48 protein-coding genes and 2 pseudogenes (1 of these 50 running past the window's edge) are annotated in these 57,671 nt (G+C 62.3%); 28 read left to right on the forward strand and 22 right to left on the reverse strand.

Translation table 11 applies throughout. The features are described from left to right. Window positions 1–1,417 precede the first annotated feature (1,417 nt). Window positions 1,418–2,257 (forward strand): carboxypeptidase-like regulatory domain-containing protein, encoded by an 840-nt coding sequence (locus E7T06_RS04870; protein WP_136364711.1) that lies wholly within the window; start codon window positions 1,418–1,420, stop codon window positions 2,255–2,257. Window positions 2,258–2,715: 458 nt separating this feature from the next. On the opposite strand, the gene E7T06_RS04875 is transcribed toward E7T06_RS04870, so the two are convergent. The 4 genes from E7T06_RS04875 to E7T06_RS04890 form a co-directional block, all read right to left on the reverse strand. Further along, entirely contained in the window at window positions 2,716–4,827 is a 2,112-nt protein-coding gene (locus E7T06_RS04875) for a BTAD domain-containing putative transcriptional regulator (RefSeq protein WP_136364712.1), read from the reverse strand. A gap of 722 nt (window positions 4,828–5,549) precedes the next feature. Continuing rightward, window positions 5,550–5,894, reverse strand: a complete 345-nt coding sequence (locus E7T06_RS04880) for a transposase (RefSeq protein ID WP_346763186.1) — start codon at window positions 5,892–5,894, stop codon at window positions 5,550–5,552. Beyond that, window positions 5,891–6,295, reverse strand: coding sequence for a transposase (locus tag E7T06_RS04885; RefSeq protein WP_136364714.1), 405 nt, complete (start codon window positions 6,293–6,295; stop codon window positions 5,891–5,893). Before E7T06_RS04885 ends, E7T06_RS04880 begins: the two co-directional genes overlap by 4 nt. Window positions 6,296–6,573: 278 nt before the next feature. Beyond that, entirely contained in the window at window positions 6,574–7,299 is a 726-nt protein-coding gene (locus tag E7T06_RS04890; protein ID WP_136364715.1) for a carboxypeptidase-like regulatory domain-containing protein, read from the reverse strand. A 317-nt stretch (window positions 7,300–7,616) separates the two neighbouring features. On the opposite strand from E7T06_RS04890, the gene E7T06_RS04895 reads away from it, so the two are divergent. Both E7T06_RS04895 and E7T06_RS04900 read left to right on the forward strand, forming a co-directional pair. After that, a complete protein-coding gene (locus E7T06_RS04895) occupies window positions 7,617–8,381 on the forward strand; it encodes a M90 family metallopeptidase (protein WP_136364716.1) in 765 nt (254 codons plus the stop codon). 999 nt (window positions 8,382–9,380) lie between these two features. Beyond that, complete coding sequence (locus tag E7T06_RS04900) at window positions 9,381–10,256, forward strand: SDR family NAD(P)-dependent oxidoreductase (RefSeq protein WP_136364717.1); 876 nt, start codon at window positions 9,381–9,383, stop codon at window positions 10,254–10,256. A 90-nt stretch (window positions 10,257–10,346) separates the two neighbouring features. Here E7T06_RS04900 and E7T06_RS04905 read toward each other — a convergent pair whose 3' ends face one another. Further along, window positions 10,347–11,072, reverse strand: coding sequence for an IS6 family transposase (locus E7T06_RS04905; protein ID WP_136364718.1), 726 nt, complete (start codon window positions 11,070–11,072; stop codon window positions 10,347–10,349). Window positions 11,073–11,226: 154 nt separating this feature from the next. On the opposite strand from E7T06_RS04905, the gene E7T06_RS04910 reads away from it, so the two are divergent. The 5 genes from E7T06_RS04910 to E7T06_RS04930 all read left to right on the forward strand — a co-directional run bounded on the left by E7T06_RS04910 (window position 11,227) and on the right by E7T06_RS04930 (window position 14,262). Beyond that, window positions 11,227–11,445 (forward strand): hypothetical protein, encoded by a 219-nt coding sequence (locus tag E7T06_RS04910; protein ID WP_136364719.1) that lies wholly within the window; start codon window positions 11,227–11,229, stop codon window positions 11,443–11,445. Between the two features lie 212 nt (window positions 11,446–11,657). Beyond that, window positions 11,658–12,461: a GNAT family N-acetyltransferase gene (locus E7T06_RS04915; RefSeq protein WP_136364720.1), complete on the forward strand. Its 804-nt coding sequence runs from the start codon at window positions 11,658–11,660 to the stop codon at window positions 12,459–12,461. A 110-nt stretch (window positions 12,462–12,571) separates the two neighbouring features. Beyond that, entirely contained in the window at window positions 12,572–13,045 is a 474-nt protein-coding gene (locus E7T06_RS04920; RefSeq protein WP_136364721.1) for a YbjN domain-containing protein, read from the forward strand. A 186-nt stretch (window positions 13,046–13,231) separates the two neighbouring features. After that, window positions 13,232–13,924 (forward strand): carboxypeptidase-like regulatory domain-containing protein, encoded by a 693-nt coding sequence (locus tag E7T06_RS04925; protein WP_136364722.1) that lies wholly within the window; start codon window positions 13,232–13,234, stop codon window positions 13,922–13,924. A 107-nt stretch (window positions 13,925–14,031) separates the two neighbouring features. Next, complete coding sequence (locus E7T06_RS04930) at window positions 14,032–14,262, forward strand: hypothetical protein (protein WP_136364723.1); 231 nt, start codon at window positions 14,032–14,034, stop codon at window positions 14,260–14,262. Window positions 14,263–14,317: 55 nt separating this feature from the next. On the opposite strand, the gene E7T06_RS04935 is transcribed toward E7T06_RS04930, so the two are convergent. The 3 genes from E7T06_RS04935 to E7T06_RS04945 all read right to left on the reverse strand — a co-directional run bounded on the left by E7T06_RS04935 (window position 14,318) and on the right by E7T06_RS04945 (window position 18,454). Continuing rightward, window positions 14,318–15,313: a hypothetical protein gene (locus E7T06_RS04935; protein WP_136364724.1), complete on the reverse strand. Its 996-nt coding sequence runs from the start codon at window positions 15,311–15,313 to the stop codon at window positions 14,318–14,320. Window positions 15,314–15,450: 137 nt separating this feature from the next. After that, entirely contained in the window at window positions 15,451–17,559 is a 2,109-nt protein-coding gene (locus E7T06_RS04940; protein WP_136364725.1) for a tetratricopeptide repeat protein, read from the reverse strand. A 112-nt stretch (window positions 17,560–17,671) separates the two neighbouring features. Then, window positions 17,672–18,454, reverse strand: a complete 783-nt coding sequence (locus tag E7T06_RS04945) for a carboxypeptidase regulatory-like domain-containing protein (RefSeq protein WP_136364726.1) — start codon at window positions 18,452–18,454, stop codon at window positions 17,672–17,674. A 438-nt stretch (window positions 18,455–18,892) separates the two neighbouring features. Here E7T06_RS04945 and E7T06_RS04950 point away from each other — a divergent pair, with 438 nt between their 5' ends. The 9 genes and pseudogenes from E7T06_RS04950 to E7T06_RS04985 all read left to right on the forward strand — a co-directional run bounded on the left by E7T06_RS04950 (window position 18,893) and on the right by E7T06_RS04985 (window position 30,287). Further along, entirely contained in the window at window positions 18,893–19,897 is a 1,005-nt protein-coding gene (locus tag E7T06_RS04950; protein ID WP_136364727.1) for a hypothetical protein, read from the forward strand. Between the two features lie 107 nt (window positions 19,898–20,004). Further along, the gene (locus tag E7T06_RS04955) at window positions 20,005–20,766 is read left to right on the forward strand and encodes a carboxypeptidase-like regulatory domain-containing protein (RefSeq protein WP_136364728.1); all 762 of its coding nucleotides are present in this window, start codon (window positions 20,005–20,007) and stop codon (window positions 20,764–20,766) included. 70 nt (window positions 20,767–20,836) lie between these two features. Continuing rightward, window positions 20,837–21,025 carry a hypothetical protein gene (locus E7T06_RS04960; RefSeq protein WP_136364729.1) on the forward strand — a complete coding sequence of 63 codons (189 nt, stop codon included), beginning with the start codon at window positions 20,837–20,839 and terminating at the stop codon, window positions 21,023–21,025. A 10-nt stretch (window positions 21,026–21,035) separates the two neighbouring features. Next, entirely contained in the window at window positions 21,036–21,290 is a 255-nt protein-coding gene (locus tag E7T06_RS04965; RefSeq protein ID WP_136364730.1) for a hypothetical protein, read from the forward strand. A gap of 162 nt (window positions 21,291–21,452) precedes the next feature. Next, window positions 21,453–24,521, forward strand: a complete 3,069-nt coding sequence (locus E7T06_RS04970) for a BTAD domain-containing putative transcriptional regulator (protein ID WP_136364731.1) — start codon at window positions 21,453–21,455, stop codon at window positions 24,519–24,521. A 585-nt stretch (window positions 24,522–25,106) separates the two neighbouring features. Next, window positions 25,107–25,244 (forward strand): annotated as a pseudogene (locus tag E7T06_RS21640) (IS6 family transposase); the annotation flags it as partial. Between the two features lie 214 nt (window positions 25,245–25,458). Further along, window positions 25,459–27,504, forward strand: coding sequence for a tetratricopeptide repeat protein (locus tag E7T06_RS04975; protein ID WP_136364732.1), 2,046 nt, complete (start codon window positions 25,459–25,461; stop codon window positions 27,502–27,504). Window positions 27,505–28,556: 1,052 nt separating this feature from the next. Then, on the forward strand, window positions 28,557–29,123 hold the full coding sequence (locus E7T06_RS04980; RefSeq protein ID WP_136364733.1) for a hypothetical protein: 567 nt from the start codon (window positions 28,557–28,559) through the stop codon (window positions 29,121–29,123). 597 nt (window positions 29,124–29,720) lie between these two features. Beyond that, complete coding sequence (locus E7T06_RS04985; RefSeq protein ID WP_136364734.1) at window positions 29,721–30,287, forward strand: hypothetical protein; 567 nt, start codon at window positions 29,721–29,723, stop codon at window positions 30,285–30,287. Window positions 30,288–30,625: 338 nt separating this feature from the next. On the opposite strand, the gene E7T06_RS04990 is transcribed toward E7T06_RS04985, so the two are convergent. Next, window positions 30,626–34,741, reverse strand: a complete 4,116-nt coding sequence (locus E7T06_RS04990) for a BTAD domain-containing putative transcriptional regulator (RefSeq protein WP_136364735.1) — start codon at window positions 34,739–34,741, stop codon at window positions 30,626–30,628. 123 nt (window positions 34,742–34,864) lie between these two features. On the opposite strand from E7T06_RS04990, the gene E7T06_RS04995 reads away from it, so the two are divergent. Beyond that, window positions 34,865–35,074: a hypothetical protein gene (locus tag E7T06_RS04995; protein ID WP_136364736.1), complete on the forward strand. Its 210-nt coding sequence runs from the start codon at window positions 34,865–34,867 to the stop codon at window positions 35,072–35,074. A gap of 1,065 nt (window positions 35,075–36,139) precedes the next feature. Here the strand turns inward: E7T06_RS04995 and E7T06_RS05000 are convergent. The 4 genes from E7T06_RS05000 to E7T06_RS05015 form a co-directional block, all read right to left on the reverse strand. Continuing rightward, window positions 36,140–36,922 (reverse strand): carboxypeptidase-like regulatory domain-containing protein, encoded by a 783-nt coding sequence (locus E7T06_RS05000; protein WP_136364737.1) that lies wholly within the window; start codon window positions 36,920–36,922, stop codon window positions 36,140–36,142. 334 nt (window positions 36,923–37,256) lie between these two features. After that, the gene (locus tag E7T06_RS05005; protein WP_136364738.1) at window positions 37,257–38,087 is read right to left on the reverse strand and encodes a carboxypeptidase-like regulatory domain-containing protein; all 831 of its coding nucleotides are present in this window, start codon (window positions 38,085–38,087) and stop codon (window positions 37,257–37,259) included. Window positions 38,088–38,177: 90 nt separating this feature from the next. Beyond that, window positions 38,178–39,971 carry a hypothetical protein gene (locus tag E7T06_RS05010; protein ID WP_136364739.1) on the reverse strand — a complete coding sequence of 598 codons (1,794 nt, stop codon included), beginning with the start codon at window positions 39,969–39,971 and terminating at the stop codon, window positions 38,178–38,180. A gap of 190 nt (window positions 39,972–40,161) precedes the next feature. Then, window positions 40,162–40,449 (reverse strand): hypothetical protein, encoded by a 288-nt coding sequence (locus E7T06_RS05015; RefSeq protein WP_136364740.1) that lies wholly within the window; start codon window positions 40,447–40,449, stop codon window positions 40,162–40,164. A 301-nt stretch (window positions 40,450–40,750) separates the two neighbouring features. On the opposite strand from E7T06_RS05015, the gene E7T06_RS05020 reads away from it, so the two are divergent. The 7 genes and pseudogenes from E7T06_RS05020 to E7T06_RS05050 all read left to right on the forward strand — a co-directional run bounded on the left by E7T06_RS05020 (window position 40,751) and on the right by E7T06_RS05050 (window position 46,878). Then, on the forward strand, window positions 40,751–41,260 hold the full coding sequence (locus tag E7T06_RS05020; RefSeq protein ID WP_136364741.1) for a hypothetical protein: 510 nt from the start codon (window positions 40,751–40,753) through the stop codon (window positions 41,258–41,260). A gap of 34 nt (window positions 41,261–41,294) precedes the next feature. Continuing rightward, the gene (locus E7T06_RS21645) at window positions 41,295–41,717 is read left to right on the forward strand and encodes a hypothetical protein (RefSeq protein ID WP_240740858.1); all 423 of its coding nucleotides are present in this window, start codon (window positions 41,295–41,297) and stop codon (window positions 41,715–41,717) included. Between the two features lie 136 nt (window positions 41,718–41,853). Next, entirely contained in the window at window positions 41,854–42,024 is a 171-nt protein-coding gene (locus E7T06_RS21125; protein WP_168733372.1) for a hypothetical protein, read from the forward strand. A gap of 194 nt (window positions 42,025–42,218) precedes the next feature. Beyond that, window positions 42,219–42,446, forward strand: a pseudogene (locus E7T06_RS05030) (integrase core domain-containing protein); the annotation flags it as partial. 673 nt (window positions 42,447–43,119) lie between these two features. Beyond that, window positions 43,120–44,022 carry a PhzF family phenazine biosynthesis protein gene (locus tag E7T06_RS05040; RefSeq protein WP_136364744.1) on the forward strand — a complete coding sequence of 301 codons (903 nt, stop codon included), beginning with the start codon at window positions 43,120–43,122 and terminating at the stop codon, window positions 44,020–44,022. A gap of 1,015 nt (window positions 44,023–45,037) precedes the next feature. After that, window positions 45,038–45,952, forward strand: coding sequence for an AraC family transcriptional regulator (locus tag E7T06_RS05045; protein ID WP_136364745.1), 915 nt, complete (start codon window positions 45,038–45,040; stop codon window positions 45,950–45,952). Window positions 45,953–45,966: 14 nt separating this feature from the next. Beyond that, on the forward strand, window positions 45,967–46,878 hold the full coding sequence (locus tag E7T06_RS05050; RefSeq protein ID WP_136364746.1) for an NAD(P)-dependent oxidoreductase: 912 nt from the start codon (window positions 45,967–45,969) through the stop codon (window positions 46,876–46,878). Window positions 46,879–47,304: 426 nt separating this feature from the next. Here E7T06_RS05050 and E7T06_RS21130 read toward each other — a convergent pair whose 3' ends face one another. Then, window positions 47,305–47,442, reverse strand: coding sequence for a hypothetical protein (locus E7T06_RS21130; protein WP_168733373.1), 138 nt, complete (start codon window positions 47,440–47,442; stop codon window positions 47,305–47,307). A 451-nt stretch (window positions 47,443–47,893) separates the two neighbouring features. On the opposite strand from E7T06_RS21130, the gene E7T06_RS05055 reads away from it, so the two are divergent. Both E7T06_RS05055 and E7T06_RS05060 read left to right on the forward strand, forming a co-directional pair. Further along, window positions 47,894–48,946: a hypothetical protein gene (locus tag E7T06_RS05055; protein WP_136364747.1), complete on the forward strand. Its 1,053-nt coding sequence runs from the start codon at window positions 47,894–47,896 to the stop codon at window positions 48,944–48,946. A gap of 279 nt (window positions 48,947–49,225) precedes the next feature. Beyond that, window positions 49,226–49,798 (forward strand): cysteine hydrolase family protein, encoded by a 573-nt coding sequence (locus E7T06_RS05060; protein WP_136364748.1) that lies wholly within the window; start codon window positions 49,226–49,228, stop codon window positions 49,796–49,798. Between the two features lie 98 nt (window positions 49,799–49,896). Here E7T06_RS05060 and E7T06_RS05065 read toward each other — a convergent pair whose 3' ends face one another. Then, window positions 49,897–50,370 carry a helix-turn-helix domain-containing protein gene (locus tag E7T06_RS05065; RefSeq protein WP_168733374.1) on the reverse strand — a complete coding sequence of 158 codons (474 nt, stop codon included), beginning with the start codon at window positions 50,368–50,370 and terminating at the stop codon, window positions 49,897–49,899. A gap of 48 nt (window positions 50,371–50,418) precedes the next feature. Here E7T06_RS05065 and E7T06_RS05070 point away from each other — a divergent pair, with 48 nt between their 5' ends. Further along, window positions 50,419–51,300, forward strand: a complete 882-nt coding sequence (locus E7T06_RS05070) for a dienelactone hydrolase family protein (protein ID WP_205750811.1) — start codon at window positions 50,419–50,421, stop codon at window positions 51,298–51,300. Between the two features lie 383 nt (window positions 51,301–51,683). Here the strand turns inward: E7T06_RS05070 and E7T06_RS05075 are convergent, their stop codons facing one another. From E7T06_RS05075 to E7T06_RS05105, 7 genes are all read right to left on the reverse strand, one after another. Further along, a complete protein-coding gene (locus E7T06_RS05075) occupies window positions 51,684–53,147 on the reverse strand; it encodes an alpha/beta fold hydrolase (RefSeq protein WP_136364750.1) in 1,464 nt (487 codons plus the stop codon). A gap of 15 nt (window positions 53,148–53,162) precedes the next feature. Next, entirely contained in the window at window positions 53,163–53,633 is a 471-nt protein-coding gene (locus E7T06_RS05080; RefSeq protein ID WP_136364751.1) for a hypothetical protein, read from the reverse strand. Window positions 53,634–53,663: 30 nt separating this feature from the next. Then, a complete protein-coding gene (locus E7T06_RS21650) occupies window positions 53,664–53,984 on the reverse strand; it encodes a helix-turn-helix transcriptional regulator (RefSeq protein WP_346763187.1) in 321 nt (106 codons plus the stop codon). An 82-nt stretch (window positions 53,985–54,066) separates the two neighbouring features. After that, window positions 54,067–54,369: an AzlD domain-containing protein gene (locus E7T06_RS05090; RefSeq protein WP_136364752.1), complete on the reverse strand. Its 303-nt coding sequence runs from the start codon at window positions 54,367–54,369 to the stop codon at window positions 54,067–54,069. Continuing rightward, the gene (locus E7T06_RS05095; protein WP_136364753.1) at window positions 54,366–55,082 is read right to left on the reverse strand and encodes an AzlC family ABC transporter permease; all 717 of its coding nucleotides are present in this window, start codon (window positions 55,080–55,082) and stop codon (window positions 54,366–54,368) included. The genes E7T06_RS05090 and E7T06_RS05095 overlap by 4 nt, the downstream gene beginning before the upstream one ends. Window positions 55,083–55,663: 581 nt before the next feature. Next, on the reverse strand, window positions 55,664–56,635 hold the full coding sequence (locus tag E7T06_RS05100) for a LysR family transcriptional regulator (protein ID WP_136364754.1): 972 nt from the start codon (window positions 56,633–56,635) through the stop codon (window positions 55,664–55,666). Between the two features lie 607 nt (window positions 56,636–57,242). Continuing rightward, a protein-coding gene (locus tag E7T06_RS05105; RefSeq protein WP_136364755.1) for a pyruvate carboxyltransferase crosses the window boundary here: on the reverse strand, window positions 57,243–57,671 show its final stretch. 876 nt of this gene lie beyond the right edge of the window; only the last 429 of its 1,305 coding nucleotides appear in the window; its start codon lies beyond the right edge, outside the window — the gene reads right to left on this strand; its stop codon occupies window positions 57,243–57,245.

Genomic DNA, 57,671 nt, shown 5'->3' on the forward strand with positions numbered 1-57,671 from the left:
CCACCACTGGTTCAAGCACACCCACCCTCAGCTTCTATTCTGACAAATGCTCTAAGACAACACAACCCGCAAAAGTAGTTTGTGGGCCTCAACAATTTTGAGAGCGTTCAGCACCCGCTCTTTCAGTCGGTGGCGCACCATACCAGAAAGGTGTAGAAGACGAAAATTAGGAAGAAGCGCTGCGCACGCCGATCAGAGACAAAACCTGCCCACCACGGCACCACAGTGACACTGGCGAGTTCCAACCGCCCGTAGCAGCGGAAGGTCACGAGGCAAACTAGGCCAAAAGGCGTCTACGTCGTGATGACGGTGAGAAGAATCAGACCGATGAAGATGTCGGCCCACCGCTCCAGTAGGCCCCTCAGCTGAGTCTGCCGCGCAGCAACATACAGCACTGGTGCGGTTAAATAATCGACTGCAGCGTGGCCCCGCCGCCCCCAGAGTTTCAACAGGACTTACGCTACTGGCTTGCGAGGCCATAGAAGGCTGCCTAAGCGTATGACGCTGTCTCAGAAAAGATCCCCATCCAGAACACCAGCAATAATGGTTTAGAAAGGACGTGCCAGTGCAGCTCCGCTTTCTTCACTCACCAGCATTGAAGTGAAGGCAACATCACCTCGACTTCAATCCGATTGAAGACATGCTTTCCAAAGTCAAGCTGGTTCTTGCCGCTGAGTAGCGCGAAGTATTGGCACTGCTCCCACGGCGAGGGCCAACCGGGTGCGGCACGCGACCATGCCAACCACACGTGCTTGACTGGGGCGCAGACCCAGGGGCGCGCCCGACCTAGCCACGACCCCAAGTTCTTGGACAAGCACGGGCAAGGGTAGGAGTTCCAAGGCGGGCACGGCGTCGAGCGCTGGGCGGTGCTGGGCTCCACACTTGGTCGGCATGGCAGAGCCTGAGCCTAGAAAGTGGGGTCGTCCCCCAGTGCCCGGGCGCGGCGGCACAGCTCTCCATAAAACTCTGTAGCCCCTGCCGCAGGACCGGGTTCAAGCGGCTCCTGATGGTCGTTCTGCAGAAAGTTCTGTGTCTGGCGTTGGGGATGATTACAACATGATGCGGTGTCGTTTGAACGGGTCCGCGCCGACCATTCGCCAATCACGTGCCTGCACCTAACGTGATGGCACTTCGGCCTTCTGGACAGGCGGAGTGGCTGAGGACACGAGGAGGAACAGACGATGCAAGGACAATACGGAACGATGGTGGTGAGGGTCCATCTAAGCACAAGCCTGCTGGTCGGATGCACCCATACCCAAGGCATGGCCACCCGGGCGCGGGTCGTGGCGGGGCCACCTCGTCCAGCGTGACCATCTCAGAAAGACGAACCAGCCAGCACCACGATGACGGTCAGCGTCCACGACTGTGAGGCTGACCGGCACCTCCACCCACTCATATAACACCCAAGGAGCACGCCATGACCAAGCCTGCCAAGCGCAGCTTCAGCATTACCACTCTGCTCGCTCTATCCTTAGTGTCTTGCAGCAATAGCAGTGGCAGTATGACTCCGCCCACCACGCCCCCCGGAGACACGGACGGCACTGGAGGTGGCCCCAGCTCGGCCCCTAACACCGTCAGCGGACAGGTGCTGAATTCGCAGGGCAAACCCATCGCGGGAGCTCTGATCTGGGTGCGGCCTGCGGTGACTACCGGGCTGGTCACCGTTCACACCAACGCCCAGGGCCAGTATCAGTCTCCCACCTTGGTCAACGTGCCCTACCGTACCTACGGCTACGTCCAAACCGAGTATCAAGGGCAGCCCTTTTGCCTACGCTTGGCGGCCAATCAGCTCAACGAGTACGACGCCTTCAGTCCTAATCCGAGCGGTACGGTCGTTCGCAACTTCAAATTGCAACTGAGTGGCAAGATTCCTGACGCTACCATTGCCAACACCTACTTTGGCGCGGAGGTGCGGCTGATGCACCACACGTGGCGCAACGATCAACAGCTGGCGGCCAGCGACTCGGCCGTGGAGGTCACGCTCGTGCCGGATGGGGCCCTGATCGACGGCAGCGTGGGGCAGACGCTGGTGAGGTCAGCCAAGGTCGGGGAGAACTTCCTGTACGACATCCCCATTGGGCATTACAACGTGACGGCGACCGAGGTGCACCGGGACGGGACGCGCACGCCGCTGGTGCTGGGGGAGTACCAGGGGCCGCCGGCCTCACAAACGACACTGGACTTCTCGGCCTCGGGCGGGTGTGGCGGCAGTACCAGCAACGTCAGCCGCGCCTTCCTCTATGTTGCCCGCCCCTGAACCCGTGCGCTTGAGCCCGCCTCAAGGAGAACTACCATCCGAACTTCAGTCAGTTGTGTTGCCTGGACACGTTTGGGCTAGGCAGAGCCGCTACAACCGATCCGAAACTTGAACGATCGGGAGGTGCAGGAGGTACTCCACGTGCGTGGATCGGGGTCAGTCATGACGCGCACCGTGAGTGGTGGATCAACGAAGCAGCAGGCCCGAACCTTGACCTCCACCATCACACCGGAGTATCTCGGCGACCAGAAGAAAGCGTACCAGACGTAATCTAAGGTCGCTACAGGGGTGGCTTGAGGATCAAGCCACCCCTGCTCTCGGTCTGCCAAGACTTTATTCACCCAACACAATCGGTGGTACAGCAGGCCGCCTTAACTTTAAGCACCTCACCACAACTCCTTGTGAATGTGCCACAACCCTCCCTGAACACAGAGGCAGCCGGAATCTGAAACCCAAGACTATGGCTGCGTAGGTTGGATCGCTTCTGCATCTCCCGACAGGGCAAGCATTTCGATGCGGCTCAGGAGCTCGCCCTGCTGCTTCCTTGCATCACGGGCCCGACCGGGCTCCTGAACTTGGTCGAAAGTTTCCGCCGCCTGGCCGTACAACGCCGCGGCTTCAGACAATTGGAAACTGTCCAAGGCTTCTTGAGCGGCACGTAACAGCCAGGCTGCTGCCAGCTCGGGCTTGCCTCCCGCCACCCAGTGATACGCCATACGTGACGCAGGCACACCGAAACGCTCCAGCGTCCGGGCCGCCGAGCGGTGCAGCAACTGCCGCACTGTGGACGGAATGGCGCCTTCGACTGCCTCGTATACGAGGTCGTGGCTGAAACGGGTGCCTTGCATGATCTGTGCGGCTTCCAACTCTTCCCAGGCGGTCACGAGATCCAGCAGAGGTGCGCCCAGCACACCCGCGATCTGCTCAAGATCGAAATCGCTCTGCAGCACTGCGGCAGACCGCGCGGCCTGAAGGGCGGGCGGTGAGAGCCGCTCCAGACGGCGCGTGATCAAGGTTCGGACTTTTTGCGGCGGGGGCAAGCGTTCGGGAAAACCTCCCGTGAGTTGACGCGTTTCGAGCAGGTGCTTGATGGTTTCGAGCAAGAACAGCGGATTGCCTCCCGAGTAGTGCGACGCACCCCGCCGCACGGTCTCACTGATGTCCACGCTCAGAGAGTCAAGCAGCTGCTCGACGTGCCCCGCACCGAGTGGCTCCACCTCAACCAGTACTGCGTGACCGCCCTCGATCATCTCGCGCATCACCGCTTCGCTCTCCGGAGAGAGTTCACCTTCGCGGAAAGTGCAGATGAGGGGGGCGCCTGCGTGAGCCTCTCCCGGGGGGCCCCCACCCGTAAAGATGTAGAGACCATCTTCCAGAGATGGAAGATCGAAATACTGCCAATCGTCAATAATGTGCGTCTCCACAAACCTCGTGGAAAGGCGGTAAAACTCCCGCATGGCCTGCCGGAAGCGCAGCAGATCTGTATCGTTTTGTATGGCGGGCGCTTCAAAGCCCTCCTCGACGAACTCGGGCAGATAGCGCGACATTTCCCTTTTCACCCAGTCAGGAACGTCGGCACTTCTCAACAGCAGAGACTCGTTCTGAAAGGCACGCGCCGAGGAGGACTTGGGTTGCCGGAAGTCTCCGGGGCGGCCCTCATTGAGCAAGAACTCACCCTTGCTTGCCGCAAAGTCGCGTGCTAGGCGCGTCTTGCCCACACCAGGCGCACCCGAGACATACGCCACTTGGCCAGCCTGCCAAGCTGTTTCCAACTGCGCCCATTCCCGCTCGCGCCCAATGAGAACCGGCGGGCACAGCACCGTCAGTGGCAGCGTCGTCGGTGGGTGTGTGGGCCTGGGACTCGGTAAGCGTCCGCCCTCGATCTGGCGCGCGAGCTTCTTCGTCTCAGGCAGCGGCTCCAAGCCGAGCTCATGTCCCAGTATGTCCTGGCACTTCTGGTAAGCCCTCAGGGCGGCTGAGCGGTCCCCACGCAGGTAGTGCAGGCGCATCAGGCGGCAGTAGGCATCCTCGGACAATGGATCAAGATCAAGGAGCGCCAAGGCGAGTGTCAGAGCGAGGTCGTATTCTCCCTGCTCCTCGCAGCGCAGCACTTCCTGGCGCAGTGCCACACCCTGCCACTCACGCCAGCGTTCCCGCTCTGCCTGAACCCAGTCGCTCAGATCTGGTAGGTCGTCGTACAGCAGCCCGCGCAGGAGCTCACCCCCCAGGCGTAAAAACGCTGCGTGCTCACCACGCACGAAGGCGTCCCTAGCTTCAAGGGCATCGACGCCAAGCCCCGCAGCCAGCGAGAGGGTTTCGGCGCCCTGCACGAGTTCGGCCCCGGTAGAGATGCGCAGCTTGCGCAAGAGGTGGACGAGATTATTGCGTGCCGCTGCTTCACGCGTCTCAGGCCAGAGCAGCGCCGTGAGCTGAGCCCGGCGCGTCGGCCCCTCCAGGGCGAGGTAAGCCAGTAGAGAGGCGGCTTTGCGCTCAAGGGGCACGGGCGCCGCCCCCAGCAGTTGCAAGACCGCTTCCCCAAGCATGCGGAAATGCCAGGCGGAAAGCGACATAGGTTGACTGGAAGTGTAACAAATCTCAGAAGTCCAAATTCCGCTACGTTGGACAGTCCCCTCCACAGGACGCGGCCCACCAAATCAAGGAATGCGAGCGACTCGTATGGCAAGCAGAGCAGGCTCAGCAGGCCAACCGCGTTGATGAGATGCGAGGGGTTCTTCGCGTCCCTGACGTGGGCGGCAGGGCGGTTCCTCAAGATACTTACCGCCAGCAGTCTGCGCGACGACCGCAACATTTTGGGCACCGCGGGACAATACTGGGCCGCCCTGCTGAAGTTCCTGCGCTCACCCTGAGGCGGGATTGGGCTCCAGCAGTCTTGGTCATGCCCTCTATGACGCTGAAGCAGTTCTGCACGGGGTTGACGGGCAAGCACTCTACGGGCATACGAGCGGGCAAGTGCCACATCTGGATGCCCTGTTCCGACATGGTTCTCCTGATCTTCAGGAGTGGATCTCCCAAGAACTGGGGACCCCTGAAGAGGAGCTCCGAACCTGGAGTGAGCTCCCGCTGTGGCGATCTTCAGTCCTCACGGAGGTTGTGTTGCCTTTACTGAGTCAGAGCCTGTCTGGAAAGGCGGGGATCAAGGGGAAACTGCGGTTGGCTGGGCAAAAGCAGTAAGTCTGCGAATCATACAGCGAATGAAAGCCAAGAAGATAAAGGCTTCGGTGGTCTGGGGCAGCAGGTCATCTTCACGGTTGAGTCGACGGTCAAAGGACAATCAGGCGAAGCTGCGCTCCACGATCCAGCGCTTCTTGATGACCATAAAGCCCCGGTGACCACGAAAGGTGTTGATCTGCTCCTCCGTCAGTTCTTGTCCCTCTGGGAGCCAATACCCCCGGGTATTGGCATCGGAGCGCTGCACGATCTCCACGGTGTAGCCAAGGGTCGTTTTGACCCAACCCTCCCACTTGCCCTTATATCCACCATCGGCGAAGAGATGGAGCTTCATCTGGGGCTGGTTCTGGCGCAACTCCTTCAGGAGTTGCTGACTCCCCTCCCGATCGGTGATGTTCGCGGGCAAGACCTTGACCCCCAGCAACAAGCCTTGGGTATCGACAATCAGATGATGCTTTCGTCCGTTGACTTTTTTGCCGCCGTCATAGCCTCGAACCCCCCTTTTTGCGAGGTCTTCACGCTCCTCGAATCGACGATCCCCGCTGTTGGAACCGCATTTCGTCCCAATGCTTCCCGCGTCCGGACGCGGAGCGCGTCATTGACGCGCGCCCATAATCCGCTCTTGTTCCATTGTTGGAAATAGTCGTAGACCGTTTTCCAGTGCGGGAAATCAGCAGGCAATATGCGCCAGGACACCCCGCCGCATTTGATGTAAAAGATGGCATCAACGATGTCACGGCGAGCGAGGTGAGCAGGACGCCCGCCAAGTCGGGGGGCAGGGATCAGTGGGCCATTCTTGGCCCACTCTTCATCGCTGGTGTCGCTGGGATAGGTGGGTCGCCGCGTCATTGAAAAAAGAGTATCCTACAGACCATTCCCCAACCAGCACGCTTTCCAGACAGGCTCTCATTCCGTATCGGTTGCAGGGTAGTTTTTACCTTCTGTGCCGAAATGTCTGATCTCACAGCCGCTTGCACTAGATAAAAGTACATGGCTTCAGACCAGCGCGTTGGGAGAGTGAAGGCAAGACAACCCCCGAGTGGGTTCTCATCAGCGTACCTGTGCGTGGCGAAGACGTCGGTCTGTAAGCTGCTGTACCAGTGCAGGCCTCTATCCCGTTTGTGTCGTCATCTGCGCGAGACCTCTACCTCCATCAACTGCGCGGACCCATTCCGGCGGAACCGGGAGGTCACGCTTGGGCCAAATTCCCCCTTATTTCGCAGGCGAATCTTGAGGGGTTGCGGTGCGCCTCCTGCCGGGACGTGGCGAGCCGTCACGGTGTAAATGCCCAGTGGAATGTCTTGCAGCCCTTCCATCCCCTCATGGGTGTTCCGGATCTTTGCTCGGATGGTCTTTCCCTGACTGCCATCAATGAGGGGACCCGCTGGAGTAAGGATCAGTTCGATGTCCGGGACAATATCCAGCATTTGCGGGTCGAAGAAATCGGTGTAGACGGTCACGGTGGCGCCCGCGAACCCGCCACCAGGTTTGGGGCCAGTCAGTTTCCACTGAAAGTTGCGGATGGCTCCGGTGCTCCCAGCGAAAGGGTCGACGGTGTTCGGGATCAAGTCAAAGGTGTAGGTCTCGCCCTGAAAGCTGCGGGTCATCTGCGCGCCGCCGTACCACGAGCCGGGCGGAACTTTGGCACGGTAGCGTCCGTCCTGGCCACTGACAGCAAGAGAATTCGAGTTGAAAAAGAGCGTGCTGCCTGCAAAGACCTGCGCGCCCACCAAGGGTTGCCCGGCGGAATTCAGGACGACGCCACTCATGGTGCGGGGTGTGGGAGCAGCAGCCTGAGCCGCGGGGACGGTCAGCAACGCGGCCAGGGTCAGGACAAGGAATCGTTGGCTCATCTTAAGCTCCTTCTGGCACCTTACCTGGTGCACGGAACGAACCATACAAAAGGCCGCGTGATTCAATCATGGTCAGCCGCACCTCGTCCCCAGCGAGACAGGGTGTGCCGGCAAGTCCATTCTGATCTATGTGAGATCGCTCGTAGCAGCGCTGCCCCACCGCGAACGTGCTTTGGAACGGAGTACTGACAGTCTCTGGTGGACTGCTCGCAGCACATCCCACGGAGTCCACCGGCTTCTGCTCATTACATGCTATGTTTTTTAAAGCAGTTTATAGATTAGGCTAGAGAATACAGAGGCCTGTCTGTGGAGGTCGCATGTTCAACTTTCTCCGTCGTCAGGCTCTTCGCAAGAAGCCCTTCCCGCTGACTTGGCTGGACGTGCTTCAAGGGCAAGTCGCCTGGTATGCCCGCCTCACCCCAGAACTGCAACGCCGCTTGCAGGGCCGGATGCAGATCTTTCTCCGCGAAAAGACCTTCATCGGATGCGGCGGCTTAACAGTCACCGATACCATGCGCGTCATCGTCGCGGCCCAAGCATGCCGTTTGGAACTGCACCACGAGCCCAGCCACTTTCCGCACTGCGAAACAATCTTCCTATATCCGGAGGCATTCGTCTCGACCGTGACGCGGATGCTGCCGGGTGGAGTCATCGAGCAGATGCCGACGGTCCGCATCGGCGAGTCATGGCACCGAGGCAGTGTCGTGCTGGCCTGGAACGCCGTAGAGGCGAGTGCCTGGGCTGAGTGGACTGGGCGGAATGTCGTTCTGCATGAATTTGCTCACCAGCTCGACAGTGGGAGCGGGGCCGTGGACGGTGTACCGGTGCTGCGGAATGCGGCCGCCTATGCCCGGTGGGAAGGGGTCGTGGATCGGTCGTTGACTCGCCTGCGCCTGCATCTGAACCGGGGGGAAGTGCCGATCGATCCCTACGCCGCGCAGAACCCGGCGGAATTTTTTGCGGTGATCACCGAACTGTACTTCGAGGCTCCGCACGTCCTGCGTGCCTTTGACCCGGAGCTGCTCCACCTGTTGGAAGACTATTACGGTGTCTTTCCAGTCCACAGCGCTGAGGCGGCCTGAACAGAGTCTTGCGGCCCTGCTGATGAGACGTGATCCTGTTCGGAACCCTTGTTCCCAGATGAGGGTCAGGATGGGGGGCAGGCGTGCCCAGGCTCAAGACCTGCGGAGCCTCGACTCCTCACTTGATTCACTGCCGCCCCCAGTTCAGGGCGTCACAAGCCATCAAGTGAAGTTCCGCCTCGCTGGAGGCCTCTCCCCTCCCCAGGGGTGGAGTACCCCTGAGCTGTAGCGTCTGGCGCAAGTCAGACGCGCAGACAGCGTTGACCAAGGGATCAAGCACACACAGTGACCTGCCTGAGACGGATCAGCGCTCTCTCTTCACGGAGACAACCTCAACGCCCTGCTGTTGAAGCACCATGGCGGCCCGGAGCAACGCCGCACGAACCACGCCCAGGGGGGACTGCACTCCCTCAGCCCCCTCGGTCAAGATGTGTCCGTGATACCTCACCACGAACATGAGGGGTGGCCTGTCTGAAGCGCTGCAGGGCTGCCCCTGAGCGGGTGCGCCGGACGGTGCAGACTCTTCCCACCCGGCCTCGGCCCCCAGCGCCTGGAGGGTATGCCACAGCTTCAGCTGAGACTGGTTCAGTTGCCTGGGCCACCTCGCATTCCAGTCGTCAAGGTGCGTCACGCCCTAGTGTTGCGGAGGCGCCGTACCAAAACCGTGAGGCTTGTTGCTCCCGTCAGATGCTGGTTCCCCCCCAGTCAGCAGTGCCGCGTTGCAGTGCTCTGCTGGGGTGTGTGGCCTGAACTGGCGTCAGAAGTTGTCTGGCCAGCCCCCTGAATCGTGCGGCTTGGACGGCTATGGGTCAGCAGTCCGCCTGGCCAGGTCAGCACGTTCCACTTCACCCTGCCGGGCCTGACGCAGCACGGTTCCTCCCGGCGTCGACCGCGGCAACGGTTGCCTCCACCGACTGACGTTGTCGAGTGCCCCCCTGAGCCGCGCTAGTGGCAGCGGACTGGAAAAGACCTCTCCTGATCTGCCGACTATCCTGAGGCATGACCCTCCCTCTTCAACACCAGGTGACGCTGGTCACCGGCGCCTCACGGGGAATCGGCCGGGGCGTGGCCCTCGGCCTCGGTGAGGCGGGCGCGACCGTGTACGTGACCGGCCGCACGCTGTCGGGACGCTCGGCGCACCTGCCCTTTCTGGCGGGAAACTTGGAAGACACCGCGCAAGAAGTCACCCGGCTGGGCGGGGTCGGCATCCCGGTGTACTGTGACCACACCGACGATGCCCACACCCAGGCGGTGATCGACCGGATTCAGGCGGAACACGGCCGGCTCGATGTCCTGGTGAACAATGTCTGGGGCGGCTATGAGGGGCTCCACCTGTGGGACGAGCGCGGCGCGGCGTGGAGTGCACCGTTCTGGGCACAACCGACCTCGATTTGGGACGACATGTTTGCGGCGGGGGTGCGCGCTCAGTACGTCACGAGTCAACGGGCCGCGCCGCTCTTGATCAAATCGCGCGGCCTCGTGATCAGCATCTCCTTTTTTGCAGCAACGCGCCACCAGGGCACCGAGAACATCCCGTACTTTCTGGCGAAGGGCGCCACCGACCGGATGGCCCTGGCCCTGGCGAACCACCTGCGCCCGCATGGAGTGACGAGCCTGAGTCTGTATCCAGGCCTCGTGCGAACGGAGGCGGTCTTGCACGCTCCAGCGGGCACCTTCGATTTCTCGAATTCCGAGTCGCCGCAGTTTATTGGCCGTGCAGTGGCGGCGTTGGCGAGCGACCCGGCCGTTTTCGCCCTGACCGGCCAAGTGCTGGTGGCGGCTGAGCTTGGCGAACACTACGGGTTCACGGATGTAGACGGCACTCGTCCCAAGTCGCTCCGGGCGGAGTGGGAGGGGCCGCCTGCCGTGCGATAGGTCAAGGCAACACAGCCCTTCTGACCCTTCAACAGCACGTCATCCGCCCTCAGGACAGTGTCCCACCCCTGTTTTCCCGGTTCTGTCAGGTTAATCCTGCGGGTGGCAGGCGCCCCCTGCGCCGACCTCACGCCACATCTGAACTGCCTGGTGTGGGTGGCTTCTTCTGATCTGGGCGGGAACCGTCGTTCGGGTGTGGCGCTGAAGGGTGGTGACCCGGGCGTGGAGCTTCAGGAATGCCTGGGTTCGCTTGATCTTCCTGAACCCGAGTTGACCACGCTCATGTTGTCGCGTGGGACGGTGGGAGTGCAGGGTCAGGGTGGTGCAGCGGGCCGCCCTGATCACCTGCTGATGGTCGACCGCCTGAAGTGCTGGACGTTCTCGAATGGCCGCCCCGTAGCGGGCCAGCTGGTCCGTACAGATCGTCTCTGGAACGTGGAATTCGCCGAGCAGGCGGATCAGAAACGGTCTCGCAGCTTCAGGATCACGGTGACGTTGTCGCAGGACCTCAAGCACGACCCCGTGCTCGTCCACAGCCCGCCACAACCAGTGGCGGACACCGCCAACGGTCGTACAGACTTCGTCCATGTGCCACCGGGAACAGGGGCGGGGGTCTCGGTGACGAAGATGGTCGGCGAACCAGGGCGAGAATGTGATGTTCCACTCGCGAAGCGTGTCGTGACTGACCTCAACACCACGCTCCTGGAGCAGGTCCTGAACATCCCGGGAGCTCAGTGGACAGTGGTGGGAGAGCCAGACGGCCTGCTGGATGATGCTGATGGGGAATCGGTGGCGGGAAGGCTGGTGGTCAGTCACTGCAGACCACCATACCGATTAACCTGCCAGAACCCTTTTAGCAGTGTTGCAAGACCTTGTACGAACTTAATCCCGCTCACAAGGATCGCAGCACGGGAAGGCGTCATCGGCCCATCATCCCGGGCCGCATACGCTGCCCTGACAAGGAGCCACCATGTCTCAAGAACCCGAATTGCCCCCCATTCCCCATCCACCGTCTCCGGGGCGGGTGTACGTCCTGCGCGTGTGGAATGAGCCCGGCGTCCTGCCAGGCGGCTCGGCCTGGCGAGCGTCCCTGCGTGAGGGAACGTTGGGCGAGCGGCAGTACTTTGCCAGCATTGACGACTGCATTGACCATCTGTACGGCGAATTTACCCGCCGTGATCGCATGTGACCGCCAGATGGGCTCCATCTCAACGGTTCGCCCCTGGGATGACGGATGGAGGGTTGACCGCCCATATTGCACCAGAGCGGCAAGAATTTTCCCGTCCCAGTCCAGCAGTGTGACGGAGCACAGGCCAGCCAGGTTCATCAGGATGATGAACCCCGATGTTCTCAAATGAGCGGGCAGGCGCGCCGTTTTCTCGTCTGCAAAGGAAGACCCTCATGCACCTGGCCTCTCTCGGTTACCGCACTGACCTGATCTTCGCCCGCTTTCGGGGCCGGGTGACGGACCTCGGTGAAGCTGTCGTGGTCACCAACCCCCACAGTCCAGCCCATTACTTCGGCAACCTGCTGATCTTCCGCGATCCGCCGCAGCCTGGAGACCTGCCCCACTGGGAGGAGCTGTTCGCCCGGTATATCGGCCAGCCGCCCACCACGCCGCACCGCCTGTTCGGCTGGGACGTTCCAGCCAGGGGAAACGCCGACCTGGAGGAATTCCTGAAGGCGGGCTACCACCTGGAAGAGAACGTCGTCATGGCCGCCCCCACCCTGCATGCTCCGCCGCACCTCAACACGCGTGCCGAGTACCGTTCCCTCACAGATACCGACGAGGAATGGGCGCAGGCGCTGGAGAATCAGGTCGCCAGTCGAGAGGAGGGGCACGACGAGCAACGCTACCGCCGCTTCAAGGAGACGCAGTTGCGTGGCCTGCGGGAGATGTGCCGGGCCGGGCTGGGGTTCTGGTACGGAGCTTTTCTGGACGGACGGCTGGTGGCGGACCTGGGGGTGTTCTCGGACGGTGAGGGGCTGCTGCGGTACCAGAGTGTCGGCACAGACCCGGGGTACCGCAGGCAGGGGCTGTGCGGATCCCTGACGTTTTTCGCCGGAGAACACGCTCGCGCGCATTTCGGTGCCGAACAGTTGGTCATCGTGGCGGATGAGCACTACGTCGCCAAGCGCGTCTACGCGTCCGTCGGCTTTGAGGACGCGGAACGCCAGCAGCTTCTGCTCCACACAGGAGGTTGAACCTGCGCCTCTCTCCTCGGTGTGCCGCAGCGTTGTTCGGGTAGTAGAGCAGCCTTCCACTCGCCGGGCGCACCATCCGCCAATCATCTCCCCCCAGGCACACTCCGGGCATGAAACGAAACCCTGTGGCCCTGTCCCTCACCGCCCTCGTCCTCACCGCCTTGCCCTCGGCCCACGCCGCTACGGCGGAGGTTCTTGACGCCAAGCCCGCGTCCCTGGTCAAGGCACTCAACGACGCGGGCTATAAGCCGGAACTCAGACCCGGTGACACCACTACCCCGCCGTCCATCGCCCTCAAGGTGAACGGCGACTCCGTGTACCTTTATTTCAGCGGTTGCAAGGACGGCCTGTGCACCCGCGCGACCGCCAGCAACGGCTTCGAGTTCCCCAAGGATAGGAATGGGCTTGCCAAGGTTCTGGCGGGCTGGAATGCCGAGTGGTACAGCCAGGCCTACGAGGACAAGGACGGGGTGTACCTGGACGCCTTTTACACGCTCACGGGCGGGTACACGAAAGCCAACTTCAAGGTATGGTTTGACGCCTATCTGGACGAACTCGGCGAGTTTGGAGACAAGTTGTACTGAGTGTCAGGGCGGGAGCCTGGCTGGGAGGGGCATCACCCTTCCCAGCCACTCTTCTTGATGAACCGATACGCCGCGTGGAGCAGACCGAACCGAAGGCGTGCCGCACCATCCGCCCATCATCACCTTCCCCCTACGCTCTTCCCAGCAACAGACGACCCGGCAGCGGGCGTTCCTGAGGAGAAAGCTATGAAGAACAAGAAGATGCTGGCCTTGCTTGTCGTTGGCGCAACCGGAAACCTTGCCCTCGGGGCCACGAGCAAACCCACACCCTACGTCATGACTGGGGTGGTGAAGAACGCTCAGGGCCAGCCCGTACCAGGCGTGGAGGTCTATGCCGACAACACGGTGTACTACGACATGAACGTGGTAGCCAAAACCGATGCCAAGGGCCGCTACCGCATCGAACTGCCCCATGACGTCGGCACCTGGCGGCCCGGTGCAACGGTAGAACGCGATTATCACGGCGAGCGTTTCCGCATGACCCTCTACCCGAACGACAGGGCCGCCTTTCAGGGATCGGTGGGCGCGGTGCGCGATTTTATCTGGAAGCTCAGCGGCCCGCACGAGGGCGGCGTGCTGGGGGAGCAAATGAACGTCTTCCACGGCGATGGCATCGCCTACGGGAACCTGATCGTCACCCTGACCCCCGAGGGCCCACTGATCGACGGCAGCAAGGGTAAGGTTCTGGTCATCCGTCCTGAAACGTCGGTGGTGAAGGACGTCCCGCTGGGCCGCTACCGCATGACCGCGAAGTTGAAAGGCGGCCAGTCCGTGCTGGTTCAGGCCCAGGGCAGCGAGGCGTGGGCGACCTCGGCCGTGAACACTTTCAAAGACGGCCTGTACGGGGTTCGGCTCTCGTTCAATACCAGGTTGCCCTGAACCGGCCATCTCTACCGCTTAGCGCAAGCCCAGACCTGCAGGTCTGGGCTTTTTGCATGCCCCCGAGCATCACGCTGCAATCATCCAGCCGCTGCTAGCGTGCCCCCATGGACGCCCTGATTGACCTGACCCTCCGCGCCCTGGGCGCTGTCTTCCTCAACCGCTTCGGCCTGGGCTTCCTGCTCGTGCTGCTGGCGTTGTACGGTGTGGGGAGCGATTGGCCCGGCTGGGGCACGGGGCTGTGTGGGGCGTTGGGCCTGAGCGTCTGGGTGGTGTCTCTCTGGTTCGGCTGGCGAGACAGCCAGCGTCCTTCTGGTCTTCCGGGAAGCGCCAAATGAAAGTGACGGGAGCTGTGGCCCCCGTCTCCTTTCTGTGAATACCGCGTCCCCTGACTCAGCGCACACCGCTTACGTCGTACACGTAGGCGCGGCCTGTCCCGTCGGCCAGCGTCAGGGTCTGACCGTTCACATTCGCGGGAAGGGCGAAGAAGAAGCGCACCCGAACCTCCTCGCCTGCCCCCAGCGTCCCGCCCGCCGTCTCATCCCGGCTGGCCTTGAGCAGCAGGCCGTTGTACTCCACGCGCTCGCCGTCCGCGTCTCTCAACATGGGTTTGAAGTCGGACCAGGCGTAGCGCCCGCCGCCCGGCTCCATGTTGCGGAGCGTGAAAACGGCGCTCAGGTAGCGCTGCCCGGCAGCGGGAGCCTTCCCGTTCAGGGCTTCCCCCGTGAACTTCACGTCGTCAAGCCGCACGTCGAAGCGCTCGAGTGGATTGAAGGTCTTCAGGGCGGCGGGCACCTGCGTCAGCGGAGTCGCGCCGCTGGTATCAGTAGGGTCGGCTACCGCCTTGGGGAGCGGCTGCACCTGGCCGCGCAGGTCGTAGCGCAGCAGGGCCGCCTCGCGCTGTACCAGCAGCTTGGGCACGCCTCCCCCGGCAGGCACTCGGATGACGGTCAGGACGTTGACTTTCTGGGCGGGCTTGAGGTTGATCTCCAGGCGCTCGGTGGTGCCGTCGCGGGCCACCGCCTGGGCATAGGGGTGGTTGCGGTCCTGGGCATCTACCGCCGTGAACTTCAGGTCGGGCCAGTAGTAGCGCACGTCGCGCCTCTGCGGGTTGTGAACCGCGAAGTGCAGGAGCAGCAGTTTCTCGGCAGCCTTGGGGGAATACACCGTGTTGCCGATCACCACGTGGCCCACGCTGTACTCGACCTTCAGCAGCGTGAAGTTTAGCGGGCTCTGCTTGCCCAGAGTGAAGGTCTCGCCGAGCTTGGCGACCTCACCTTCCAGTTCGGTGGTGCCCTGAACCACGCGGCTGGGGGTGGTGGCCTGTGCGGCCTGGGCGAGGGTGAGGGCAGCCAACACGGGCAAGATGAGACGAACGGTCTTCTTCATGGGGTCTCCTGGGTGGCCGCTGGGGCCTGTGAGCTACGCCTACCTTAGGAAGGCGTGGATGATGAGGGCATGGTGGGCTGACAGAGAAAAAGGAGGCCCGAGCGCGTCGGCACCTCCCCACTTCACATGGCCTTGTCTCAGTTGCCGGTCCAGTAAGCAGCGGCGGCCGCGATGCCGAATTCCTGCTCGAGCTTGCCCTCCCACAGGCCGGTGCTGGCGTCGGGTCCTGCGCCCAGTGAACCCTTGAGTTCGACGCGCATTCCAGCGTCCTGAATGCCGTCCTTGCCGAACTTGATGTAGATGCCCTCCTTGGCCCCGACTCCGCCCGTGACAGGCACGCCCTTGGGCAGCTTGAGTTCGGCTTTGACGCCCGTGAAGAGGGTGGCGTTGCCGTTCCAGTCCAGGCTCGCCGAGGCGAAGCCACCCAGCCAGTCGGTGTCCATCAGGGATGAGGTGGAGAGTTCGATGTCGATCTTCTTGCAGCTCAGCGAAAAGCTCAGGCCCAGCCCCCGCGCCTTGAGGCCAGCGGAAGGCACCTTGGACTTCACCTTGGCCCCCGAGAACACCCCGCCGCAGGGATCGGCGTCGAGGGTGGGCAGTTCGGCGAGGTCGAGGGGGACGCCCGGCAGGGTCTGTCCGGTGCAGAACAGGTTCGGCACCTCGCTGAAAAACACCCCTCCGTACACGACCGGGCCGTAGAACATAGCCTTGGCTGACGCCTCGATCTGCGCCCGCTTGGCGGCGCGCACCGCCGGATCGGGAAGGTTGGCCGCGAGCGCGGTTTCGAACTTGACGCGCGCCGAGACGTACCGCGCCATCGCCTGCTCCTGCCCTTTGAGGTAGGGCCGCAGGGCGTCCATATAGGTCTGATACACGTCGTCGTACACGGCGTCCACGTCTGCGCAGGTGTGTCCAAGCGGCAGGGCATGCAGCCGCGTTTCCAGCGTCTTGTTCCGCTGATCGGCCAGCGGACGCCACGCCTGGTCGAGCGCGTAGTGGGCGTCGTACGCGGCCTTGTGCGCGGGCCAGACTTCCGGCTCGAAGATGGAAGTGCTGATGGCCCCGTTCACCAGCTTGAACCAGCGGAGCTCGCCGGGATCAAGCACCTGCGAGAGGTTGACCGCCGTGGCCTGCTCTCCCAGGGCGCGCAGAATGGCGCGCCCCTGCCGTTCCAGCGCCTCATATTGCGGGTGCAGGACAATGGCTTCACGGCGGTTCCTGGGCAGCTTGAGCTGCGGCAGCTCGAATACCGCGCCGCGCGACAGGTCGAGGAGCGCCGCCGATGGACGGCGGGTCGGGGACTGCTCGCGTGGCCCCACGCCGTCGCCGGGACGTCCCGGCGTCTTTTCCTTGAGGATGATGTCCTGCGATTCGGGTGCGGGCGTGCGCCGCAGGGCGGCACGCAGCTCTTTGGTTGCGCCAGCGACATCGCCGCTGCACAGCAGGGCCTTGGAGAGGTTCATGCGGGCTTCAGAGAGGTCAGGGGCGAGCGTCAGCGCCTGTTTGAGTGGAGCCTGCGCCTCGCTCCAGCGGCCCAGCCCCAAGAAGGCGTGGCCCCGGTTGGTCAACGCGATGGCCTGGCCGGGCACGCCGCCGGGTGCGGGCAGTGGACCGCCCAGTTCCGCTGCCCAGTCCAGCACCGCGATGGCCTCACGGGGCAGGCCCGCGAGGGTGAGCACGCCCGCCAGGTTCACCAGCGTCATCGCGTCCTTGGGTTTGGCACGGTGCCTGGCAAGAAGCAGGGCCAGGGCCGCGCGTGGGCTCTTCACGGAGAGCGCCGCCGCCACATCCGAGGACGTGCCCCCGGCGGCTTTCCGGCCCGCTGCACCGACCAGTGTCTCCGCCGTCTTGAGAGCGGTCTCGAAGGTCATCGCCCCCTTCTCGCGGCGGATGGGCAGGGCCAAGACCTTGGTGCCCTTCTCTTTGAGTTCGCGCAGCTGTTTCAGCGACTGTTCCACGGGCGGGCGGGAGGGATCGCCGGGCTTCAGGGTCGCCAGCATCTTCTCCAACGACTTGATGGCCTCGTCAATGTCCAGGCCAGCGGCGGGCGCGAGGCCGGGCGTCTTGTAGTCGCGCACGGCGGGCTTGCAGGCACCGGTGCGCTGCTCAGCGACTTCCGCGCGCATCTTGTCGAAGGGGTGCAGGACAGTCTGGTCGCTCAGCGACACCCACGGCCCGGCAGCCAGGGCGGGAGAGGCGAGCAGGGCGGTTCCGAGGGCCAGCAGTAACATCCAGGTGGTCTTCATAGCTTCAGGGTGACGCAGGGAGAATGATGGCCGGATGGTGGGGGTACGACTGGGACGGCAGACAACAGAAAGGGCCGCCCGGCGAAGGCGGCCTGAGGGGGGGAGGAGGCGTTCAGGGGTTCTTGAGGTAGAGCTCCATCGTGTTGCCGTAACGGTCGCCCTCGTCGTGGAACAGGGCGAGTACCCTGGGCGCGAAGGTCTTCTGATCCGCAGAGCTCAGCAGCAGCTGTTCCTTGATGCCGTTCAGGACGTGAGTGGCGCTCACAAAGTAACGCCCGATGGGCACGCCCAGGACGCCGGAGCCGTCGGTGAAGGGGCGGGTAAAGGGTGTGGTGCTGCCCAGCATATTGGGTCCGTCAGGCGTGAAGGTGAAGTCCAGGGTGTCGTAGTCGAGCTCCACAGCGGAATGCGCGACGGAGGTGTTCACTTTGCCCGAGGGCAGGTCGTCAGCACCGAGCGTGAAGTCCCGCACTGCGCCCTGCGCGCCGTCGAAGGGCATGTCGGTGTCCGGGCTGAGGCGCACCTCGTACATCTGTCCACCGAAGCTCAGACGCAGATACGCGCCCGCCGCCCAGGTGCCGGGCTGGTGCGCCAGGGCGATCCGGTAGCGGCCCTGGGCGTCGGTCTTGCCGAGCGCGTTCATGTTGTAGTAGGCGGTGTGGTCGGCAAAGACCTCCACATCGGCGAGAGGCTCACCAGCCTCGGCTCTTACGGTGCCTGTCATGACGTATGGGGTGAGGGTGCCGGGCACAGGAAGTTGAGGGGAGGGCGGAATCGGAGCGGGCTGCCCTGTACTGGGCGGCGTGGGGGCGGGTTGGCCTGAGGTGGCACCTCCCCCGCAGGCGGAGAGGGTGGTGACGGTCAGGGCGAGCAGCAGCAGTTTCGCGTTCTTCATGTCGTTCCTCCTGGGGCGGCTGTGGACGCGCCGCTTTCAGTGAGTGGAGCGTAGGAGCACGCAGATGATGGGCCGATGGTGCCGCTGAAAGACCTCCAAGGGCGGAGGCGACCGCCCCTACCTGCTGACCTGGGTTGAACCTACGTGCTCGCTGCTCCGTCTCTCCGGTGAGACAACCCGTCAATCGGGTTGGCCGGAAGTGTTCACCCTGGGAAGGCAGCTTCCCCCCGCTGTGGTGCAACGTCCTGGCTGTAGTTGCTCAAAACAAATGACCGCCCTCAATGGAACGCGGGGTCTCCTTAAGTGCGGAGGGAACCATCCTCGGCTTTCCGGGGGCCGCCGCTCGCTGCGTCCCCGGGGGCACCATCGGCCCATCATCCTGCCCCCCGCATCATCCGGCCAGTCGAAGCGCACCAGCCTGTGCGAAAGGAATCCATCATGACCCACGTCCGACTGCTCGCCCTCACCCTTCTCGCCCTGCCCGCCGCCTCCGCCGCGCCCCTCGACCCCGTCAGCGGCTCCTGGAAAGGCCTGCTGAACGGCTTTGCCCCGCTGGAAGCGAGCCTGACCCTCAAAGGCAACAGGGTCACGGGCGTCACGCACTTCGCGAAGATGGACTTCCCGGTCACGGGCTCCTTCAACGCCCAGAAGAACCTCGTCACGTACACCTTCAAGTGGGTGGACGGCAAGACCGCCACGGTGAACCTCAAGCTGGGGGGCAACACCCTGAGCGGAACGTACCAAGTTCACACCAATTCCAAGGAAAACATTATGACCCTGACGCGGGTCTCCTCCACGGCGGCGAGCGCCCCCGGCAAGGCCGGACCTTACGTCATGACGGGCGTGGTGCGCGACGAGAAGGGCAAACCCCTGGCAGGTGTCGAGGTCTTCGCCGACCACACCGCCTTCTACAACATGAACGCGCTCGGCAAGACCGACGCCCAGGGCCGCTACCGCATCGCCTTGGCCCATCAACCCGGCACCTGGAATGCGGGCGCCTACCTGAGGGGGGAGGTAGGTAGGCAGCTGTTCGAGGTGCGCCTGTCGCCCGACGATGACACGCCTTTCGATGGATCCAAGGGCGCAGTGCGGAACTTCACCTATAAGGCCAGCGACGCTCCGGGCGGCAAGGTGTACACCTCCATCGCCCACAGCAACGTCGAACTCGATTACGACTCCCTGGAGTTCACCTTTACCCCTGACGGTCCGAACGCCACGGGCAGCACCAGGCCGTTCACACGAAAGTTCGTTGTTGGTTCCGGCGTTCAGAATGTGCCGCTGGGCCGCTACCGGGTCAGCGCCACACAGGTCTTGAACGGCGTCAGGCAGCAGCTTCTGCTGAGTTCGCGCCTCCAGAAAGAGGCCTCGACCAACGTGCGGGCTGCCTTCACCCACGACAGCCACTACGGCGAGACCCTCGAACTCTTCCTCAACAACCCCTGAGTAGTGGACGAGAGAGCTGGAGTGGGGAGCGCAGGATCTCGTTTTTCCGTCCCACGGAAAGCATCACCAGTTCCCTCTCCCGAAGTGATCCCAAAGGAGAACAACCCATGCGAACCCTGCCCCTTGCCGTTTCGCTCCTCGCGCCGCTCGCCCCCATCTCCCACACCCAGGCTGCCACCGCGCAGATCCAGCAGAGCCAGACGCGAGCGGTACCCGTCAAGGCGCGCCCTTTCCACATGGTCGGCGTGGTGACAAACTCCCTGGGCGTGCCTCTGAAAGGGGTGCGTGTCGGCGCGGACAACACGGTCATCGACGGCTCCGAGGTCTGGACGACCACGGACGCGCAGGGCCGCTACGACCTTGACCTCTCGAAGATGCCAATCCTGAATTCGTGGACAGCCGTCGCTCACCTTGTGGTGAAGTACAACGGCGACCAGCGGACGCTGACTCCCGAACCCGACAATACGGCGGCCTTTCTAGGCAAGGATGGCGCGGTTCGGAACTTCACCCTGAGGATCATGGGGAAGTCACCGGGGGGCGGCTACTACGGCGCGATGTTCTACGCGCAGCTTGGTCTGTCCGACGTTGGGGAGATGCCTGAATACGGTGACGTCGAGTTCATCCTGACCCCGCTCGGATCGCTCATTGACGGCTCGAAGGGCCAGCCCATCAAGCTTCGCCAATCTCAGCTTCCCTTCGAGGTGCCGCAGGGCCGCTACACCGTCACGGCGCGCTCGATCTCGAGCAAGGGGCCGATCTGGCTCGCGCCGCGCAAAGGTGACTATGGCCCCAGCGCCACCGTGGACATGATCTACTGGGCGGGCACAGGCGTGACGCTGGAAGTGTCGATGGTTCATCCCCGGCGGTGAGCAGGGGGATGCGTCAACGTGTCCAGGCCAAGGACGGGAAGACTTGCGCAGAACGTTCGGCGTCGCCTGGGTGTTGCTGGGTCTCGTGGTGGGTGCGGTGCGGGTGCCCGTGTTGAGGAGCGTGACGAGCGAATCTCATTGGGAAGGCGTGCAGGGCGTCGTTCTGTCCTCGGCGTTCGAGCGCAGCGTCTCCCAGGAGATCAACGCCAACGACAACCGAGATCGAGCGCTTTGGGCCTCGCGTCACGTACCGCTCTAGGGCCCTGGGCGTGACCCGAGTGACTCATGACTTCACGGTGTCCGGGGCTGCGTCCGTTGACGCGGCCTGGGCACGGGCACAGCAAGAGCGTGACAAGCCCAGCTCCCAAGTGACGGTGTACCACTCGCCCGACGGCACGCGCTCTGTCCTCCTGCCGAGTCTCTCCGCACGGGTCCGGGCGTGGCTCGTCCTGCCCGGCCTCGTGGCACTGATCGGTGCGGGACTCCTGTGCGAGGAGCGTCCTTCTCTTTGTCATCCCACCTGACCGGTCACGCGGCGACCTGAGCCTCCTCGTCCGCCTCCGCCAGGCCGCCGGAAAGACCTCGCCTCCCTGCTTCCGAACCCTGCGCTGACGGCCTGCATAGGAACCATCGGTGCCGCACAAGGTGATGGGTGAACGGTGCCGCTCTGGTATCTTTAAAGAATCATGAGCAGCGCGCCCTGGCACCTGGCGGCCTTCGGTAAACCGCGCCTTCTCGATCCGTCTGGGAGGGCGGTGCGCTGTGAGCAGCGGACGCTCGCCCTCCTGACCTACCTCGCCCTGGAGGGATCTACGTCACGCTCGCGGTTGGCGGGACTCCTCTGGCCGGACACACCCGAGGGGGGAGCGCGCAACAACCTCGTGCATCTGCTGCGCCGCGTGGCGAAAAGCCACCACCCCGACCTTCTTCATGCGGGGGAGGCGGTCGCACTCGGCACCGCCCTGAGCTCGGACGTGACGGCCTGGGGTGTCACGGGTTCGCCTCTGCCCGAGGCCGGCACCGTGCCGCCCGGCGTGCTGCTCGATGGCGTGGCCCTCGACGATCAACCCGACCTCGCGGAGTGGCTGCTGGCGTGGCGGGAGCGGCTCGACCTCGCGCGGGCCGAGCGGTTGACGGGGGCCGCGAGCAGGGCAGAGGCCGAGGGCGACCTTCTTGGGGCCATCCGCCTGGCCCGCGACCTGATTGACCTTGATCCACTGTCGGAGGACGCCCACCGCCGCCTGATGCGGCTGCTGTACCTGACTGGCGACCGCCCGGCGGCCTTGAAGGCCTACCACCGCTGCCGGGGCGTCCTGGAACGCGAGCTGGGAGTGGAGCCGATGCCTGAGACCCAGGATCTTGCCCGCCTGATCGACCGGGGCGCGGTTGAGGTGCCCCCAGTACCCTCGGCGCGCCGTATCCCGCTCTCGGTTCTGAGACCGCCTGTCTTGGTGGGACGGGCGGCGGCATGGGCGAGGATGGAAGAGGCGTGGGCGAACGGGCAGTCCATCCTGCTTGTCGGCCCTGCAGGCGCGGGCAAATCGCGGCTGATGCACGACTTCGTGGCGAGCAAGGGTCCGGCCTTTCGTCTGGAGGGACGGCCGGGCGACCGCGCCGCGCCCTTTTCGACGACCGCACGCATGTTGCGCCGGGTGCTGGACCTCCTGCCGCCGGGGTTCGAGCTGCCGGGGTGGGTCATGCCTGCCCTGGGGCCTCTGCTGCCTGAGACGCGGGCGGACCTGCGCGGCGGCCCTCGCGATCCGCGCATGATCGAGGCCATTCATGTCATGTCAGGCGTGGCCATCCAGGTTCTGGGCGCAGTGGTGAGCGTGTTTGAGGATCTGCACGAGGTCGACCTGGCCACCACCGACATGGGCATGGCGATGCTGGCGAGCCACTTCCCGCTGGGGCAGGCGGGCGGACTGCCGCATTTCGTCGGCACCTTCCGGGCCGAGGAACTGGATCCGGGCACACGCGCGGTGTTCGAGCGGTTCGTGGCTGCCGGACAGTCGGTCTGGATTGACCTCGCGCCGCTGCTGGACGCGGACGTGCAGGAACTGGTGGGAAGCCTCGACCTGCCCGGAATCGAGGGGCGCAGCGCGGAGCTTGCCCGCTTCACTGGGGGCAACCCGCTGTTCGTGCTGGAGACCGTCAAGCACATGCTTGAACAGGGGCCGCAGGGCGCGGTGGGGCCCCTCCCCGTGGCTGAGAAAGTGTCGGGCATCATCACGCGTCGCCTGGCTGGGCTCTCGACCTCCGCCCTGCACGCCGCGCGGGCCGCCGCCGTCTTGCAGAGCGATTTCGACCTTGAACGCGTGGCCGAGGTGCTGCGCGCGCCCTTGCTGGAGGTTGCCGCCGCCTGGGAGGAGCTGGAGGAGACTCAGATCGTGGTCGGCGAGCGCTTCAGCCACGATCTGATCGCCGAGACTCTGCGGGGGGAGACGCCTGAGGGCGTGCGCCGTCTGCTGCACCGCGCGGCAGCCCGCACGCTGACCGCGTTAGGCGAAGGTTCGCCCGCGCGCATCGCCGGGCACTGGCTAGCCGGGGGCAACACGGCGCAGGCCGCTCCGTGGCTGATCCGGGCCGGACACGTGGCGTGGCGGGCCGCCCGACTGGAGGAAGCCCAACGCTTCTTCGTGCAGGCCGCCGAACTGCTGGCCCCCCACGACTCCGCCGCCGCCTTCGCCGCCCTGGCGCTGCGCGCCGAGGTGCTCGCCAACATGGACGATCCCCGGCACGGGGACGCCGTCCGGGCGTTACACATCCAAGCCGTCACGCCTATGGAGCGCGCCACCGCCCTCATGCAGGAATACCGCCTGCTCGAACGGACGTTCGACGTGGGCCGCATCGAGCCGATCGTTCAGGCGGGCCTGGCGGCCCTGCGCTCCGCCGAACCGGGTCAGGAAGCGTGGCTCGTGGAAGCGCAGCTCACCGAGGGGCTGGCGCTCGTGGCCTTTGTGCGGGGGCAGCACGAGGAGACGCTCGTTCATCTCGGGCGGCTGGCGGACCTTGGCGGGCGCACGGCGTCGCTGGAGTGGCAGGCCAAGGCGCAGGAGGGGTTGGGGCTGGCCCTGAGCGCCACCTCGCCGCGCGAGGCCCGCGCTCATCTGGAGCGGGCAGAGGCGCTGCACCTCCGCAGACAGGATTTCCTGCGGGCGGGGTCGAGCCTCGCCAAGCTAGCGCGCGTGCTGTGCGAACTCGGTGAGGTGGCGGCGGCCCGCGAGGTGGTGGCTCGGGGGGCCGCGCACCTGGGCCGCCTGGATGCCAACCACGGCGAGCGCATCGCGCTCCTGAACGCACAGATCATGGTCGCGCAGGCGTCCGGTGATCTCGAACTCGCCCGTGCGTTGTACGATCAAGCTCAACGGGATCACGGTCCGGAACACAGCGCGCTGCTCGGCTATTTCCCGGTGCTCCACGCCAAAACGTTGCGCCTCGCCGGACAGCTGGAGGAGGCCCGCAGCGAGATCGCCCGCTCGCGTGATGGGCGGCCTTTCCCGGGCCACCTCAAGGCGGCGCGAAATTTGGAGGAGGCGACGATCTTGCTGGCCCTCGGACAGGGAACCGAGGCAGACCCTCACCTCGCCCAGGCTGAACGTGAGCTCCAGGCGGCCTCCAACGTCGCGTGGCAAGCTCGGCTCCACGACTTGCTGGCCGTGCGGCTCGGTTCAGACGCAGGCCGGGTTCACCAGGAGGCCGCACAGGTGCTGCGTGAACAGCACGGGTTGCCGGAAAACCATTGGAGTGCCCTGTGACCATCCTGTGGAGGCTCAGAACCCTGGCGGCGCTCACTTCCGCCCGGTGGTCACCCACAGGGACCTGATCGTCTGTACCTCAGCGTAGACCCTACCTCCAGCAGCAGCGGGCATTTCCTCTGGCTGCATTGCGCTAGGGAGCGTAACGTCTACGCCGGGCCTCACAGGTGCAAAAGGTTGTGCTGCTTTAACCTAGCCGGGAGGGACTTGCCACTCATGAACGACGACAAATCCCACCTCTGTTTTCCGGCGTGCATCATTGGGCACGCGACAGGGCGTGCCTCCTCGTCCCATGAAGCGACCGGGGCGTCCAGCAATGGGTGTGTTGCCTTTCCCAGCCCTCCAACAGAGGGTGGGGGTGACCTGAGGACGAGGCCATCCCCGCCGCAACTGCAACCTGCGTTTGGAACGCTTTTTAATTGTGCTTCCTAGAGAACGGGCGACCATGAGGGCGCCTGTCCGCTTCGTTCGGTCCAGATGCAACCGCTGGTCCCGGCGTGATGGTGGAAGTCCAAGCCCCGAGGCTCAAGCATCCTGTGTGTGTTTTCGCCGCTTAATAGTTGTGCTGCCTCTATTGGGGCTGCGATGGCTTCACCCGCCGTGACCGGCCCCCAACCCTACCGCCACCGCGTCCCAATGACCATCGTCCAGCACGCGACCTGGCTCGACCACCGTTTCCCGCTCAGCGATCGGGATCTGCAGGAATTCCTGCATCAGTGCGGCCCAACAGGTCGGGGACGGGAGTCTCGGCGAATGCAGTATCAAGCCTAGTGGACTCTGTGCGGAAGACCGGCACCAGCCGGAACCCCGCCAAGGTTCCAGCTGGTGGCGGGGTGACCACAGGGCCGCGGCAGCCATCTGAAGCAGATTGCCAAAAGCCGATGGCCTCTTCACTACAGTCACTGGTCAGTCACGCACGGTCTCCTACAGTCAGATCATGACCTTTTTTCACAAAAGTCCTTGGGCCGCGCTCGCTTGTGCGCTGCTGCTCAGCACGGCTTCTGCCCAGACTCAGCCTTGGCGGGCCTGGAGCGACGCCCTCCCCCGCCCGGCCCTAGAAGAAGCGCAAGATAAGGTGGCCGAGCTGCAAGCCACAGCCTGCGGCGAGTCCGGCAATGCGGGCGCCCTGCTGGCCCAGCTGGAGAATCATCTGGGAAACGCGTCCCCACTCTCCCCGCAGGCCCTACAGGCGGCGCTGGACAGTGCTGGACTTCAGCCGCCTGCCCAGCGCCCAGTCGCTCTGAGCCTCTCCAGTGCACTGGCCCACGCCCAAGCTTGGCTGGAGCAGCACGATCCAGCGGGTCTCAAGGCTCTCGCGGCCAGTGAGGACGCCCGCAGCGCGGCCAAAGCCAAGGCCGCCGCGCTGGAAGCTACCCTGCTGAATAAGCCAAACGCGGCGGCGGCCGCCCTGCTGACGGCCCACCGCCTGGATCCCAAAGACGCCGAAACGTTGGTAAATCTGGGCGGCGCGCTGGTGGTGCTGGCGCTCCCCAATGAAGCACTGGCCGTGTTGGACGCTGCCAACCAACTCCCCCTTCCCATTGGCGGCGCATTGGGATGGTCGCCTCAGGCCGTCGCCCTCAACAACCGGGGAGTGGCACTCCTGGATCTGGGTCAGGCTGGCAGCGCAGAACCGCTCTTCCGTCAGGCGCTGCGCCTCACCCCCGATTTGGTGGAGGCGCGGAGTAACTTGGCCCGGGCACTGGCCTGCACAGGGAAAACGGCAGAGGCCGCAACCCTCCTCCGGGCCAGCGGACGGCGCACCGCCCAACCTACCCCAGCCACGCCCGGAACCCCCGTGACGCCCACCGGAGTTCCCCCAGCCGAGGTCACTTCGGACGACGATCCGGAAGGCACAGAGGAGACAACTCGGCCTATCGAATGGGCGTTTGACATCTCACACGGCAAGGGAGTCAATCTGCCCAATCTGAAGTTACCTGGGTCGCCCAAAGAAGCCTTAGAGCTGAACGCCAGCTACGGTGCCCTGTCGACCACACTGGTGGGACGGGTGCACGGGCTGGCTCAGCAGCAGAGTCAACTCATCTCTTCGCTGGGCGCGCAGCGTTTGGGCGAGCCACCGCTGGTGCAGCTGCGGCAAGCAGCGCTGGACGCCGCCCTTGTTCAGTCCCGCCGGGAACCCCGAATTCGGTCCCTGTGGACAGCCACCGAGCAAGCCGACCGGGAGGTGCAGCGGGTCATTGACGGGTTCAACCAAGAGTTCAGTGGCTTCTATGCCCAGACAGCTGGCCAAGTGGACGCCCTTCCGCGCCTCCAGGCGCTGTGTATTCCAGCCATGAGTAGCGCGACCAACAGTTGGCGGGCGGCGATGAACCTGTATGCCACCCGCCTAGCCAAAGCCGCCGAAGCCCAGTACCGACTCGAAACTGGATTGGCCGCCAATTCCAGCGATTCGCAGTGGCACCTGTTCGCCTCGTTGACCGCCGAGCACACCGCAGTCAACAGTTACGCCACCTTGGTCAACAGCGCGGCGCAGTGGACCGGCTTGGTGACAACCCTAGCCACCGTATGTGTTGAGAGTGAGACGACCTCACTGGTGCAGGAGGTGGCGGGGCCACTCCATACGCCGCGCGCCGACCTCTGCTCCGGCACCATGGACCACCTGAGCCTATCGGTGTCGATCAAGGTGGTGCAGATCAGCGTGTCGTGTGACAAGGCCAGTCTCAAGGTTGCCTCACCCGGCTGGATTGGCGCGTTTGGCAAGGTCGACAAAAGCTTTACGTCCGGTGACGTCACGGTTTCGGCAGGGGCCGAAATCGGGGCCGAAGTGCCGCTCACCTCAGCGGGCATCAAAGCAGCAGGCGGTTTTTACGTCACCCTCAATGCTGAAGGAGAATTCAAGGACGTCGGCGTCTTGGCTGAAGCCAAAGCCTCCCTGTCTACTAAAGTTGGGCCCGTCAAAATCGGCTCATCGGTTAAAGGACTCAGTGGGCGCTGGAGCCTCATCGCTGGGTCTTCCCACTGAGCTGACAATGGACGTCGCTGTCTATCTGACCTCGTCATGCCGCAGCAGACACCTACTCTCCGCCCAGAACCATCGCGATGGTCAAGCCCGCAGGACCCTGCAGCGCATCACAAGATTTCAGGGGACAAAAGAAGCCTGTGCTCAACGTGTCGGCAGATCAAACAGATGAACCCAGGCCACTACGCCTGAGCCAAAAGGCACGCCACTGATCAAAGGAACCGTGACTCCCTGATGGACGAACTTCAATCCACCCAGCACACAGCAGACGACGAAGGACCTTTAAAACGCCCTGCACGTTGGAATTTGGCAATTTTGAAACTGCTTCGCCCGCGAGGGACGCGAACATGTCAGCGTGTGAGCAAGAGGATGCAGGTGGCGCAGTAGTCAAAGGCCGAGCTGGCATGGACGGGACAGGTGAAGGCTCACCACGACGAAGGGAATGGAAAGCAACTTGACCTCCTGATTCAGGATGGTTCGACAAGACTTGTTTCTGAGCAGACCGTGACTCGTGCAAGGGAAGGACTTTGTTGGCGAATTCACACCCTGTCGTTTTCTAGGGCGGATCGTCGCCGCTCGACATCGAAGAATGTTGGGGTTGGAGACTGTCGCCTGAATTCGCCAGCAGAATCGGGAAGCACGAAGAGGAGCTGCCCGCTTGTACCAGAGTCTGAAAAGCCGGAAGCGGTAAAGGCCGCACATCCACTGTGGAACGGGAAAAGGCCGCGAGGCCCTGCCTAGCGTTACGGAAGGTTCAGTTCAACACATCCTCCGGCGCTGGCATTGCTGCGCCTCACCATTCGTGTGTTGAGGCAGCCATTTCAACGGCGATGAAGCTCAACTCCTACGCGGTCAACGGTGTGGTCTCCACTTCCCTCACGGCCCGAGGCACGAGGTCACGAGACAATGGATCTCTCGGTCACCAACGGTTGAGTGGCGCAGGGCGAAGTGTATGGGCCTGACCGTGGTGAAGGCTGCCCTGGAGTCACCCTCCAATCACGGTGCTCTGTCTAAGGTGAGTCCAGTTCGGTCTTCACCTGACCGACGAGGAGAAGATGATGAAAAAGCTAATGCTGCTTGGAACTGCTCTGGTGCTGAGCGTCGGTCAAGGCGCCATCTCAGCACCGACAACGCCCGCTGGCACCCTCAGAAGCTATCCGTATAACCCGAACAAGAACGCCACCGAGGCCACCGATCCCCGCACGCCCTATTACGGCGAGTGGAAGTGGACCATCACGTTCCGCAATGGAACGGTCGCTTCTGGCCGGATGAGCATTTCCAAGCGGGTGACGCCCAAACAAGGCTACGCGAACGCCAGCATCGGCGCCGCCGTCTGGTGTCCCGCTGGAGACGCGTGCCCCTTTGAGAGCGATACAGCCCTGATCGGATCGACGTCCAACAACGGAGCGGCCGAACTGATCGTCGAGATGGACGACCCGGCCCCGGACCGATTTATCCGCTTCGTCGGGGTGGACCTGGACGGTGTGGTGGGGAAAGACAAAGCTGGACGTCCTACCCTGCAGGGCTCGGGCAACTGGAACTACGACAGCGCTCACGATGTGTTTGTCGACTTCACATTGACCCAGACGAGCACCGTCCCGCCCGTCAAAGCGCGGCCCTGACTCTGGTCCCAGCCCTAATCAGCACGCTGAAGCCGGTCTCGGCGGTTCTCGGCCTGCTGTTGGCCCTCGAACCCGGAGCGGCGGGTTGTCGCAGCGGTGAGGAACACTCCCTAGGGTGGCGCTTGACCTCGTGCGGTACGCTCCAGATGCAGAGGCAGCCGGCTTAACTACACTGACACGACACCCCAACTCATGCAGCGTTATGGTGACCCGTTCCCAATACACGCTGGTCGACCTCATCACCACGGAGACCTCTGCTCCAGAAGTGAACTTCCCCATCCGACAAGTTGCTCATGTCCCTAGACGGTGTGAGGAACCCTGTGGACCGTCTCCAGGACTTGGCTCAATACATAAAGTCATAACGCATCAGTTCAGTGTCACGCCCCAATCACTGGGTCTTTTCTAAGGTCACGCCAGTTCGGTACCACCTACGTGACCGACCAGGAGGAAGGTATGAAAAAGCTCGTGTTGATCTGCGTTCCACTTGTTCTGAGCGGCTGCGGGGTCGGCAGTCAGTCTCCCGCGACCACGCCCCCTGATGGGACGACGGGAGGCTCGTCGGGCGGAGGTACGCAGAGCTATCCCTATAACCCAAACATGAATGCATCCGAAGACGCTGACATCCGGACGCCGTACTACGGCGAGTGGGTGTGGGGCATGGCGTTTCCTGATGGCAGCGTGAGCGTGGGCCGAATGAGCATCGCTAGGCGAGTGAGTCCACTCGCTGGGATGACGAATGCCAGCGCTGGGGCCGCCGTCTGGTGCGTGTCAAAAGACGAGTGTCCCTACGAACGCGAAATCGGTCTGATAGGAACGAAGACTACCACTGGCAAAAGCGAGCTGTTCGCCGGAATGTATCCTGATCAGGCGTATCAGTGGGCCAGATTCATCGGCCTGGATGCAGACGGCCTTGTGGGCACCGAAATCAATGGCCAGCCGACCCTGGTAGGCACCGGCAGCTGGCAATACTATATGGGCAGCCCCAGCACAACGGTCGGGTTCGCAATGACCCAGAGGAGCACCAATCCCCCAGTCAAAGCAGTGAGCGTGGGGCCGTCGCCAGCCCTCACCAGCAAGCCAGAGATCAGTGGGGCAAACCTCCGAGCTCTAGCGCCCTCAGAACTGAGAGAACGGGCCATTGCGGCGGTGAATAAAGCTTTCTAGCCTGGTGGATTGTGTTGCCTTAACCGACTTTTCTAAAACCTAAGGTTGATCTCGCGCCTGACGTCGGTTGAGCTGGTGGGAGTGCAGAGCTGCAGGAGTGCATCAAGCAGTGTACATGACCTGTAAGTGATCAATCTCACCAAGGCTTGTCATCTCTCAGATGACAGTTGCACCGCCCCGAAATAGATCTGTGTGGATGCCCTCTGAAACGTCATATTCAGTCAGAATCCGAGGGTGAAGAGCCAATAACCCTGGATCGCTTGCTGGATGCTGCTTACCTTGAATTGGTGGTAGTGCGGCTTGGGTCAGTTGCGGCGGGTCAGTTGATCCTGACCCCGTTAGGGGAGCACCACGGCTGCCAATTCGGGCTGATCTTCCAAGTCCACCCGGGCCAGCGCCACTGCTTCGGCCACACTCAATTGACGGCCCTGAACGCGCAGAGACTCGAACTCGACTTCCCCCAAGGCGGCCATCAGAAGGCTGCGGGTCTGATCCGGCGGCAGTGGGCCTTCGTCCCAGCCAGGCGTATTGATGGTCTCCCGCAGCGCTTCAGAGGCGCCAAACAGTTGCGCCACAATCGGCAGGTTCTGACGCTGTACGTGGATCAGGGTATAGCCTTCCATTACCATGGCCAGACCATTCTTGTACCCGATAGCGTGGGCGTGCCGGTAAGCCTGCGCGAGTTGGCGGGCGGCACTCAGATGCGCTCCGCCCAGAATCTGGGCCACCGCGATCACAGCGTGGCCGTGCAGCGCATTCAGGTGATCGTCCACTGGCTCGGCCAGCGCCAGCACGCGCCCGTACCACTGGGCCATCCCGTCCGGATCACGCGCTGCCATTGATAAGAAACCGCAGGCGCTGTAAGCCAGGCTCCGTGCAAAGCTGCTGGCCCTCTGCGCCCGGTTCACGTTCGGTTCCGCCAGAGTGTGTGCGCTCTTCCCCTCGCCCAGTTGAACCAAGGCCAACACCAGAAACACGCTGCTCAGCACGTCCCCCTCGTCGTCTCCAACGGCCTGAAAAGCTTCCCGCGATTTCCAGAGTGCGTCACGCGCGCTTATTCGTTCATGCAGCCACAGCTGCATCAGGCCCAGGGTGCCCTGGGCCTGAGCCTGCCCTAGCACACTGAGCGCGGCGGCCTGTGGGTGGGCCAGCAGGGCAGTCATCAAGGCGCGGCCTTCCAGCATTTGCGCGGTAATCCACCAATACGGCGAAAGATTCCAACCCAACTCCGCTGCATCATTCAAACGCCCCGCGGCGAGGAGGTCGGACATGACGGCGTGAAAGTTGCCTGTTTCGGCCTCTATCTCCTCTACCCAGCGGGCCTGAGCAGGAGAACTGAGCCCCAGGCGTGCCCGGTGGGCGAGAGCGATAAAGTAGGCCGCTTGGCGCTGCCGTACTCCATCAGCTTCCCCCGAGACAGCCAGCTCCTCTGCGGCGTATTCGCGGATGGTGGACAGCATGGCGTAACGCGTGTTTTCCCCCCCAGTGTCCTCCAAGCGCACCAAGCAGTGGTCGATCAGGGTACTCAGGTGCTCTAGGACGTCATCCCGCTTGTCCTCGTCCGTCAGCGCTTCAGCGGCCTCCAATGTCCAGCCTGCAGGAAAGACAGACAGCTGCCGGAAGAGGCGTCGCGCGGCGGCGGACAGCAGATCGTCGCTCCAAGCGATGGCGGCACGCAAGGTCTGCTGGCGTTCGGGCAGGTCACGCGCTCCTTGGGAAAGCAGGGGCAAGGCGTGTTCCAGACGGGCCAGCAGCGTTGACGGCGACAGCACCCGCAGCCGTGCGGCGGCCAGTTCCAGCGCGAGTGGGAGGCCGTCAAGACGCCGCACGACGCCGCTCAGGGCCGCGTGGTTGTCTGCCGTTAAGGAGAAGTCGGGGCGCACGTCGCGTGCCCGCGCGACCAGCAGCGCCACGCCGGGATTGCCGACCTCAGCCCCCGGCTCGGGCAAGGGCAGCGGTGCGAGGGGCAGCAGGCGCTCTCCGGAGACCCGCAACGGTGCCCGGCTGGTCACCAACACCCTGAGCTCGGGCAGGTCAGCCAGCAATGCAGCTACGTCTGGGGCAGCCAACAGCACCTGTTCGAAGTTGTCGAGAATGAGCAGCATGCGCCGCCTCCGTAAAAAGGCCAGCAGCGAGTCGTGTAGCCCCAGCCCCCCGTCGCTGATGTTCAGGGCACGGGCTACCTGCCCGAGCACCTGCTCCGCGTCGGCCACCCCCGCAAGCGGCACAAAGACCACGCCGTCTGAGAACTCACCTGCGCCTGCGTGGGCTGCTTCCAGAGCAAGCCGAGTTTTGCCGATGCCGCCCGTGCCCAGCAGCGTGACGAGCGGGGCACCGCTGCCCAGCGCACCGTGCAGCGCCCGTAAGTCGGCGTCGCGCCCGAAGAAGCCCTCCTTGACAGTGGGTAACCGGAAGGAGAACGTCGTCCCGGGCCCAGTAGCGGTGGGCGCGCCCACTTCACGCTCGATGACCACCCGTTGAAGGCGGTAACGCTCCGCTTCCTCCGGCAGGAAGCGGGCACGGGACTGGCGCTCAGCGGCCAATAAATTGGGGATCGCCTCAGCGGGATTTCCGGCTTCCAACCAGTGCTGGGCGGTGCGGGCCGGGCTGGCCCCCGCCCGCTCGAGGGCGCGCGCGGCATTGCGGTGCAGCAGTGGGCCCAGCGAGGTGGGAATGCCCTGCAGCACTGCCTCAGAGACCAGGTCATGCCCGAAGCCGTTGCCACGCATGATCTGTGCCGCCTCCAATTCGCTCCAGGCGGCGGCCACATCAAGCACAGGCGCGCCCAGCACCTCCGCCACCAGGGTAACGTCAAAGTCCCGGCCTAAGGTCGCAGCGGCGCGGGCGGCCTGAAGCGCCGAAGTACCCAGCAGCGCGAGGCGTTGTTCGATCAATTGCCAGACCTTGTCCGGCAGGGGCAGTTGCTCTGGCAGGCCGCCTTGCAATTGACCAGTTTGGATCAGCAGCTTCACGGTCTCGAGCAGGAACAGGGGATTCCCGCCCGTGTGCCGGATCAGGCGCTCGCGACTCGGTGCGTCGTCCGGCACACCGACCTCGTTCATCAGGTCGTGGAGGCCCACTGCCGGCAGCGGTTCCAGGTCAATGAGAACGGCCATGCCCTGCGCCACAAATTCCAGAATTCGCGCTTCGCTCTCCGGCGCGACTTCGCCCCGGCGGTAGGTGACCGTGGGATGGGGCATCTTACCCGACACGCCCGCTGGCGGCGGCGTAAACCACATATAGGGAGCGTCAGCATTGGATACGTCATCGTAAAACTGCCAGTCATCGATCAGCAGGGTGGGGAGGTGCCCGATGCGCTCGATGAAGAAGACCTGCATCGCTTGACGCAGCCGCAGCAAGTCCTCTTGACTCTGCATAGACGGCAAGGGCCCGCTCGCCCCGGCCAGTTCAGGCACGATGCGTGACAGTTCCCGGCGTACCCAAGGCTGTAAGGGGACGTCTGGGTACCGCGCCAGAACGGTGCGGGCATTGCGGGCGGTCGCCGCAAAGGGAATCTGCGTATCCCCAGGCCGCCCGCTGAGGGTGATGCACTCCCCCTTGCTGCCCACAAAGTCGGCGGCAAGGCGGGTCTTGCCACTGCCCGGCTCACCGCGCAGGTAGATCCACTGCCCCCGCGCCCAAGCGTCTTCCATCAGTGCCCACTCGCGCCCGCGACCCACCAAGGTGGGCGGGCGCAACACGGCGAGCGGCAGTTCTGGCTTCGTTTCGCCGGGCACGGCGGCAGCTACCTCACCTCGGTCGATCTCCTGGGCCAAACGGACGGTTTCTGGGAGAGGCTGGGCACCGAATTCGCGCGCCAACACCTCCCGGCATTTCTGGTAGGCCCGCAGGGCCGCCGGGCGATCACCGCGTAAATACTGCAGCCTCATCAGGCGGCGCCAAGCGTCCTCGGAAACCGGGTCGAGGGCCAACAGCTGGCGCACCCACTTCTGGGCCGCGTCGTACTCCCCTGCCCGCTCCAACCGGGTACTTTCTGCCCGCAAGGCCTCGCTCCGCCATTCTGACCAGCGCTCACGTTCAGCCAACACCCAGTCATCCAGGTCGGGGCAGTCGTCGTAGCTGAGGCCCTGCAGGAGGTCACCCTCAAAGGCGAGCAGCTCCGCATACCGGCCCTGAGCGTACAGCGTGCGCGCGGTCAAAGCGTCCACCTGCAGCCCACTGGGCAGCTCCACAGGGTCAGCCATACCAGCTTGTCCCAGCTCCGCCGTTGTTCGTAGGCGGCGCAGCAGTTGGGAGAGGTTGTTGCGTGCAGTTGCCTCCAGCGAGTCAGGCCACAGCAGGCCTGCCAGCCGGGAGCGGTAGGTTGGGCCTTCCAGCGTCAGGTAAGCTAGACAGGCGGCAAGCTTGCGTTCCAGCCGCCAGTCTGGCCGCCCCGGGCCACTCAGGCGAGGCTCGCCAAGCATCCGGTAGACCCATGCCGGGGAGCTGTTCATGAGGCTTTCATCATAGGGCAGGGGCAGCTCGGATGCTAGACCGATGCCTTCTCTGTCGGTGCTGTCACGCGCCAGTCACGGAGCCTGTCCTACCGTGTGGGCAAGATCTGAGGAGAACCCACCATGCCCGAACCACTCGCCCCACTTCGCCCAGCGTTAGAACATGCCGTCTATCTAGTGCGCATCTGGCATGAACCCGGTGATACCCAGCCGGTCTGGCGTGCGTCGGTTGTGGCTCCACACGGAACAGAGCGCCGGTACTTTGCCCACCCAGAGGTGTTGTTGGCGTACCTGCGAGCGCAGGTTCTTGGGGAAGCCCCTCAGGAGCGGTAAGGCCGCCTCTCCTCAGCTGGGTGGAATCAAGAGCGCCCGTCACACGGGTAAGGCTTTTTGCCCCCTGGGGCGGGAGAGCGCGGTTAATCTTTTGCTGAACCCAGTCGCTCCTGCAGGCAGCACAGCACACCGAGCTGGATGTCACCGCCCGTAAGCACAGGCGTTTGTAGAGGCGCTGGGATTGGCGTCCAGCTCGGCTGCGGTGACCAGCTTCCGGGGACTCAGCGCCCAGTGTGACTCCCTGCCCCGCCGCGTGAAGCAGAGCGGAGACCCGCCCTTGTCTGCGAGCATCTGACCTATGCCAAGACCCGTATACCGCCTCAGCGTCGGCGTCATGCAGGCTACGCTGTGCCCTAGCGTGACAAAAGCCCCGTTGAGCTTCAGAGGATGGCGCGCCTGCATCCGCGGCCACCACCTCAATCTAGACGTGTTGTCGAGCCAGACTGTTGGCCTCCCTGCTCAGGGGGCGCAGGATATACCAGACATCCATCCAATTGGCCGTGGGGCCACGTCTGCTCACAGATCTATACGCTGGCGGATCGCCTCGGAGCCGTGGGCCCGAAAGTTCCTGGTTGGCCCCTGAAAGATCCGGTGAAAAGAGGTCAGCCACTGCGGCGGCCTGCTGGCACGCGGGGTTTGGACCTGCAGAAAGAGTTGCCCTAGCAGATCTCTGGCAGTCGCGATGGTCACCGTGCTGGGCAGTGGCCCTGGCAGAACCCCGAATGCCTTCACTGCGGCGCAGGGCAAGTTCGGTTTGGTAGGCCCACGACCCACAGGTGCCTGCCCTCAGAGGTGGCATCTGACCAGCCAGGCCTGAGAGGAGTCACGCAGCGCACGGACTTGCGTGACTCCTCTCAGGACAACGGGCAGGGTGGGAGAGAGCTGGATCAGCGTAGTTTCTCTTGGCGGGGAGCGAAAAAAGCGGCGGCGCTGGAGCAGCGGGCGAAAAGCCTCTACGCTGTTCGTTATTCGGAATTTTTGTCCGATGTGTCCAGCCAGAGTGAGTGAGATCGCCCAAGCAGGACGTGAAATACAGGCCTTGCAGGAGCGGCAGACTCTTCCAACTCAGGGCCGTGCTACATATAAGAAAGCGCGGCCTGCATTACTGGTGCTCCCTCCACACCCACCCGACGGCTGAAAGTCGAAACTTGTACTGGCGGCCAGCGCCGTGTCTGTTTGCCCCACGATCAAAGGGGTCTTGTGGCCGTCGGCATGCACTTCGACTGCGCTGACACGGTAATGACCCACCGGCACGTCCTCCATGATGGGGTTACCGTAATTGGCTTTGAGGGTGACGGCCTTGCCCGGCGTGCCGTTGATCATCGGGCCATTCGGTGTGAACGTCGTCTGCACACTGGAGTCCTGCGCCACTGTCTTGCCCGCGTCGTAATCGCCCTTCCACATCAGGCGTACTTGGCTTCCGAGGTAGGAGACGTACCCGCTGGAATCAGCTATTTTGCCACTGAGCTGCAGCCTGAAATTTCTGACCACCCCGGTAACGGGATCAGGACTGAAGGCATCATACCCACCCGGTTTTTCTGCTGCCAGCCGCAAGCAAAAGCTCTGTCCATGGTATTCGGTCTGGTAGTAGCCTACGGCGTAGTAGGGAATGTTGGGCAGTTTTGGGGATTGATAGCGCCCCTGACTATCGGTACGCACCGTCAGCAATCCGGTGGTCACAGCAGGCTTCACCCAGATCAGCGCGCCGCTGAGGGGGCGGCCCCGCGAATCAAGCACCTGACCGCTGACGGTGGCGGGGCTGGGTTGAGCGGAGGCGGCCGAGGCGGGAGGAAGGAGGAGGGACAAGGCCAGAGTGAACTTCAGGATCGGGGTGCGGCGTACGTGCATAGGATGCTCCTTGGCTGATTTGAGGGAGGGCAGTGAAAGGCCAGCAAGGCCCAAGCAGGAAGCTCAGGCATCAAGCCGATGAGGGTCGACACGTCAACTCCCAAGTAATGATGATCTGAGTGGGCACCTCGCCCGGCTCAGTGGTCGCGGTCTGATCGTTGGACACGGCCCCGGCGGGAACTTCGATGTTGACGCTGTGATCGGGCAGGCTTAACGTTCCTGCAGCCGCGCCGATGCCCCCGGTGACTGGGGTACCGACCGAGGTGGCTTGAGGGTGAGCAAGAGTGGCGTTCGCATGCTGGATGTCCTAGCGGGCGAGTTCAACCGGACGGGTTCACGGCCGGGCGACATAGAGGAAGGCGCGGCTGACGTTACTGGTACTGCCGCCACACCCGCCCGAGGTCAGAAAATCCAGCGTCGTCTGAGCGCTGGGTGGTCCCTGGTACTCCCCCAGCACCAGCGGCGTGCGCGTCCCGTCCCGGTGCACCTCGGTCGCCGTCACGTTGTAATGCCCAATGGGGATGTCGTACAGGAAGTTCTCCCCCACCTTGGCCGACCTCACCAACGTCTGCCCCAGGCTGCCGTCGATCAGGGCCCCGTCCGGCACGAGCGTGACTTCCACGGCCGAGTCGCTGGCCGCCAGCTGTTGATCGTTGCGCCACGTATGGTGCATCAGCCTTACCTCCGCGCCAAAGTAGCGGTTGGCGGTGTTGGCGTCCGGAATCTTGCCACTCAGCTGCACTTTGAAGTTGCGAACGACGGTGCCAGCGGGATCGGGACTGAAGGCGTCGTACTCATTGAGCTGATCAGCGGCCAGGCGCAGACAAAATGACTGCCCGTGGTACTCGGTCTGGACGTAGCCGTAGGTGCGGTAGGGCACGTTGACCAAGGCAGGGGACTGATAGTGGCCCTGGACGTCGGTGTGAACGGTGACCAGTCCGGTGGTGACCGCAGGCAGTACCCAGATCAGGGCACCTGCGATGGGGGTACCCCGCGTATCCAGCACCCGTCCGCTGACAGTGTTGGGGGCCGAGCTGGGGCTGCCAGCGGTGTCTCCGGGAGGCGTGATGGGCGGAGTGGTGCCCCCGCTGCCACTGCCGCAGGACATCAGGGACAAGGCGAGTAGGGTGGTGAGGCCGAAGGTGAGGCTGGTGTGCTTGGTCATGGCATGCTCCTGTGGAGAAGAAGGCGAAGAGGGGACGAAATGCGGTTGTTGAGGTCAGTGGCGCAGAGGGCAACGGTGAGGGCCGACCTCTTAAGGCCAGTAGCGGGTCAGGGAAAAGTCGGGGCCGTCATCGAAGCCCGCCAGGACGATGCGGGTGGCGGCGATGCGGTCGTCGGGTTGCAGCAGCAGGGCATTGGCCCGTTCGTTTCCCTTGGGGGTCGCGGTGATGGTCGTGCCGCCCTGACCGAAACTCACGTCGGGTTGACCCGCGGGGGTCAGGCGAGTGAGGGCGAAATTCGCGTTGGTGGAGTTCGTCTCCTGCACCCACCCGCCCACAACGAGCTTGCCGTCCAGTTGAAGGGCCACGCCGGTCGCGCGGCTCTCGAGACCAGGGTTGAGGTTCAAGGTGGTCTTGCCGCCCATACCGAAAGCGGGATCAGGCGTTCCATTGCTGCTCAGGCGCATGACTGTGCTGATGGTGGCCTGTTCACCGGCCACGATGACGCGCCCCTGATCGTCGGTGGCGATCGAGTGAACGATGCCGCTGGTGGTCACGGCGCTGGCATCAAAACTGCCGTCGGGCATACCGTCGGCGCTGTAGCGCACGACTGCAAAGGCGTCGCCGCCGCCCGCGATGATCTTGTCGCCTTGCAGGGCCAACGCGTAGATCTTGTCGGAGGAGGAGGAGGAGCCGACAGGTGTGATCACCTGACCGCCACTGCCGAAGGTGGGGTCAAGTGCACCGCCCGGCAGGTAGCGGGCTAGCGCGAAGTCCACGCCGGTGGTCGAACTGCTCCGAGAGGCTTGACCACCCACCACGATGCGGTTGTCAGGCAAAATGAGCAGCGCACCCGCGCGGTCAGCGCTGCTGGCAGGAAAGGCCGTCGTGAGCTTACCGCCGGTGCCAAAAGTAGAATCAAGCGTGCCGTCCGGGTTCAAGCGGAGCAGGCCGAAGCGTTCCGTATCGCCGGGTACGGTGGCGCCTCCGGCCACCACAATCTTGCCATCTTTCTGCAGAGCCACTGCGCGGGCGGTGTCCCGGTCGCCAGCAAAATCGATCACGACTTGACCACCGGTACCAAAGCTAGGGTCGGGTGCCCCGTCGCGCATGAGGCGGATGATCCCGAAGTCGTTGTACGCACCGGAGATTTCTCCAGCCACCACCAGTTTACCGTCGGACTGCTGCGCGACGGCGTACACGTAGTCGAAGCCGGAACCCGTAGCGATCTTGGCTGTGCCGCCCGCTCCAAACGTGGTGTCGAGGCTTCCTGCTCGGCCACGCACCGTCACGGTGAGCGTCTTGGCGGCCCTCAGGGTACCGGACGTAGCGGTCAGTGTTACTGCTGTGGGCGGCGAGTGGGCGGCGTTCGCTGCGGCTTTGACGGTCACTGTGCCGCTGACCAGTCCTTCTGGAATGGTCACGCTGGACGAGGTGGCTCCAGCCGGCAGGCCGCTAAGCGCTACGGTCACCGCGCCGCTGAAGCCTATGCTGCGGGTGAGGTTCAGCGTCAGGCTCGCGCTCGTCCCGGGAGTGACGGGCAGCTTATCGGCCGAGAGGGTCAGGTCAAAGCTTCCTGCTGGCTGGTCGCCCGGTGCGGTGACGGGCGCACTGGTCACTCCACCTACCGAAACGGTACTCTGCACACTTCCGCTGGCCAGTTCACCTCCCAAGCCGTTCGCAACCGAAGCGGCGTTTGGCACGGCCTGGCCTTGGGCGTCTTGGACGGTGGCAGTCAGAAGAGTACGCTCACCTTGAACCGCACTGACCGACGTCGGAGTAAGTTCGATGCTCTGAAGAGCAGTGGGCGGGGCCATGTTACCGCTGGCACTAGAAGACAGCGCAGCAGTGAGGAAAGCAGCGTTCAGGACGTGCAGCGTTTTCATGGGTAAGTTCTCCTTGCCTGATGGGCAAGGTCACCGTACGAGGCCATGCCTGATTGACGCGTGACAGGGACAAACAGGCCGCTGGGCACGGGAAATCTTAGGGGCGACCGCCCCTGGGCCTCAGCCACCCATCAGCCCATCAGCTGACCGGCCCCTAGAAGTGTGTCATGCGTCAGTCACCGCACGCCGCCTACGGTATGGCCATCACGCTCAAAGCGTGATAAGGAGAAATCGCCATGACCCGAACCCGTGCGTTCCCTGCTCTCAGCCTCCGCTCTACACGTCCCTCCGCGCCGTGAGGGGCAAAGTCTTGCTGCCCAACTCTGCCCGGTACGAACAGGTTCGTCAGGGCCGGAACGCGGCGGTAAACGTTCATCCAGCTGCGGTTGTCCAGCTGCTGAATACCCGTGAGGGCGCCAGCGCCGTACGATCCGCCTGTACCAAGAGTTGGCCTATTGCCGTCCCCAGCAGTGGTCACAGCCCCACCAGGGTTGGCACGGCCAGAGGTGCTTTGGCCATCAATCTGCTGTGCATGAAGGACTAATGCCCCACACAACGTGTTTTTAATGCAATCAATTTCCACCCCTGAGCTCACGGCCCTCAACCCTCTTACCTTGATTCAGGGCGGAGTGCGGCTTCACACACTCACGTTAAAGCCGACTCCACCAGAAGCCCGCGGGCCTCACAAGTGCACTCGGCTCCGCAAACTTAAACGGCTGTTGTCCTGATTCAATCCCAAGCCGCCCCATTGTCATTTCCTCCCCTCTTAGGAGCCCCCTATGAAGGTCTTGCTCGCCATGTCTGCCCTGACCCTGTCCTCTCTCGCCGCTGCCACCCCCAACCCTTGCACGCTGTTTACCCCAAACGATGTGGGCCTTGCCCTGGGGATTACCAGCGTTACGTCCAAGCCCGATCCTGACCAAGACTTTCCCACCTGCAGGTTCAACTATAAAAACGGAGCCTTGATGGTTCAACTGATCACACCGGCCCACACTTACCTCAAAGGCAATACGCTGCTCGCCTTTGCTCTACACGGCGCAGGAGGTGGCTCAGGGTTTAAGGGGATAAAGCCGGTGGCGGGTCTAGGCAATGAGGCGGTGGGCACCAGCAGTGAAGCAGTCAACACGGTGGGCAGCACGAGCGTGGTGGTCGGCAGCGCCGTCATGCTTGTCCGGAAAGGCGACACCCTTATGTTGATGATCGGCACCTCTCTCAATCGCTCGGCGTTCAGATTGAATGCCCAACGCCTAGCCGTACTCGCCAAGCGCGCCTTGTCGCACCTGCCGTAGCAGGGCTGAGAGTTGTGTTGCCTCACATGGCCACATGCCAGATGAAGGGCGGGGGTGGCCTGAACTTCAGGCCACCCCCGCCGCGAGCGTTGACCACGTCTGGAACGCTTTCAGCGGCGATTCAGGTGCTCCTCAGCCTGCTCCATGTGGGGCATTAGCCCTTCATGCACAGCAGATTGATGGCCAAAGCACCTCTGGACAGCCGTACGCCCTGATGCCCTTGACCCCTGGTCTCCGGAAATTTTCGCTGACGGTGCATGTCAGCGCGTCCATGGGGTGGTTGGGCGCGGTGGCTGCTTTTCTGGCCCTGGCCGTGACCGGCGTGACCAGTGCAGATGTCCAGACTGTTCGGGCCATCTCGATTGCTCTTGAGCCGCTCACCCGGTGGGTCATCGTGCCGTTGGCACTTGCCTCCCTGCTGAGCGGTGTGGTGCAGGCGCACGGACGAGTTGCTTGAGTTCTTGCCTAAGCCACTCGGCTCACTCACCTATGCGCCACTCGCCGCATGTGCTGCACGGGCACACAAGCGCACCATAAAGGCGCAACAAAGGCGCACCACCGGGCCACCCACAGGCCGCGCCCCAAGGAACCCCATGCATTTCCTGAACGCCGAAATCCACGTCCTGCACGCCGAAGCCCTCCGCGCCGAAGCCACCCGTGAAGCTCAGGCCCGCAGTGCCCGCCAAGGCCAACCCGCCCGCCCCAGTTTCAGCCTGCGCGCCGTCCTGCACCGCCTCTTTGCCGCGCCAGTCCGCCCCGCGTGAGACAATTCACCGCAGTTGAAATAAACCCCCTCGCAAGTTGAGGGGGAAATTTTTTGGTGTCTTGCCCGCCTCACACTTCGCTAACGTTCTCCAACTCCAAGCGTGCAAATAAGCAACCGCATCAGACCGAAGGCCACTGCCTGCATACAAGTCGCCTATACAGGGCGGCGTTGCGAACAGGTGGTGCCGTACCCAGCATGGGGAAGAAAGGAGATTGTTTTGACAACGCAGTCGTGGAGTCGTTTTTTTCGACCTTGAAACGGGAATTGCTCTTAGACCATGTGTTCCACACGCGCCAGGAGGGGCGCAGCCAAGTCTTTGAGTCTCTGGAAGTGTTCTATAACCGCCGGCGTCGGCATTCGACCTTAGGGTATAAAACCCCGCTAGAATTCGAGCAGCTCAGCATTCACGCCGTGGTGTAACTTCAAGTACGCAAGATCGAGGCAAGCTCATGACCCACAGCTCCCGGCTTTAAGCACCTCCCGTGTCGTGACCAGCACGGAAGGCAAAGCCATCATGACAGGGCAGGCGATTGCTCACCATCTGGGTCTCCCCCTCAAAACTCCCCCTGGTCTACAAGAACATGGATGGCTCACCGTCGACACAACTTCCCGCCTTGAAGACTTTCAAGCTGGAATGCAGCACCTGTTCGCACATCCCCACCTGCACGTCTTTGGGGACGAAAGCGCTGAGGCGGCTCGGATCCGATTTACCACTGCCTTGGAGGCATTGATGACGGATCAGATGAGGTTTTCAACCCTTCGAAGAGTGTAGGGTACTGAGGGCTAAACTTTTCAACGGGTGGTTATGAGAGGAATTGATCAATGTTGCTCAGTTCCTCTACCCGAAACACCCTGAATGTTCTTATGCTGAACATGTGATACACCCCTTTCCCCCTGGTCATCAGCCGAATGGGTCTACTGGCCTGCAAGACGAACGATATTTCCTGCTTGAGTTCAGGTGCGTCATGGCCACCGTGAATGATCAGTTCACTTCTGCTCAAGGGGTGATCCAGGCAGCGCTGGGCTGGAGCCAGTCTTACCGATCTCTCAGTCAAGGCATGACGTTAGATCCGGTTTGGCTGGCCACCAGCTGATGCGCAGTTACCGCTTCGTCACAGTGGATGTCTTCACTGACCGGCAATTCGGCGGTAACCAGCTCGCCGTCTTCCCAGATGCACGGGGCCTCTCGGGGGCCGAAATGCAAGCGCTGGCGGGTGAGCTCAACCTGTCCGAGACTACCTTCGTCTTACCGCCCGAAGACCCCGCGAATACCGCCCGTGTTCGCATCTTCAACCGTACCGCCGAGATGCCATTCGCTGGCCATCCCAATGTTGGCACTGGCTTCGTCCTGGCTGACCGAGCGCGGAACGGCCTGCTGCGCTTCGAGGAGATTGCTGGGTTGGTTGAGGTGCGGCTTGACCATGATGCGGCTGGCACAGTCGCTGGCGCTACCATCGCCGCGCCGCTGCCGTTGTCTATCGGCGCCACACTGCCGCGCCATCTCGCTGCTGCCTGTGCGGGGATCACGCCGGACGGGATCATTACTGCCAACCACCCGCCGACGGTTGCCATGGACGGCGGCAATGCGCGCCTACTGATGGAGGTGACCGAGCTGGCCCTGGCCGCGGCTGCGCCCGACTTGGCCGCCTTCCGCCGTGCGGTGGCGGCGACGCCCTCACTTGGCGGCTGGCTCTCGCTTTACCTCTACCGCCGTGATGGGCCAGGTCTGCGCGCCCGGATGTTCTCGCCGCTGTCTGGCACCTGGGAGGATGCGGCGACCGGCAGCGCAGCGACGCCGCTGGCCGGCTTTCTGCTGCACCTATCAGGTGCTGAGAGCGGCGCTTGGGACATCGTCCAGGGGGTCGAGATGGGTCGACCGAGCCAGATGCGCACCACTGCGCGGCGGACTCCGGATGGCATCCGCGCCAGCGTTGGCGGCGGCTGCGTACCGGTGTTCCGGGGCGAGGCCATGCTGCCGGACGCAGTGGTTCCGTAGCCGACGGAGAAGGGTCACTTGACCGAGTCAACGCTCAGGACGGTCTGACACTGGAAGTGTCAACGGTCGACTGGGTTAGGCTGCGCGATCCTGGCGTAGTCTTGGGCCTAGTTGCCCAGGGGCATGGCCTCACCCTCTTGAGCCGCTTGGTGGTCACGCCCCTCCCTCGGGGACTGCGCACCGAATCCTTGTCCACACCGTTGTGGCGGTTTACAGGTAGGGTGATGACGGAGGCAGGAGCGTACCATCCGCTGGTGACGGCCTTCAGGGACTTGGTACTCACATTGCATGCCGCTCGAGAGCATGTGCGCAGCTTGGCACGAGTCCTGCTCTTCCCAGAACCCCTTGCAGGAGAACTGGCTCGTTCCTCAACACCTGTGGCGCTCCAATTAGGGTGAGTTCATAAGCGGCCATGAGGACGAGAACAATACGCTCAAATTAGACGGAGAAAATGGAACAGAAATTCGCCTGGTAGGAGGCTTCCTCTCTGGGAAGCAGCACAGCGGAAACCATCCGTAACGGCGTCAGCACCGTGCCATGTCTTGTCCCAAGAGGAACCGCGATTCGGTGGGGTGAGGCCAGAGTGACCCATCAGTCGCTGTGGGAATGAATGCCTAGCTGAGCGGTGGACTCAGTGCCATGTGTTGCGGGGCAGAACGCGTCATCTACCGACTTGCCCCGCAGCCATGAGCTGCTCTATATCCTCTTTTGATCCAACCCGGCGTCTTCATCGGAAAATTAGATGGTTGCATAGAGCGGCCTCCGAGAAAATAACGGTGTGGCAGTCCAAGATGGGCGGCTCCTTCATGAGAGGAGGTTGGTGTATGTTCACCTGTTGTTCCCGCATGCTGCTCGGTCTGGTTCTGGCAGGCGAGATGCAAAGATCCAATCAACTGCTGACGATCAGCACAGTGGCAGTGCCTGCACAGGCCAGTCTGGATCACCCTGGCCTCATGAGCATCCCGGATCGGCCAGCGTCCGTCCTCCACTTTTGGCAGCATATCCACGGGCGCTGGTGATCGCTCAGCCATCTGCTGGTCTCCCCCTTCGCAGACCATTGCAGGCCACCTTCCGCAGCGACTTGGAAATTGAAAGTTGGTCAGTGGGGGCAACCCGGCATACCTTCATGCCGCATGCTCATCCATCCAATGTGGTTGCGTTGATCGAAGACGGTGAGGTTCTCGTCACTCTGAATCAAACTCCGTTTCACTGCCGCCCCGGGGCCATCATCCTGATTACCGCCTGGACGCGTCACACGGCGACCCCCATAGACGGCAGGGGCTGGGCCTACTCGTCTTTCTCAATACCCACGTCCACGGTGCATCGAACCGCTGATCAGTTGAAGGTCAGTCCATCCATCAGTCTCCCAAACGGCGTGATTTATAATTCGGGACTGTTCAAGTCGCTCCAGAGCAGTCAGCATGCCGGCGACGGGCAAGCAAACCTTCGTGCGTTAAGGCAACTCCTGAGCGCGGCCGGTGGCCTTGCAGGTCAATCCGTGAGCCGGTATTCGGCAGCCGTTGCGTCTACCCTTGAGGTCTTTCATACCCAGTTCCATCAACCCATTCGGCTGATGGACGTCGTGCCGAAGGTCGGACTAAGTATCTTCCGCCTCATCCGCGCATTCAACGAGGAACTGGGGTTCACGCCTCACGAGTATCTGATGCTCTGGCGCACTGAACAGGCCAGGCACTTCATCCGCCGGGGCGAAACATTGGCCCAGACCGCTCTGCTCTGCGGGTTCTACGACCAACCGCACCTTAACCGTCATTTCAAGCGCGTGTACGGCCTGACGCCCGCCCAGTACGCTTTTGCTGTGCATGACGCGACCGGACGCACTGGATCAATTTCATCCAAGAAAAGTGCCCCACAGCTCCCTATCTTCACGTCGGAGCAGGCAAAGACCAGCGTGTCTGCAGCCTCAGCGTGATGAGGAGGAAGTCGATGCAGATTGGATTTATTGGACTGGGTACCATGGGCCACCCTATGGCCATCAATCTTCAGCGGTCTTGCGGTTCGCTCATGGTCTGGAACCGTACCCCAGAAAAATGTACTGAGCTCGTGATGGCCGGGGCGGCGGTGGCCATCACGGCCCGCGACGTCTTGCGGAGCTGCAAGACCACCATCCTGATGCTCAGCAGCAGTGACGCGATTGATGAGGTGCTTGAGAGGGACACACCGGAGTTCACTCTCAACGTTCAGGGGCGGATCATTGTCAATATGGGCACGGTTGCCCCTGAAGATTCCACTGCTCTGAGACACGCCATTCGCGTTGCAGGAGGGGAATACGTTGAAGCGCCCGTATCCGGTTCAAAGAAGCCTGCGGAAGCGGGTCAACTCGTCGCCATGCTTGCTGGGACACCCGCAGCCGTCGCTGTGATTGAGCCGCTCCTGCAACCGATGTGCTCGACTTCGGTCGTCTGCGGCGACGTGCCGAATGCTCTCCTGATGAAATTCGCGATTAATGTCTACCTCATCACGACAGTGACCGGGCTGGCCGAATCGATCCACTTCGCCAGAGCGTACGGCCTGGATATGGAAAAATACCTCTCAATCCTGAATGCAGGGCAGCTTTCCAGTCCCATCTCCCGCGTGAAAGCACCCAAGATGATTGAACGGGATTTCACCGTCCAGGCTTCTATTGTGGACGTGCTGAAGAACAATACGCTCATCTCGGATGCTGCCCGTCAGGCGGGCATCTCCTCGCCGCTTCTGGACATCTGCCATACCCTGTTCTCAAAGACACTTGCGGCAGGCCGAGCGCGAGACGACATGGCTGCTGTGATCACGGCATTGGAACAAGAAGAGGAACCTCGTGGATTGTCAACCGAGCAGGGAGACGGGTCACGCCGGTGACGTGAAACATTGGCCGGAAGGCCTCACCACGCGTGTAAGCCCTCTTTGCGGTTCTCCAACGGCAGAGATCAGCCCTGGGAGAACGAGGAAGGTAGGCTTCTGGCATCTGAGCTTTTTCAGATGATCTCCATGAAGCGCTGCAACAACCTGAAGGAACAATTGCATTGATCAACACGGCATGAGGAACGGCAACAGGGATGAGGGTGGAAGGAACGCGCGCAGGAAGTTCTGAACCTATACGCCCAATTGGAAAACCTCGGCCATCACACCCGAACCACGTTTCTGCCCCCATGAGACGAGCCCATCAGCAGTCAGCGTTCCAGATATGGACAATGCTCGCGGTAGGAATAGCCTGAACTTCAGGCCACTCCTGCCCTACATTTGCCATGGGTCAACTTAAGGCAAAACAACCAGCATGCCGCACGGTTAATCGAGTTGGCGATCCCAGTGACGCAGTGCCTGAACCGACGCAGGCAAGATGAATTGGAGCGGCAGGCAACGGTCAGGCAATACGTACAAGAGTGCTGGCACTCCAGAATGGTGCGGCAGCTTCGTTCGCAGCATGCGCGATTGAGGGCAAGAGGTGAACAGCCGAGGCAGTAAGGGTGCCCTGCTCGGGCCTTTACAGCAGTGCCGTGAGCGAGACCGAGGTGAAGGGGAAGCGCCGTTATAGCGTGCAGAACTTCGAATCAGACGGCCTGCTGTTCTATCGAAATATTCGATATGTGAGGGTTGGAACATCGATCCGTCCCTCTAGGTGGTCTGGCTACCCAAGCCCATACTGAGCGCCTTGTTGTGCTTCCTCGCTCAGCACGCTGGTCAACGTCTCCTTGAGCCCTTCTTTCACTTCCGGTCAACCCTCCCCGCTTCCAACCTTCAGGAGACCATGATGCTCACACTTCCGCGCCGTCTCTCCCTCCTTTGCGCTCTCCTCGGGGTGGCCCTGGCCGGCGGCCGCGAGTCCGCTGAACGATTTGTGCGGCTGCCGACCATGTCCACTCAGGAGGTCACTGAGGTGCGTTTGGCTGTGGCTCCAAACGGTGACGTGTTGCTGGGCTGGATCGAGAAGGCCCAAGAGGCCGGTCAACCTTACGGTCAAGACGTTCATGTCGCCCGCTACGCCCAGGGGCAGTGGCAACATCTCGGAGGGGCGCTGAACTACTCGCGACCCCGAGAAGCCACCACGCTTGACCTGGCCATTGATGCCCAGGGCCGTCCCCTGCTGGCGTGGAACGAGAACCTCGACCATGTCGACCTGCACGTGGTGCGGAGTTTTCAGAACGGAACCTGGACTGACTGGGATGCGCGGCGGCTCGGGCAAGACCTCACCTATGCTGCGCGGGTGCGCCGGGTGGCGTCCAGTGCTGGAGAAGCCGTGATGGTCTGGGGCATCCAGAATACCCACATGCCGGGCACTCTCCTGGTCGTCCAAACCTGGGATGGTGTGACCTGGCGGCGCTCCCCTCCCCTCAATTCGGGTCGCCAGGTCGCGCTGCTGCCTGCCATCGCGCTCAACACTGCGGGGGCCCCCGTGGTGACCTGGCTGGAAGGGGACGCGGCCACCAGCGCCGTGCTGGTCAAACGCTGGACGGGCACGGCGTGGCAGGCCCTGGGAGGAGCGCTCAATCGCCGTCCAAACACGTACACTTTCGCGCCCGCGCTGCGTCTGGATGGCGCGGGCCGACCGGTGGTCGCGTGGTTGGAAGACCAAGACGGGATCGACACGCTGTTCGTCAAGCGCTGGACCGGCGTGGCATGGCAGGCCCTGGGAGACGCCCTGAACGTCCGCACCGAATCGCCTGCAGGCCGTCCAGCGTTGGCACTTGACGCTCAAGGCCGGGTCACGGTGGCGTGGGCCGAAGGATTAGACGGCAGCCGGCAAGTGTACGCCAAGCGTTGGGACGGCAAGACTTGGCGTGGACTGGGAGGCGGGGCGCTGAGCACATCAGGACGAGACGCGGGTTTCACCGACCTGGGAATCGGCCCCGACGGGCGCACTTACGTCGCGTGGCAGGAACAGACTGCAGGTGGACACGTGGCGAGGGTGGTCGAGCTGCACTCCCCGTGAGGCCTCAGGAGGTCACTCTCTACTGGCACGCTGGGTGTGCAGGGCAAGTGAAGAACGGGAGCTGCACAGTCAAAGGGTCTGAACATGGGCCGCGTACGGGTGACCTTGTGTGCCGCTCAGGCGGAGATGCGGAGCGCTCAGAGCCTTATTTTCCCTTCCGGTCATTCAGGCAGGTGGTCTGACCCTGGTGCCTGGTGGGCAACCGGGGTGAGGTGAGTCAGGCCGCCGCCTGCTCGTTGTCATTCGTCCCTTTTACTTTGAAGGCCTACAGGAGTACTCATGCTGGTTGTCAACACTCATACCGCCCTGATCCTGATCGACATCCAGCAGGGGTTTGATGACCCTCGTTGGGGGCCACGCAATAATGTTCGCGCCGAAGAGCGAATCGCACTCCTTCTGGAAGCTTGGCGCCGCTGCGGCTGGCCGCTGTGGCATGTTCAGCATTTTTCACTGCAGCCCCACTCGGTCTTCGCGGCCACTGAAGAGGGCTCCAGAATCAAACCTGAAGTGCGGCCCCGCGCCGGTGAGCCATTGATCCGTAAACACGTGAATAGCGCCTTTATTGGCACCACTCTGGAGGAGGAACTGCGGGCTGCGGGCGTCACCAATCTCGTCATCGTTGGTCTGACGACGGATCACTGCGTTTCGACGACAGCCCGTATGGCCAGCAACCTGGGGTTCCAAGTGCTGATGCCGGAGGATGCTACGGCGACATTTGCTCGGACAGGAGCAGATGGGGGCCACCACAGCGCTCAGAGCATTCATGAGAGCCACCTGGCCAGCCTGCATGGCGAGTTCGTCACGGTCACAGACACAGTCACCCTCCTCACAGCGATGTCCGCTGAGCACTGACGGAGTATCGGCTGAATGTCCGGCGGGACGCGGGTGGCGGCGCAACGCCGGATCATTTCCAAGGGTCACCGTTTGCACGAGTGCGGCAGAAAGGAAATCTACTCCGGTCTTTGCTTCTGTTTGTTGGGCCAGGGGATGGCGCGGATCTCTTCAATCCCTTGAATCTCGGCTCCCTCGGTGTCCAGCACTTTGACTTGGAGTTCGTCGTTGGTATTGCGCCGGACAAACGTGAGAGGGCGTTCACCTGCTGGGACGGTGTACTGGTTCCCCCACTGGGTCAGGGCGATCAGTGCAGGGTAAAGAGCCTGACCTTTCTGGCTGAGGAAGTACTCGTGTCTGGTGCGCTGGCCAGAAGCGCGATAAGGACGCTTTTCAAGGAGACCATGTTCAACGAGCTTGGAGAGGCGGCCGGTCAGGAGGTTTCTGGCAATACCGAGGTGTTCCTGCATGTGGTCGAAGCGGGTGACCCCGAAGAAGGCTTCTCTCAGTATCAGGAGCGTCCAGTATTCCCCGATGATCCGGATGGTGCGCACCATGGTGCAGTCGTCGGGGTCAAGAGGAGGATACGCCATGGTCTCCATTGTACGAGGTCAGAGTTGCAATCTTGAACTCAGCCTTCTATGCTGAGTCTTAAATCTAAACTCAGCATAGAAGGCTGCATTTGCAGAAGGAGCGCTATGTCACAGAATCCCATGCCAGAGTTCGAGCCCCTCGCCGACTTCGACCAACGACGGATTGAACTGGAGGGCGTGCAGAAAACGGTGTATGTCCAGGGCCACGGCCCAGGAATCATCGTGATGCCGGAAATGCCTGGCGTGAGCCCCCATGTGGTTCGATTTGCCCGCTGGGTGGCAGAGGCTGGATTTCGCGTCTATCTGCCTTCCCTGTTCGGTCACGATGGTGCAGTTGGCACCGCTGAGGAGGGAGCAGCAGTCTTTCAACGTGCCTGTATCAGTGCAGAATTCAATGCCCTGAGGCGGGGAGCTTCCAGCCCCGTGACCCGGTGGTTGCGGGCCCTGGCCAGGCAGGCCCACGACGAGTGCGGGGGGCCAGGCGTGGGCGCCATTGGGATGTGCTTCACTGGAAATTTTGCACTGAGCATGATGGTGGAACCGGCCGTGCTTGCACCTGTCCTCTCTCAGCCCACCCTCCCCCTCCGTGATCCCGCTGGATTGGAAATATCCGAAGACGAACTTCAATTTGTGCGCCGCAGGCTTGAAAACGAGGATTTGCGCGTCCTGGCTTACCGCTTCGAAGGCGACCCCCTCTGCACGGCGCAACGGTTTCAGGCGTATCAAGAAGCACTCGGGCCACGCTTTGAAGGAAGAGTTTTGCCTGATGAACGGGCCAACCCTGACGTTCCACCCTTTTTCAGCCGCCACGTGCCTGCGCCCCACAGCGTTGTAACAGTTCACCTGATCGATCGTGATGGCGAACCCACCAGGTCGGCAGTAAACGAAATACTGACCTTCTTCCGGCAGAACCTCTCTCCGACCGCCTGAAAGGGGGAGAGACGCGATTTGATACTGGTGGCGAATTCCAGAATGGTCACTCCGCAGACAGAGCAAGCAGGCGGGACGTCCGAGTCGTTTCCGGCGCAATCCCTGCGTACCAGGCGGCAACTGCATCTTCTTCGCCAATCCGGCCAGTGATTCTCAACTTATCCGGCGGGCCATTTTGACGTGGCTCGGCGGCCTGCTCGGCACACGAGACTCCCCGGTCATCCTGAAGGATGACCAAGAGGCGTGTGAATATGCGGGAGATTCGAGAAGTGCTGCGGCTCAAACACGAACTTCATCTCAGCGATTTCGAAGTGGGTCGCAGTGTCCAAGTCGCGCGCTTCAGGTGCAGAAGATGAGCGAAAGACCTCTTGGCATCAGCCGGCTCACTTAAATCGGATCTGCTCATTTGCCGCACAGGCGGTGTCAACTTTCTGGGTCGGGTCACTGATGAAGGCGCGTGCCATCAGCACACCGCACTGACTGGTGAGGCCAACCGCGTGTGCTTGACCAGTGAGGATTACTGCCTGGGCGTTTCTTAACTTCCCTGAGGCCACTTTCAACCAGGCCGGAGGAGTGACGGGGTCAAACTCGCCTGCGAGCAGCAACGTGGGCACGCTGGATTGAACAGGGTCGTTCTCATTTGGACTTGCCTTGGACAGTCCCCACGCGCTGCAAACGTCAAAAATGCTGGCACTCGCAATTCCGGGGAAACGTCCGAGTGCCTCTTCCCATTGCGGCATTTTCGCATAGGCCTCTGCAAGATTCGCTCTGGAACTGTACGCCACCTCTCCCTGACATTCGTGACTGTAGAAGGCGCCCCACGAAACATTGTTTGCAAAGAATTCAGCAGCTTTCGCTGAGAAGGAATTTTCGAGAACCGCCGCGTCATTGTTGAGCGCTGCGAAGATCAGAGACGGCACATCGGCGACGCTGAGCGAGAAGGACAGAGATCCCAGGATGAGTCCCTGGAAGCCATGCCCGTCCAGCTTTCCTCCACTGCCCTTGATGTTGACCTCAAGAGGGGCGCCGTTGAGCTTTCTAAACACACGCTGGTAGGCTTCGGCGAGCTCCGGGTACCTCTGGTTGCATGCCTTGTCTGCCGCGCACGCGGAGAATACCCGCTTCAGGGATTCTTCCACTGCTTGAGGGGTCGCCGAAACGCGGTCAATACTTGCTGGAATGACTGAGTCGAGCACGACGCTGCGGAGGATGGCTGGCGTGCGCCGCATGATTTCCTGGGCAAGGCGGCTTCCGTACGAGCTTCCGTAAAGATTGACCATGTCGTACTGGAGCGCACGCCGGACATCGTCGATGTCGAGCGCACTCTCCGCAGCGCGGTAGGCCGTCAGGTGTACGCCTGACTTCCTCAGGTTCTGACCACAGGCAATCAGGGCTCTGGTGAATGCACTCAGCATGCCAGCGTTCGACTGCCCGTCCTGACGGTTGTACAGGGTATTCACCTGAGGGCACTGCAGTGTGGGCATGCTGCCCCCAATGCCGCGCTGATCGATGCCGATGACGTCATGCTCAGGAAAGACACTCCCAAGTACCCCTGCTGCAAAACTGCCTGGTGCGCCTGGGCCCCCTTCAAGATAGAAGATGGGATCAGGGCGCTTTGACGGTGCAGCAGCACGCTTGACAGCGACGAACAGTTCGATGCGTTTCCCATTGGGTGCGGCGTGAACTTCGGCCACCGTGACGAAACCGCAGCGGTCAGCAGGTGCAGGCACGTCCGACGGACAGGTGACTTCACGGAAGTTCGGCGTGTTGGCTGCGTGCCCTGGTTCATGGAGGAAGGCGAGCAGGCCACTCAGGACGAGGGGAACAGAGAGAGTCCGGACGTTCATGTGGTTCTCCTTAGGTCATGCCAGGTCGTCGATGTCGGGTTCCTGCCAGGCGAGAATGGCGGTGGGGAGGCCGAGATACAGCAGTGCAACGCCGGACAGCAGCGAGATACATGGAGCGAAGTCGAGCGTGACAGCGAGCTGCACGCGCTGAGTAAGGGCCTGATCATTCGCTTCGCTGTGCACAGCGCCAACAACAATGCCGAACAGCGGCGCGAGCGCCCAATAAGCTGTGCGGTGAGCGCGGTCGCGGACTTGAAGTTCGCGTTCGTCCACTTCGTTGTCGAAGCGGTTCGACATGTTGCGTGTCAGGAGGAACAGGATGAGCAAGCCGAAGAAAGTGCCGGCGAGCAGGGCGCTCCAGGTTCCAGTGGCAGCTGGCGCCACCAGGGAAACGGTGTACGCCGCGCAGTAGGACAGCACCATGGCCAGGACAGTCAGGCGGCGAGTGATGGCGCGGGGCGCAGGGTGCCTTGTCATCTGTGTCATGAAGTGACTCCTTTCTGGCCCTGAGGGCCTCTAGTCCTGTGGGTACTTTTCTTCGCTGAGAGGTTTGAAAGGCGCTCGCGAGAAGATCGCCTCGATCGGAAGCCCGAAGTACTCGCTCAACCGGAAGGCCAGTTCAAGGCTGGGTTTGTCGTCGCCGCGTTCGAGATATCCGATCGTCTGGGAGTTGACCTCCACTGCGGTAGTGAGGTCCTGTCGTGAGAGACCACGTTCAGCCCGGAGCACAGGCAACCGGTTGTACAGGTGAGATTCCTTTTCTCGCGGACTTATCAACAGGTTGTTGTATAAATACGACACATTGTTAGGTTTGTGGATATTGGCGACATGAACCACGCCCAACAAGGCGCGCTCCCCAACGAAACCCGAACCAGACCCCCCAGAGGATGAACACCGGGGGATCATCACGGTGAAACCGCTAAAACGCAGTGAGGAGAGCAAGAAGACCCATACCTACAACTAAGGTGAGGAGGACATTGCGTGTCCGCCAGGCAACTCCCGCCGCAACCAGACCCGCGATCGAGCGGGGGTTGAGCATGCCCGCCTGTTCACCTTTCAGGAGGAGGTCCGGTGTGACGAAGGCGCTCAGAACAGCAACGGGCACCAGCGTCAAGGCAAACTTGATGGCTTCAGGCAACGGCCGGCGGCTGAGCAGAATGAATCCAGCACGTGTGAGGAACGTGGTCACCGAGACGGCAAGGATGATCCACCAGTTCGTCACTCACCGCCCTCCCCTCGTGTTGAAAACCTTTCGACGTTCCAGCCCACCAGCATGCCAAAACAAGCTGCCAACACGATGTTCAGATGGAAGGGCAGCGACGCGAGCAGTACAGCCGCGATTCCAGAGGTTAGGGCTGTGGCAACCTGCGTTCGGTGCCGCAACAGGGGAACCAGCAGGCTGATAAAGCTGAGCGGCACAGCAAAGTCAAGGTTCCACGCTGCAGGCAGGCGGACACCGACCAGATAGCCCAAGATGGTTCCTCCCTGATACGTGAACCACAGGCCAGTCCCCGTCCCCAGGTAATACATGACGGGGGCTGGCCTGTGCACACCTCGTGACATGGTCATGGTGTACGGCTGATCGGTCAGCAGATAAGCGCAAAGCCATTTGAGGCGCGTAGGGCTCGCGCGAATCACCGGTTCAAAGGAAGCGGAATAGAGGGCCAGACGAGAATTGACGATCATTGTGCTTAAAACGGCCAGAACAGGCAGAGCACCGTCTCCGACCATCTGCACCGCGACGATCTGACCTGTTCCAGTGAAGGCGAGCAGGGAGAACACCACCGCCTGCACTTGAGTGAATGACGCCGCGTTCATCGCCGCCCCCACAATGACTGAAAAAGGGAAGAGTGCGACGACGAAGGGCAGGAAATCGCGCAGGCCTTGCCAAAAGGGCGAGCTGAACTTGGGTGAACCTTGTGCTCGCGTTATCACTCCACTTCTCCTCCCATCTCAAATGAACGCTCTACCAGGGGCGGGATGGTGTCTCTCCAGATGCAGATTCAACCCCACCAGTGATGGATCCACCTCCACGCCCACCAAGACAGGACGAGGTCTGGTCGTTCCGCACGCTGGGTTGTATCCACAATCAAGCTGTATCCCAGGGGTCGCCAGCCCATCTTGGACTGCCACCCTGTCATTCTCACGGGCGGAACCACACGAAACCATCTAATTTTCCGATGCAATCTCCGTACAATATCGAAGGAAAATGGAGGACAGCCCTTTGAGCACAAGGGATCCAACAAATGTCGTCCCACGGCGCTGAGTCGTTCGCTTGTTGATGCCTGTTTTGTCATCCTGGTTAGGGTTTAGCCGCGAAGGAGAGTGCGCAGGCAGACAGCGTCCTCAGCGAGCCCTCGGGGGTGAGGGTACCGGATGACTTCATCTAGACCAGGGAGCCGTTGAGGCATGATGTCATCCAGGTGATAAAGCCGATTGGTGGTTTTTACATGACAGCATGTTCAATTTACGCAGGAAGTGAATGCGTGGACATTGGGGCAATGCCTGAGCGGAAGTCAGAGCAGACTAGGGGAGAGGGCCAGCTCTGCTGCAAGTGGTTCAGGAAAGTGTAGAACCCGTGCCAAACCACCGACGTAATGTTTCACGGCACTTGATGTCAGGACCAAATCGCTGAACGCTGTCACCAATGGATGACAAGCGCCTGCCTCTGTTGTCACGGTACCGATCGATCGCCACAACGGTGTGGGCAAGGATTCGGTGCGTAGACCCTTGGGAAGTGGTGTGACTACCAAGCGGCTTAATAGCGTAAAGCCGTGGCCTTCAGCGACCAGGCTCAAGACCACGCCGGGATCGCTGATCCGAACCGAGGCATGAGGGGGCTGAGAGTACTTGGCAATATGGGCAGCCATATACGGAGCACAGTCTTCTTCGCAGACAATGTAACGGGCGGCATGCAAGTCATCCCAGGAACGGATCGGAGGTGCGGAAGCAGCGCTCACGATCAGGTATTCGTCTGCGACCACTGGAGCCGTGATTAATCCGGTTGGCATGGGCAGGCGACCCAGCCCGAGATGGACCTGGCCACTGTCGACGAGGTGGGCGATTTCTGCGTGTTCACCGCGGGTATCGATCACGACCACCTCAACCTGTGGGTGCCGAGCATGGAAGGCCCGGAGGGCGGGCGTAATCACATGCCTGAGAATGCTGCGGCAGGACGCGATGCGGAGTGTTCCGCTCAGTTGGCCGTGAACGGTGAGTTGCATCGCCTGGAGGGCCAGAGCCGCGTGGCGAGCGTGAACCATGATCGCCTCACCTGCCGGGGTCAGACGCGCGCCGTGCCGTCCTCGCTCAAAGATGATGACGCCCAACGCTTCTTCTGCCTGCCGCACCGCGTAACTGAGCGTGGATTGTGCCAGACCGAGTCTCGCCGCGGCCTCACTGAAGCTCCCGGCGTCGGCGACCGCCAGCAGAGCCGATAAGGGGGTACGCAGTAAAGGAGAGGACTCGTAGAGCGACTGGGAGGCCATAAGACATTCTATGGTGAATTTCGATCCAACAACTTCTCACCCTCAGTAGCCGACAACTTCACTTTTTGATCGTCTCAGTGAGGAAAAAGGGCTGATCAGAACCTGAAAAATTTCGATAAATTTGTCTGAAATCCAGCGCAGCACATTGTCAAGATACTCTGAGCCATACCGCACCACGCTCATGGCCGGAGGGCCATGAGGCAGGATTCGGATTGCTTTCGCCTCGTGGCGCCAGATCCCCACCCACAGGCAGCTCAGCCATGCCAGGGTCTACGACCTCCGGAGCTTAGACGAGATGCGCATTCAGCTCAATGTGATTGCCGGGCAGCTTCAGTAGAGGTTAAGAGCCTAAGACTTGGCAAGCCGAACTGTTGTGCTTAAGGTCAAGTTCGCGGGCTTCGAGCCTATTTCACGGCAACGCTCGTTGCCTGCCCGGTGGCTTCGGAGGGTGACCTCTATCAGATCGCCACGCAACTCCTCACGTCTGAACTGGTGTACGGGCGGGCTGTGCGGTTGCTGGAAATCACCGTGGGCCACTTACACAATCCGATCCGACGGGCGCGATGTGTTGCCTGCCTTGTTTAATTCTCGGTAGTCCATCCGTTTGTCAGAGCTCCAGCAGTTCCTGAACACGGCCCGCGATTTCCTCCCATTCCACTGCGGTCTGACGTCCCGCCTCAAACTCCGTATTCAACTGTGCGTGCAGTTCCTGAAGGCGAGAATCATCCTTGTGGAGTTCCACTTGGGTATGCCCCTTAATCAGGAAGATTAACCCGGCCAGCCCACTGTCTTTGGTCAGGCTGAGTTCTAATGGCCGTCCCAAGAGCCTCGGAACGTCAAAAGGCGCGTACATCGGCCAGAACTTGTTTAGCCCGTCTGCGTGAATGCCTGCCCGAGTCCGGTGCGCGTCTTTGCCGTACAACGGGTACTTGGCGGGCACCCCCTGACCCAGCCCTTCGTAGAGCTCGGCCAGCGTGTTCAGCTGAGTGAAATCAGGCGTCTGATCCACGAAGTAGCCCATGCCCAAGAGTTGAAG

Source organism: Deinococcus sp. Arct2-2, from assembly GCF_004801315.1.
GTDB lineage: Bacteria > Deinococcota > Deinococci > Deinococcales > Deinococcaceae > Deinococcus.

Coding starts and splice junctions, on each gene's coding strand:
- E7T06_RS04870 (WP_136364711.1), top strand. CDS start 1,418: ATGACCAAGCCTGCCAAGCGCAGCTTCAGCATTACCACTCTGCTCGCT.
- E7T06_RS04875 (WP_136364712.1), bottom strand. CDS start 4,827: ATGTCGCTTTCCGCCTGGCATTTCCGCATGCTTGGGGAAGCGGTCTTG.
- E7T06_RS04885 (WP_136364714.1), bottom strand. CDS start 6,295: ATGACGCGGCGACCCACCTATCCCAGCGACACCAGCGATGAAGAGTGG.
- E7T06_RS04890 (WP_136364715.1), bottom strand. CDS start 7,299: ATGAGCCAACGATTCCTTGTCCTGACCCTGGCCGCGTTGCTGACCGTC.
- E7T06_RS04895 (WP_136364716.1), top strand. CDS start 7,617: ATGTTCAACTTTCTCCGTCGTCAGGCTCTTCGCAAGAAGCCCTTCCCG.
- E7T06_RS04900 (WP_136364717.1), top strand. CDS start 9,381: ATGACCCTCCCTCTTCAACACCAGGTGACGCTGGTCACCGGCGCCTCA.
- E7T06_RS04910 (WP_136364719.1), top strand. CDS start 11,227: ATGTCTCAAGAACCCGAATTGCCCCCCATTCCCCATCCACCGTCTCCG.
- E7T06_RS04915 (WP_136364720.1), top strand. CDS start 11,658: ATGCACCTGGCCTCTCTCGGTTACCGCACTGACCTGATCTTCGCCCGC.
- E7T06_RS04920 (WP_136364721.1), top strand. CDS start 12,572: ATGAAACGAAACCCTGTGGCCCTGTCCCTCACCGCCCTCGTCCTCACC.
- E7T06_RS04925 (WP_136364722.1), top strand. CDS start 13,232: ATGAAGAACAAGAAGATGCTGGCCTTGCTTGTCGTTGGCGCAACCGGA.
- E7T06_RS04930 (WP_136364723.1), top strand. CDS start 14,032: ATGGACGCCCTGATTGACCTGACCCTCCGCGCCCTGGGCGCTGTCTTC.
- E7T06_RS04935 (WP_136364724.1), bottom strand. CDS start 15,313: ATGAAGAAGACCGTTCGTCTCATCTTGCCCGTGTTGGCTGCCCTCACC.
- E7T06_RS04940 (WP_136364725.1), bottom strand. CDS start 17,559: ATGAAGACCACCTGGATGTTACTGCTGGCCCTCGGAACCGCCCTGCTC.
- E7T06_RS04945 (WP_136364726.1), bottom strand. CDS start 18,454: ATGAAGAACGCGAAACTGCTGCTGCTCGCCCTGACCGTCACCACCCTC.
- E7T06_RS04950 (WP_136364727.1), top strand. CDS start 18,893: ATGACCCACGTCCGACTGCTCGCCCTCACCCTTCTCGCCCTGCCCGCC.
- E7T06_RS04955 (WP_136364728.1), top strand. CDS start 20,005: ATGCGAACCCTGCCCCTTGCCGTTTCGCTCCTCGCGCCGCTCGCCCCC.
- E7T06_RS04970 (WP_136364731.1), top strand. CDS start 21,453: ATGAGCAGCGCGCCCTGGCACCTGGCGGCCTTCGGTAAACCGCGCCTT.
- E7T06_RS04975 (WP_136364732.1), top strand. CDS start 25,459: ATGACCTTTTTTCACAAAAGTCCTTGGGCCGCGCTCGCTTGTGCGCTG.
- E7T06_RS04980 (WP_136364733.1), top strand. CDS start 28,557: ATGATGAAAAAGCTAATGCTGCTTGGAACTGCTCTGGTGCTGAGCGTC.
- E7T06_RS04985 (WP_136364734.1), top strand. CDS start 29,721: ATGAATGCATCCGAAGACGCTGACATCCGGACGCCGTACTACGGCGAG.
- E7T06_RS04990 (WP_136364735.1), bottom strand. CDS start 34,741: ATGAACAGCTCCCCGGCATGGGTCTACCGGATGCTTGGCGAGCCTCGC.
- E7T06_RS04995 (WP_136364736.1), top strand. CDS start 34,865: ATGCCCGAACCACTCGCCCCACTTCGCCCAGCGTTAGAACATGCCGTC.
- E7T06_RS05000 (WP_136364737.1), bottom strand. CDS start 36,922: ATGCACGTACGCCGCACCCCGATCCTGAAGTTCACTCTGGCCTTGTCC.
- E7T06_RS05005 (WP_136364738.1), bottom strand. CDS start 38,087: ATGACCAAGCACACCAGCCTCACCTTCGGCCTCACCACCCTACTCGCC.
- E7T06_RS05010 (WP_136364739.1), bottom strand. CDS start 39,971: ATGAAAACGCTGCACGTCCTGAACGCTGCTTTCCTCACTGCTGCGCTG.
- E7T06_RS05020 (WP_136364741.1), top strand. CDS start 40,751: ATGAAGGTCTTGCTCGCCATGTCTGCCCTGACCCTGTCCTCTCTCGCC.
- E7T06_RS21645 (WP_240740858.1), top strand. CDS start 41,295: ATGCCAGATGAAGGGCGGGGGTGGCCTGAACTTCAGGCCACCCCCGCC.
- E7T06_RS21125 (WP_168733372.1), top strand. CDS start 41,854: ATGCATTTCCTGAACGCCGAAATCCACGTCCTGCACGCCGAAGCCCTC.
- E7T06_RS05040 (WP_136364744.1), top strand. CDS start 43,120: ATGCGCAGTTACCGCTTCGTCACAGTGGATGTCTTCACTGACCGGCAA.
- E7T06_RS05050 (WP_136364746.1), top strand. CDS start 45,967: ATGCAGATTGGATTTATTGGACTGGGTACCATGGGCCACCCTATGGCC.
- E7T06_RS21130 (WP_168733373.1), bottom strand. CDS start 47,442: ATGCTGCGAACGAAGCTGCCGCACCATTCTGGAGTGCCAGCACTCTTG.
- E7T06_RS05060 (WP_136364748.1), top strand. CDS start 49,226: ATGCTGGTTGTCAACACTCATACCGCCCTGATCCTGATCGACATCCAG.
- E7T06_RS05065 (WP_168733374.1), bottom strand. CDS start 50,370: ATGGCGTATCCTCCTCTTGACCCCGACGACTGCACCATGGTGCGCACC.
- E7T06_RS05070 (WP_205750811.1), top strand. CDS start 50,419: ATGCTGAGTCTTAAATCTAAACTCAGCATAGAAGGCTGCATTTGCAGA.
- E7T06_RS05075 (WP_136364750.1), bottom strand. CDS start 53,147: ATGAACGTCCGGACTCTCTCTGTTCCCCTCGTCCTGAGTGGCCTGCTC.
- E7T06_RS05080 (WP_136364751.1), bottom strand. CDS start 53,633: ATGACACAGATGACAAGGCACCCTGCGCCCCGCGCCATCACTCGCCGC.
- E7T06_RS05100 (WP_136364754.1), bottom strand. CDS start 56,635: ATGGCCTCCCAGTCGCTCTACGAGTCCTCTCCTTTACTGCGTACCCCC.